The sequence below is a fragment of the Streptacidiphilus sp. MAP5-3 genome, assembly GCF_041262505.1.
In the GTDB taxonomy this organism is placed as follows: domain Bacteria; phylum Actinomycetota; class Actinomycetes; order Streptomycetales; family Streptomycetaceae; genus Streptacidiphilus.
Genome location: NZ_JBGCCL010000040.1, coordinates 1 through 48,491, shown reverse-complemented (window position 1 = coordinate 48,491; position 48,491 = coordinate 1). Strand labels below are relative to the sequence as shown.

The 48,491-nt window shown below is 71.6% G+C and carries 36 protein-coding genes and 1 pseudogene; 27 read left to right on the top strand and 10 right to left on the bottom strand.

Annotated features, from left to right (window positions below; all coding sequences use genetic code 11):
• The 3 genes and pseudogenes from ABH928_RS33945 to ABH928_RS33935 form a co-directional block, all read left to right on the top strand.
• Nucleotides 1–126, top strand: a pseudogene (locus ABH928_RS33945) (4-hydroxy-3-methylbut-2-en-1-yl diphosphate synthase); the annotation flags it as partial.
• Nucleotides 127–362: 236 nt separating this feature from the next.
• Complete coding sequence (locus ABH928_RS33940) at nucleotides 363–1,211, top strand: GNAT family N-acetyltransferase (protein ID WP_370072565.1); 849 nt, start codon at nucleotides 363–365, stop codon at nucleotides 1,209–1,211.
• A 118-nt stretch (nucleotides 1,212–1,329) separates the two neighbouring features.
• Complete coding sequence (locus tag ABH928_RS33935) at nucleotides 1,330–1,899, top strand: GNAT family N-acetyltransferase (protein ID WP_370072563.1); 570 nt, start codon at nucleotides 1,330–1,332, stop codon at nucleotides 1,897–1,899.
• On the opposite strand, the gene ABH928_RS33930 is transcribed toward ABH928_RS33935, so the two are convergent.
• The 3 genes from ABH928_RS33930 to ABH928_RS33920 form a co-directional block, all read right to left on the bottom strand.
• Nucleotides 1,859–2,425: a hypothetical protein gene (locus ABH928_RS33930; protein ID WP_370072562.1), complete on the bottom strand. Its 567-nt coding sequence runs from the start codon at nucleotides 2,423–2,425 to the stop codon at nucleotides 1,859–1,861. The two genes, ABH928_RS33935 and ABH928_RS33930, sit on opposite strands and share 41 nt — an antisense overlap.
• A 110-nt stretch (nucleotides 2,426–2,535) precedes the next feature.
• Nucleotides 2,536–3,462, bottom strand: coding sequence for an aminoglycoside phosphotransferase family protein (locus tag ABH928_RS33925; RefSeq protein WP_370072561.1), 927 nt, complete (start codon nucleotides 3,460–3,462; stop codon nucleotides 2,536–2,538).
• Nucleotides 3,463–3,654: 192 nt separating this feature from the next.
• Nucleotides 3,655–4,704, bottom strand: coding sequence for a ferritin-like domain-containing protein (locus tag ABH928_RS33920; protein ID WP_370072560.1), 1,050 nt, complete (start codon nucleotides 4,702–4,704; stop codon nucleotides 3,655–3,657).
• 144 nt (nucleotides 4,705–4,848) lie between these two features.
• On the opposite strand from ABH928_RS33920, the gene rimP reads away from it, so the two are divergent.
• From rimP to ABH928_RS33870, 10 genes are all read left to right on the top strand, one after another.
• The gene (rimP, locus tag ABH928_RS33915) at nucleotides 4,849–5,439 is read left to right on the top strand and encodes a ribosome maturation factor RimP (protein WP_370072559.1); all 591 of its coding nucleotides are present in this window, start codon (nucleotides 4,849–4,851) and stop codon (nucleotides 5,437–5,439) included.
• Nucleotides 5,440–5,475: 36 nt separating this feature from the next.
• Nucleotides 5,476–6,471, top strand: coding sequence for a transcription termination factor NusA (gene nusA / locus ABH928_RS33910; protein WP_370072558.1), 996 nt, complete (start codon nucleotides 5,476–5,478; stop codon nucleotides 6,469–6,471).
• Nucleotides 6,472–6,669: 198 nt separating this feature from the next.
• Nucleotides 6,670–6,969 carry a YlxR family protein gene (locus ABH928_RS33905; protein ID WP_370072557.1) on the top strand — a complete coding sequence of 100 codons (300 nt, stop codon included), beginning with the start codon at nucleotides 6,670–6,672 and terminating at the stop codon, nucleotides 6,967–6,969.
• A 139-nt stretch (nucleotides 6,970–7,108) separates the two neighbouring features.
• A complete protein-coding gene (infB, locus tag ABH928_RS33900) occupies nucleotides 7,109–10,192 on the top strand; it encodes a translation initiation factor IF-2 (protein ID WP_370072556.1) in 3,084 nt (1,027 codons plus the stop codon).
• Between the two features lie 143 nt (nucleotides 10,193–10,335).
• Entirely contained in the window at nucleotides 10,336–10,632 is a 297-nt protein-coding gene (locus tag ABH928_RS33895; protein WP_370072555.1) for a DUF503 domain-containing protein, read from the top strand.
• 75 nt (nucleotides 10,633–10,707) lie between these two features.
• On the top strand, nucleotides 10,708–11,223 hold the full coding sequence (rbfA, locus tag ABH928_RS33890) for a 30S ribosome-binding factor RbfA (protein WP_370072554.1): 516 nt from the start codon (nucleotides 10,708–10,710) through the stop codon (nucleotides 11,221–11,223).
• Nucleotides 11,224–11,225: 2 nt separating this feature from the next.
• A complete protein-coding gene (locus ABH928_RS33885; protein WP_370072553.1) occupies nucleotides 11,226–12,416 on the top strand; it encodes a bifunctional oligoribonuclease/PAP phosphatase NrnA in 1,191 nt (396 codons plus the stop codon).
• A gap of 7 nt (nucleotides 12,417–12,423) precedes the next feature.
• On the top strand, nucleotides 12,424–13,338 hold the full coding sequence (gene truB / locus ABH928_RS33880; protein WP_370072552.1) for a tRNA pseudouridine(55) synthase TruB: 915 nt from the start codon (nucleotides 12,424–12,426) through the stop codon (nucleotides 13,336–13,338).
• A 219-nt stretch (nucleotides 13,339–13,557) separates the two neighbouring features.
• Nucleotides 13,558–16,968 carry a serine protease gene (locus ABH928_RS33875; RefSeq protein WP_370072551.1) on the top strand — a complete coding sequence of 1,137 codons (3,411 nt, stop codon included), beginning with the start codon at nucleotides 13,558–13,560 and terminating at the stop codon, nucleotides 16,966–16,968.
• Nucleotides 16,969–17,036: 68 nt separating this feature from the next.
• Entirely contained in the window at nucleotides 17,037–17,981 is a 945-nt protein-coding gene (locus ABH928_RS33870) for a bifunctional riboflavin kinase/FAD synthetase (RefSeq protein WP_370072549.1), read from the top strand.
• A gap of 104 nt (nucleotides 17,982–18,085) precedes the next feature.
• Here the strand turns inward: ABH928_RS33870 and ABH928_RS33865 are convergent, their stop codons facing one another.
• The 3 genes from ABH928_RS33865 to eccE form a co-directional block, all read right to left on the bottom strand.
• On the bottom strand, nucleotides 18,086–20,584 hold the full coding sequence (locus tag ABH928_RS33865; RefSeq protein ID WP_370072548.1) for an AAA family ATPase: 2,499 nt from the start codon (nucleotides 20,582–20,584) through the stop codon (nucleotides 18,086–18,088).
• A 491-nt stretch (nucleotides 20,585–21,075) separates the two neighbouring features.
• Nucleotides 21,076–21,855 carry a hypothetical protein gene (locus tag ABH928_RS33860; RefSeq protein WP_370072547.1) on the bottom strand — a complete coding sequence of 260 codons (780 nt, stop codon included), beginning with the start codon at nucleotides 21,853–21,855 and terminating at the stop codon, nucleotides 21,076–21,078.
• Nucleotides 21,855–23,204 carry a type VII secretion protein EccE gene (eccE, locus tag ABH928_RS33855; protein ID WP_370072546.1) on the bottom strand — a complete coding sequence of 450 codons (1,350 nt, stop codon included), beginning with the start codon at nucleotides 23,202–23,204 and terminating at the stop codon, nucleotides 21,855–21,857. The genes ABH928_RS33860 and eccE overlap by 1 nt, the downstream gene beginning before the upstream one ends.
• Nucleotides 23,205–23,422: 218 nt before the next feature.
• Here eccE and eccB point away from each other — a divergent pair, with 218 nt between their 5' ends.
• From eccB to mycP, 4 genes are all read left to right on the top strand, one after another.
• Nucleotides 23,423–25,012, top strand: a complete 1,590-nt coding sequence (gene eccB / locus ABH928_RS33850) for a type VII secretion protein EccB (RefSeq protein ID WP_370072545.1) — start codon at nucleotides 23,423–23,425, stop codon at nucleotides 25,010–25,012.
• Nucleotides 25,013–25,210: 198 nt separating this feature from the next.
• Nucleotides 25,211–25,522 (top strand): WXG100 family type VII secretion target, encoded by a 312-nt coding sequence (locus ABH928_RS33845; protein ID WP_370072544.1) that lies wholly within the window; start codon nucleotides 25,211–25,213, stop codon nucleotides 25,520–25,522.
• 115 nt (nucleotides 25,523–25,637) lie between these two features.
• On the top strand, nucleotides 25,638–25,937 hold the full coding sequence (locus ABH928_RS33840; RefSeq protein WP_196198695.1) for a WXG100 family type VII secretion target: 300 nt from the start codon (nucleotides 25,638–25,640) through the stop codon (nucleotides 25,935–25,937).
• Between the two features lie 151 nt (nucleotides 25,938–26,088).
• Complete coding sequence (gene mycP, locus ABH928_RS33835) at nucleotides 26,089–27,339, top strand: type VII secretion-associated serine protease mycosin (protein WP_370072543.1); 1,251 nt, start codon at nucleotides 26,089–26,091, stop codon at nucleotides 27,337–27,339.
• Between the two features lie 94 nt (nucleotides 27,340–27,433).
• Here the strand turns inward: mycP and ABH928_RS33830 are convergent, their stop codons facing one another.
• The 3 genes from ABH928_RS33830 to ABH928_RS33820 all read right to left on the bottom strand — a co-directional run bounded on the left by ABH928_RS33830 (nucleotide 27,434) and on the right by ABH928_RS33820 (nucleotide 35,340).
• Nucleotides 27,434–28,867 (bottom strand): APC family permease, encoded by a 1,434-nt coding sequence (locus tag ABH928_RS33830; RefSeq protein ID WP_370072542.1) that lies wholly within the window; start codon nucleotides 28,865–28,867, stop codon nucleotides 27,434–27,436.
• A 483-nt stretch (nucleotides 28,868–29,350) separates the two neighbouring features.
• Nucleotides 29,351–33,301: a type VII secretion protein EccCa gene (gene eccCa / locus ABH928_RS33825; protein ID WP_370072541.1), complete on the bottom strand. Its 3,951-nt coding sequence runs from the start codon at nucleotides 33,299–33,301 to the stop codon at nucleotides 29,351–29,353.
• A gap of 113 nt (nucleotides 33,302–33,414) precedes the next feature.
• Entirely contained in the window at nucleotides 33,415–35,340 is a 1,926-nt protein-coding gene (locus ABH928_RS33820; protein WP_370072540.1) for an alkyl/aryl-sulfatase, read from the bottom strand.
• A 121-nt stretch (nucleotides 35,341–35,461) separates the two neighbouring features.
• Here ABH928_RS33820 and ABH928_RS33815 point away from each other — a divergent pair, with 121 nt between their 5' ends.
• The 7 genes from ABH928_RS33815 (at nucleotide 35,462) to ABH928_RS33785 (ending at nucleotide 43,785) form a co-directional block, all read left to right on the top strand.
• Nucleotides 35,462–36,325 carry a LysR substrate-binding domain-containing protein gene (locus tag ABH928_RS33815; protein WP_370072539.1) on the top strand — a complete coding sequence of 288 codons (864 nt, stop codon included), beginning with the start codon at nucleotides 35,462–35,464 and terminating at the stop codon, nucleotides 36,323–36,325.
• Nucleotides 36,326–36,601: 276 nt separating this feature from the next.
• Nucleotides 36,602–38,044 (top strand): type VII secretion integral membrane protein EccD, encoded by a 1,443-nt coding sequence (eccD, locus tag ABH928_RS33810; RefSeq protein ID WP_370072538.1) that lies wholly within the window; start codon nucleotides 36,602–36,604, stop codon nucleotides 38,042–38,044.
• A 112-nt stretch (nucleotides 38,045–38,156) separates the two neighbouring features.
• On the top strand, nucleotides 38,157–38,447 hold the full coding sequence (gene rpsO / locus ABH928_RS33805; protein ID WP_370072537.1) for a 30S ribosomal protein S15: 291 nt from the start codon (nucleotides 38,157–38,159) through the stop codon (nucleotides 38,445–38,447).
• A 367-nt stretch (nucleotides 38,448–38,814) separates the two neighbouring features.
• A complete protein-coding gene (locus ABH928_RS33800) occupies nucleotides 38,815–41,016 on the top strand; it encodes a polyribonucleotide nucleotidyltransferase (protein ID WP_370072564.1) in 2,202 nt (733 codons plus the stop codon).
• 138 nt (nucleotides 41,017–41,154) lie between these two features.
• A complete protein-coding gene (locus ABH928_RS33795) occupies nucleotides 41,155–42,513 on the top strand; it encodes a M16 family metallopeptidase (RefSeq protein WP_370072536.1) in 1,359 nt (452 codons plus the stop codon).
• Between the two features lie 56 nt (nucleotides 42,514–42,569).
• A complete protein-coding gene (gene dapB, locus ABH928_RS33790; RefSeq protein ID WP_370072535.1) occupies nucleotides 42,570–43,328 on the top strand; it encodes a 4-hydroxy-tetrahydrodipicolinate reductase in 759 nt (252 codons plus the stop codon).
• Nucleotides 43,329–43,335: 7 nt separating this feature from the next.
• Entirely contained in the window at nucleotides 43,336–43,785 is a 450-nt protein-coding gene (locus tag ABH928_RS33785; RefSeq protein ID WP_370072534.1) for a hypothetical protein, read from the top strand.
• Here the strand turns inward: ABH928_RS33785 and ABH928_RS33780 are convergent.
• The gene (locus tag ABH928_RS33780; RefSeq protein ID WP_370072533.1) at nucleotides 43,754–44,329 is read right to left on the bottom strand and encodes an N-acetyltransferase family protein; all 576 of its coding nucleotides are present in this window, start codon (nucleotides 44,327–44,329) and stop codon (nucleotides 43,754–43,756) included. The two genes, ABH928_RS33785 and ABH928_RS33780, sit on opposite strands and share 32 nt — an antisense overlap.
• Nucleotides 44,330–44,576: 247 nt before the next feature.
• Here ABH928_RS33780 and thyX point away from each other — a divergent pair, with 247 nt between their 5' ends.
• From thyX to ABH928_RS33765, 3 genes are all read left to right on the top strand, one after another.
• Nucleotides 44,577–45,347, top strand: a complete 771-nt coding sequence (thyX, locus tag ABH928_RS33775) for an FAD-dependent thymidylate synthase (RefSeq protein ID WP_370072532.1) — start codon at nucleotides 44,577–44,579, stop codon at nucleotides 45,345–45,347.
• 215 nt (nucleotides 45,348–45,562) lie between these two features.
• The gene (dapA, locus tag ABH928_RS33770; protein ID WP_370072531.1) at nucleotides 45,563–46,462 is read left to right on the top strand and encodes a 4-hydroxy-tetrahydrodipicolinate synthase; all 900 of its coding nucleotides are present in this window, start codon (nucleotides 45,563–45,565) and stop codon (nucleotides 46,460–46,462) included.
• Between the two features lie 117 nt (nucleotides 46,463–46,579).
• Nucleotides 46,580–48,265 (top strand): ribonuclease J, encoded by a 1,686-nt coding sequence (locus ABH928_RS33765; protein ID WP_370072530.1) that lies wholly within the window; start codon nucleotides 46,580–46,582, stop codon nucleotides 48,263–48,265.
• Nucleotides 48,266–48,491: the final 226 nt, after the last annotated feature.

Sequence of the window (48,491 nt, the reverse complement as noted above, 5' to 3'; positions counted from 1 at the left end):
GTCATCAAGACCGTGCCGGAGTCGAAGATCGTGGAGACCCTGATCGAGGAGGCCATGAAGCTGGCCGAGCAGATGCAGGACGCCGGCGCCCCGTCGGGCGCCCCGTCCGTCGCCGTCAGCGAGTGATCAGTCAGCGAGCGACCAGTCAGTGACTGATCGATCGATCGTGATCGTGCCGGACGAGCCGGCTGGTCCGAACTGATCCGGCCGTTCCGGTCGATCGATCACCAATGTCGTCACCCTGGGGTTGACGTGGGCCTGTGGTACAGGCCAACGTCAATCCCGGTTTGCTGTTCGGAAGAGCGCTCGTTCTGGCACAGGGGGTCGCCGGGACGAGATGAAGGGATAGGGTGCCCCCCGTGTTGAGCAGTTCGGTGGCCACGACGCGCGTGCTGACCCCCGCAGACCTTCCCGCTGCCCTCGAGGTGCTGGAGCGCGACCCGATCGAGAACGCCTTCGTCGCCGCGCGCGTCAACATCGCCGGGCTCGACCCGTGGCGGCTCGGCGGCGAGATGTGGGGCTGGTTCGAGAACGGCAGGCTGGACGCGCTCTGCTACGCGGGCGCCAACCTGGTGCCGCTCAGCGCCTCGCCCGCCGCGGTGAAGGCCTTCGCCGAGCGGGCCCGCCGTCAGGGCCGGCGCTGCTCCTCCATCGTCGGCACCGCCGAGACCACCGCCGAGCTCTGGTCGCTGCTCGAACCGCACTGGGGCTCCGCCCGAGAGGTCCGGCCCCGCCAGCCGCTGATGGCCACCCGGGCGCCGTCCCAGGAGATCGCCGCCGACCCGCACGTCCGGCGGGTGCGCCGGGACGAGATGGACAAGCTGCTGCCCGCCTGCGTCGCGATGTTCACCGAGGAGGTCGGCGTCTCCCCGCTGGCCGGTGACGGCGGCCTGCTCTACCGCGCCCGGGTCGCCGAACTCGTCACCAACGGACGGGCGTTCGCGCGTTTCGAGGGCGACCGGGTGGTCTTCAAGGCGGAGATCGGCGCGGCCACCGACCGCGCCTGCCAGATCCAGGGGGTCTGGGTGGCACCGGAGTTCCGCGGGCGCGGGCACTCCGAGAGCGGCATGGCCACCGTGGTCGAGTACGCGCTGCGCGAGGTCGCACCGGTCGTCAGCCTCTACGTGAACGACTTCAACGTCGTCGCGCGGGCCGCCTACCGCCGGGTGGGCTTCACCGAGATCGGCGCCTTCATGAGCGTGCTGTTCTGATCCCCGCTCCCTGAACCCGCTCGCCGATCCCGCTCGCTGATCCTCGCGCTGACCCCGCCGGGACGTCCGATCCGGACACCGATGGCTGATCGTCGGTCCGAGGCGATAGCGTCCGCGTATGGACGATGTCACGATCGAACCGATCGATCTCGCCGCCCGGGCGTCTGCGGCGCTCGATGTCCAGGCCGCCGCCTTCGGGCTGACTCCCGAAGAGCTGGCGGTGCGGCTGCAGATCGTCCTGCGCCACGCACAGGTGCCCGGTGTGCGCGCCTTCGGGGCGCTGCACGGGGACGAGCTGGTCGGCTTCGGCTACGGCATGCCCAACGACCGTGAGCACTGGTGGAGTTCGGTCATCGAGCCGTACCTCGCCGCCAATGGCAGGGACGGCTGGCTCGACGACGCCTTCTCGGTCACCGAGTTGCACGTCCATCCGCGCCACCAGGGCCGGGGGCTGGGACGTGCCTTGATCACCACGCTCTGCGGGGCGAGTCCGCTGCCGCGCACGATCCTCTCCGCCGTCGACCGGGAGACGCCGGCGCGCGGGCTCTACCGCTCGCTCGGCTACCAGGACCTGGCCCGGCGGGTGATGTTCCCCAACACGCCGCTGCCGTACGCGGTGATGGGCGCGCCGCTGCCGTTCCCGCCGGTCAGGAGCGCCCGTCGGGTTCGTCTGCCTTGGCGCGCCTAGCCTCCCTGAGCTGCTCGGTCACCACCGAGAGCCGGAACATCGCCAGCACCAGCGCGGCGGCGAGGAAACTGCCGAGCGGACCGTAGAAGATCACGTCGTACTGGCCGCGCATCCAGGCGGTCAGCGCGGCCAGGCCGGGCACGCCGAGCAGTACCAGCAGCGGCCAACGCCCAGGGACCACCAGCGCACCGGCCGCCGCCAGCAACGGGAAGAGCAGGAACCCGTGCGTCAGCGACCCCGCGAGCGCACCGGTCACCGGCACCAGCAGGGTGGCGAAGACCATCGGCAGCCGGGCGTGGTGGAGGCGCGGACGCAGCGCGGTCACCACGGTGCCGCAGTACAGGAACGCGAAGATCCCGAGACCCAGCAGCGCGAACGACGGCCTGGGGTAACCCCCGTGGAGCACGTCGGAGTAGAGCGGGACCAGCACCAGCAGCACCCAGGGCAGCAGCAGGTAGGGGCTGAAGTGCCAGGCCCGGTCGATCTCCTCGTCGGTCAGCCGTCGGCGGCGTGGCGGCACTGCCACAGGTTCATCACTCCGGACTCGGTAACGGGCGGTTGATCAGGTGGTCGTTCGATCAGGAGGTCATTCGACCATGCGGTCGTTCGACCGGAACGGATCGCAGCGGACGGGGATCAGATCATGGCAGCGAATTCCAGGTAGAGCGAGGCATGTTGGGTGTCGCCGACGTCCAGGCTCCACAGGCCCGCCTCGACGGTGCGGAAGAGGGTCCAGCCGCGGAGCCGGTCCCGGTCCACGGCGGCGTCGTCGGCCAGCCGGTGCAACCGGCGACGGGCTGCGGCCTCCGGGCCGGGGGAGCCGGCCAGGGTCTCCAGCCGGTCCTGGGCCAGCCAGGCCAGGTCGTAGGCGCGCTCACCCACCAGCGGCTTGGGATCGATGGCCAGCCAGGGGGAACGTTCGGCGGCGAGGACGTTGCCGTGGTGGTAGTCGCCGTGCAGCAGCAGCCGCTCGTCGCGGGCGGTCGCGTCGGCGAGCAGCGCGGCGGAAAGCTCCAGCGCCTCGTCCACCAGCGGACTGAGCTCCGCCGCGGCAGGCAGTTCACGACGCCGGGCCAGCGCCGCGCGCAGCCCCTGCACGTAGTCGGGGACCAGGGTGAAGTCGTGCTGCTCCGGAGGCGCGACCCAGAGCAGCCGCAGCGCTCCGAGGGCCTCCAGCATGGCCTTGCTCTCCGGCAGGGAGAGCAGCGGCACGTCGCTGTTGAGGCGCTCAAGCAGCAGGGTGCCGTCCTCCGGAGCGGACTCCAGCAGGCGGACCGCCCCGTGACCGTCCCAGTGCGCCAGCGCCGCGTGCTCCTGGGCGCCCTCGGGGTGCGGGTAGCCGATCTTCAGCGCGGCGGGCGTTCCGTCGGCGCGGCGGACCAGCAGCACCAGGCTGATCTGGCCACCGGGCTCGCACACCCGCTCCAGCACGAGGTCCCATCGTTCCAGGTTCTCGGCGGCGAGCCGCGGGAGCGCGGCCAACCACGCCTCTCCGGCGCCGTCGGTCCAGCGCCTGACGGTGTCCTGGAGCCGGGCGGGGATACGGAAGCCTGGTGCCGTCATGCTCGCCCTTCTTCGGTGATCGTGCCGATTCCCATTGTCGACCATGCCGCTCGGCTCCCGGCACCTGCCCCGTGCGGACCGCTGTGCGCTGCCACTGCCCGCTCCGGTGGCCCGGGCCAGGGCACTCTCTCGGGTGCCGGGCGTCGAGCGGGCCCCGGAAGGGCGACCGGGACCGGCCTTGGCCTCCTCGCCTCAGCTCGAGGAGGCCGGCTCCGGGAGGCCGGGAAAGGCCGTCGGGGTCCCGCCCCAGGAGAGGCCGCGCAACGCGGCGGCCCGGAGCTCGGTGGCGGCCTCGGTCCGCAGTGCGCCAGTCGCGGCCTGCACGCCGTTGGCGTAGACCGCCGCGAGGCGGGTCTCCAGCAGAGCCGCGAGACGCCGGGCGGATCCGGCGTCGGTGACGTCGAACGGCAGCACGTAGGCCGCCGCCGCGGCCTGGGGGCGTGCGCCCGCCGCGGTGATCCGGGCGGACAGGGCGTCCCGGCGGGCCCGGTGCAGGTCGAAGTCGGTCGACGCCCGGTCCCGGTCAGAGCCGCTGAGCTGCGCACCTATCACGCCGTAGCCGTAGACGGCGGCGTCCTCCGCACCGAGCGCCGCCTGGAGCGAGCTGAGCTCGGCGGCGCTGAGATGGGCGGGGGCCGAAGCCGACGTCGGCTCCGCGGTGGCGGGCGCGGGCGCGCCGAGCACCACCGCGCGCTGCGCCGCACCCGCCGACACCGACGCGAGCAGCCTGGCCAGCGCGGGTGAGACCGCGAGCAGTTCCGTGGCGCACTGCGTGGCGAGCGCCGACTCGCGCGCTCCGAGCACCGCGTTGCTGACCGGAGCGGCCGACGCCCGTGGGGACGCCGACCCGGAAGCCGATGCGGCGGCGGATGCGGATGCGGAGGTCGAGACGGATGCGACGGCCCGTGGCGACGGGCTCGCGGTGACGGTTGCCTGCGCGCTCGCCGCTGCCTTCGCGGCTCCCGCGGCGCCTGCGGCCCGCGCAGCGCCCGGATCGACCGTGGCCAGCTCTGCCGCAAGCAGCCGTCGCAGGTCAGGGGTGTCCTGACGGGAGTTGTCGTAGGCCGCCAGCAGCGCCGTCATCGCCGCCCCCACCCGACGCCGGGCCGCCGTGTCCGGGTCGACGCCGACCGACGAGGCGCCGGAGCCCGAGGCCGACTGCGCGGTCGTGCCTCCGCACGCGGTGAGAACGGTGAGCAGCCCGGCCGAGAGCAGGCTGCGGCGGCGAAGGAGAACGGCCATGAGCAGGGACGTTACCGCGTGCGTCGGACACGTGGGAGTCACGCGGTGATTTGTGCCGAATCGGCGCACGCACGGCCGACCGGATAGGCTATGGGCGCACTTAGACCTTCCGACAACAGCAGACGCGGCCGAGGAGTAACCCGGATGAGCACCACCCAGAACGATCGGCTGCACGGGCTGCTGGAGCCGCTCGCCGCCAAGGCGGGCGCCGATCTCGAGGAGGTCAGGCTCGGCAAGGTCGGCGGACGCCGCGTCCTGGAGGTCGTCGTCGACGCCGACGGCGGCGTGGACCTGGACGCCGTGGCCGAGCTCAGCCGCGTCTTCGGCGAGGCGCTGGACGCCTCCGACCTGATGGGCGACGGCGAGTACCGGCTGGAGGTCGGCTCCCCGGGTGTCGACCGTCCGCTGACCCAGCCGCGCCACTGGCGGCGCGCCACGACGCGCCTGGTCAAGGTGCAGCTCACCGCCGGTGCCGAGGTCACCGGCCGGGTGCTGGAGTCGGACGACGAGGGTGTGCTGCTGGAGATCCCGCCGGTCAAGGGCCGGGGCAAGGCCACCGAGCGGCGTCTGGCCTTCGCAGAGATCGCCAAGGCCCGGGTGCAGATCGAGTTCAACCGCAAGGACTCGGCTGCCGATGAAGACGTTGAAGATGTTGAAGGCGTTGAGGACCTCGAGGACGTCGCCGACGACGACTTCGAGGACGACGAGGACGGTCACGCCTCCGGCGAGGCGTGACCGAAGAGAACTGAAGAGAGAAGAGGAGGCGTAGCCATGGACATCGACATGAGCGCCCTGCGCGGGCTCGTCCGCGAACGTGAGATCAACTTCGATCTGCTGGTCCAGGCGATCGAGTCGGCCCTCCTCATTGCGTACCACCGCACTGAGGGTTCGCGGTCCAAGGCCCGCGTCGAGCTGAACCGTGAGAACGGGCATGTCACGGTCTGGGCCACCGAGGACCCCGACGAGGTCGAGGAGGGGTCGACCCCCCGCGAGTTCGACGACACCCCGACCGGCTTCGGCCGGATCGCGGCCAGCACCGCCAAGCAGGTGATCCTCCAGCGTCTGCGCGACGCCGAGGAGGAGGTCACCTTCGGCGAGTACGCCGGCCGTGAGGGCGACATCGTCACCGGTGTGGTCCAGCAGGGCAAGGACCCGAAGAACGTGCTGGTCGACATCGGCAAGATCGAGGCGATCCTGCCCGCCCAGGAGCAGGTCCCGAACGAGGAGTACCAGCACGGGCTGCGGCTCAAGTGCTACGTGGTCTCGGTCAAGAAGGGCGTCCGCGGCCCGTCCGTGACGCTCTCGCGGACCCACCCCAACCTGGTGAAGAAGCTCTTCGCGCTGGAGGTCCCGGAGATCGCCGACGGCAGCGTCGAGATCGCCGCGATCGCGCGCGAGGCCGGTCACCGCAGCAAGATCGCGGTCTGGACCGACAAGCCCGGCCTCAACGCCAAGGGCGCCTGTATCGGCCCGATGGGCGGTCGGGTGCGCCAGGTGATGGGCGAGCTGATGGGCGAGAAGATCGACATCGTCGACTGGTCCGAGGACCCGGCCGAGATGGTCGCCAACGCCCTGTCCCCCGCGCGGGTGACGAAGGTCGAGATCGTCGACTACGACTCCCGCTCGGCCCGGGTCACCGTGCCGGACTACCAGCTGTCGCTGGCCATCGGCAAGGAGGGCCAGAACGCCCGCCTGGCCGCCCGGCTCACCGGATGGCGTATCGACATCCGCCCGGACACCGAGGGCGAAGAGGCCGCCGGGGCCTGACCGCGTCGGTCGCCGCAGCGCCGGAGGGCAGGGCCGGAGGTCCGGGTCGCACGTGACCCGGACCCGACTCCGCCCCGACGCGGACGTGGCCCGGACGTGGCCCGGACGTGACGAAGAGGAGCCGCTCGGTGGCGCAGCGCTTGATCGCCTGCGGATAACCGAGTCGGATCGAGGACCATCAGAGGGGTAGACTTGGACGTGTCTGGCCGGACGCGCACCGCAGCATGCCCGGAACGCACCTGCGTCGGGTGTCGGAAGCGATCGGCCAAACACGACCTGCTGCGTGTCACGGCGGTGGAGGGCGCATGCGTCCCTGATCCCCGTGGCACGTTGCCCGGTCGGGGCGCGTACCTGCATCCCGAGTCGGGCTGCCTCGCGTCGGCGCTGCGCCGACGGGCGTTCCCGCGGGCGTTCCGCCTGCAGGGACCGCTCGACACCACCGCACTCGAGCGGTACGTCGAGCAGATCGCCGCCGGGGCGATCGCAGTTGTTCGGTGAAGTGAAGTTGTCAGGTAACAGGTACCTCGCGAAGTCGAAAGTAGGTCGAGATTGCGATGAGCACTCGATGAGTACGCGATGAGTACGAGCATGAAGCGATAGCGACGGTCCGGCGGAGTCCCGGACCAGAAGGAGCGAAGTGGCTAAGGTCCGGGTATACGAACTCGCCAAGGATTTGGGCGTCGAGAGCAAGGTCGTCATGGCCAAGCTCCAGGAGCTCGGTGAGTTTGTCCGTTCGGCGTCGTCGACCATCGAGGCGCCTGTTGTACGCAAGCTGGAGCTTGCGTTCGGTGGAGGCAGTGCCCCCGCCAAGTCCGCGTCGGGTTCCTCCGGGAAGCCCGCCGCGCCCAAGCCGGCCGGTGCAGGCCCGAAGCCGGGCGCCCCGCGCCCCGCCGCGCCGCGTCCGCCGGCCCCCAAGCCCGCTGCGGCTGCGCCGCGTCCGGCCGCTGCCACGGAGGCGCCCGCCGCCCCGGCCGCGCCCGCCGCGCCGCGTCCGGCGGCCGCACCGGGTCCGCGTCCGGCCGCCCCGCGCCCCGCGGCGCCGGCTGCCGAGTTCACGGCCCCCGCCGCGTCCGCGCCGGAGACCCCCTCCGCGCCCGTGCCGCCGCGTCCCTCCGGGAACGCGCCGCGTCCGGGTGCCCCGCGTCCGGCCACGCCGGGCGCCCGCCCGTCCGGTCCCCGTCCGGGCAACAACCCCTTCACGTCCAGCAACACCGGCATGGCCCGTCCCGGCGCTCCGCGTCCGGGTGGGGCTCCGGGTGGCGAGCGCGGCGAGCGCGGTGACCGTGGTGACCGCGGTCCCCGTCCGGGTGCTCCGCGTCCGGGTGGGGCTCCGGGTGGCGACCGTGGTGACCGCGGTCCCCGTCCCGGCGCTCCGCGTCCGGGTGGGGCTCCGGGTGGCGAGCGCGGCGACCGCGGTCCCCGTCCCGGTGGCGCCGGTGCTCCCGGTGGGATGCCGCGCCCGCAGGGCGCTCCGCGTCCCGGTGGGCCCAGCCCGTCCGGCATGCCGCGCCCGAACCCGGGCATGATGCCGCAGCGTCCGGCCAGCGGCCCGCGTCCGGGCCCCGGCGGTGCCGGTCGTCCGGGTGGCCCCGGCGGCGGTCGTCCCGGCGGTGCCGGTGGCGGTCGTCCCGGCTTCCAGGGTCGTCCGGCCGGTCCGGGCGCTCGTCCGGCCGGTGGCGGCGGCTTCGGCGGCCCGCGTCCCGGTGGCGGCGGCGGTGGCTTCGGCGGCGCCCGTCCGGGTGGTGGCGGCGGCTTCGGCGGTCGTCCCGGTGGTCCCGGTGCCCGTGGTGGCACGCAGGGTGCCTTCGGCCGTGGCCCCGGTGGCCGTCCGGCCCGTGGCCGCAAGTCGAAGCGTGCGAAGCGCCAGGAGTACGAGGCCATGCAGGCCCCGTCCATCGGCGGTGTGATGCTGCCGAAGGGCCACGGCGAGACCGTGCGCCTCTCGCGTGGCGCGTCGCTGACGGACTTCGCGGACAAGATCAACGCCAACCCGGCGGCCCTGGTCTCCGTGATGTTCAACCTCGGCGAGATGGTCACCGCGACCCAGTCGGTCTCCGACGAGACGCTGCAGCTGCTCGCCGGTGAGATGGGCTTCACGCTGGAGATCGTCAGCCGGGACGACGAGGACCGCGAGCTGCTCGAGTCCTTCGACATCGACTTCGGCGAGAACGAGGGCGGCGAGGACGAGCTGCGTCCGCGTCCGCCGGTCGTGACCGTCATGGGTCACGTCGACCACGGTAAGACCCGCCTGCTCGACGCCATCCGCAAGACCAACGTGGTCGCGGGCGAGGCCGGTGGCATCACCCAGCACATCGGTGCCTACCAGGTCGTCACCGAGGTCAACGGCTCCGAGCGTGCCATCACGTTCCTGGACACCCCGGGTCACGAGGCGTTCACCGCCATGCGTGCCCGTGGTGCCAAGTCCACCGACATCGCGATCCTGGTGGTCGCGGCCAACGACGGTGTCATGCCGCAGACGGTCGAGGCGCTGAACCACGCCAAGGCCGCCGGTGTGCCGATCGTGGTCGCCGTCAACAAGATCGACGTCGAGGGCGCCGACCCGACCAAGGTCCGCGGTCAGCTGACCGAGTTCGGTCTGGTGGCCGAGGAGTACGGCGGCGACACCATGTTCGTCGACATCTCCGCGCGCCAGGGCCTGAACATCGAGCAGCTGCTGGAGGCCGTGGTCCTGACCGCGGACGCCAGCCTGGACCTCCGGGCCAACCCGGAGCAGGACGCCCAGGGCATCGCGATCGAGGCCCACCTGGACAAGGGCCGCGGCGCCATGGCGACGCTGCTCATCCAGCGCGGTACCCTCCGCGTCGGTGACTCGATCGTGGTCGGCGACAGCTACGGCCGTGTCCGCGCCATGCTCGACGAGAACGGCAACAACCTGCAGGAGGCGGGTCCGTCCCGCCCGGTGCTGCTGCTCGGTCTGACCTCGGTGCCCCGCGCCGGCGACAGCTTCATCGTCGTCGACGAGGACCGCACCGCCCGCCAGATCGCCGAGAAGCGCTCGGCCCGCGACCGCAACGCGATGTTCGCGCGTCGTCCGGTCCGCGTCTCGCTCGAGGACCTGGACAAGGCCATCGCCGCCGGCGACATCCAGCAGCTCAACCTCATCATCAAGGGTGACGTCTCCGGTTCGGTGGAGGCCCTGGAGGACGCGCTGCTCAAGCTGGACGTGGGCGAGGAGGTCGAGCTCCGCATCCTGCACCGCGGTGTGGGTGCGATCACCGAGTCCGACGTCGACCTGGCCATGGGCTCCGACGCCATCATCCTGGGCTTCAACGTCCGGGCCGAGGGCCGCGCCCGTACGGCGGCGGACCGCGAGGGCGTCGACATCCGCTACTACTCGGTCATCTACCAGGCGATCGAGGAGATCGAGGCGGCGCTCAAGGGCCTGCTCAAGCCGGAGTACGAGGAGGTGCGCCTCGGCTCCGCGGAGATCCGCGAGGTCTTCCGCTCCTCCAAGTTCGGCAACATCGCCGGTGTCCTGGTCCGCGAGGGCCTCATCCGGCGCAACGCCAAGGCCCGCCTCATCCGCGACGGCAAGGTCGTGGCGGAGAACCTCAACATCGAGGGTCTGCGTCGTTTCAAGGACGACGCGACCGAGGTCCGCGAGGGCTTCGAGGCCGGTGTCACCCTGGGGTCGTACAACGACATCAAGGTCGAGGACACCATCGAGACCTACGAGATGCGGGAGAAGCCGCGCGCGTGAGTGTCTGACGTGCGTGACTGACTGAGCAACGAGCAAGGGGGCCGAAGACGGGCTGAATTCCCGTCGACGGCCCCCTTCTCGCTCGGTACGGTGATCACATCAGCAGTCCCCGAGGCCTCACAGGTCGGCGTGACCTGTCACACATGTTCGTGGGAACTCTTACGTTCGATCTTCTGCTGGGGGATGTTCATTCCCTCAAGGAGAAACGGTCGATCGTGCGACCGATCGTGGCCGAACTGCAGCGCAAGTACAGCGTGTACGCGGCCGAGACCGGTAACCAGGAGCTGCATCGCCGGGCCGAGATCGGCCTGGCCGTAGTGTCCGGCGAATCGTCCTACGTCGTCGACATCCTGGACAGCTGCGAGCGGCTCGTCTCGGGCAGGCCCGAGGTGGAGTTGCTCGCCGCGAGGCGGAGGCTTCGCGACGACGAGGACGAGTAGGGCAATCATTCAGGGCGCCCCTAGGCGGGCGCATTTGGGTACTGTGCGTTGGTGCCCACAGCACGAGGAGGACCAGTGACCGACACCGCGAGGGCGCGCAAACTCGCAGACCGCATCCGGGTGGTCGTCGCGGAGACCCTGCAGCGGCGGATCAAGGATCCCCGCCTGGGCTTCGTCACCATCACCGACGCCCGGGTCACCGGTGACCTGCGCGAGGCCACCGTCTTCTACACCGTCCACGGCGACGAGACCGAGCGGGAGGCGTCGGCCGCCGCCCTGGAGAGCGCCAAGGGCGTCCTGCGCTCCACCGTGGGCCGGGAGACCGGGGTGCGGTTCACCCCGTCGCTCACCTTCGTCCTGGACGCGATTCCGGACACCGCCCGCCACCTGGACGACCTGCTCGTCCGCGCGCGGGCCCAGGACGCCGAGGTGCGCAGCGTCGCCGTCGGCAAGACCTTCGCCGGCGAGGCGGACCCGTACCGCAAGCCCGGCGAGGACGACGAGGACCTCGACGCCGAAGATCTTGACGCCGGTGACCGTGATCACGCCGACCTCGCCGACCACGACGGCGACGAGGCAGAGGACGCGTAGCCGTGCTCGGCCGGCAGGAGGACGCGTCGGAGGCGCCCACCACGCAGGTGGGCGCCTCCGCGCTGCCCGCGCACGCCCTCCCGGCGCCGCGCGCCGAGCTGCGCCGACCGGACGATCAGGACTGGCGGGCGGTGGTCGATGCGATCGCCGAGGCCCGATCGATCGATCTCGTCGCTCATGTGCTCCCCGACGGGGACGCGTTGGGCTCGGCCCTGGCGTTGGGCCTCGCCCTGCGGCAGCGCGGGGTCAGCGCGCGGGTCTCCTTCGGTGACGACCCGCAGGTGGTGCCCGCGTCGCTCGGATTCCTGCCCGGCCAGGAGCTGATAGTCCCGGTCTCCGAGGTGCCGGACCGGCCCGACCTGATGATCACCTTCGACGTCGCCGACCCGCGACGCCTCGGCCTGCTCCAAGGCAAGGCGGAGGCCGCCCGGATGCTGGTGGTGATCGATCACCACGCGTCCAACGGCGGTTTCGGGCGGCGTCGGCTGATCGACCCGCTCGCGCCGGCCACCGCGGTCCTGGTTGACGAGCTCCTGCGCCGGCTCGGCGTTCCGCTCGACCGGTCGATCGCCACCTGCCTCTACGCCGGGGTCGCCAGCGACACCGGCTCCTTCCGCTACTCCGCGACCACCCCGGCCACCCACGAGTTCGCCGCCCGGCTGCTGGCCACCGGCGTGCGCCACGACGTGATCTCGCGTCGGCTCTGGGACACCCAGTCGTTCGGCTACCTCAAGGTGCTCGCCGCCGCCCTCGACCGGGCCCGGCTCGAACCCGAGGCGGCGGGCGGCCTGGGCCTCGTCTGGACCTGGGTCCCCTGGGCCGACCTGGTCGCCCACGGCGTGCCGCCGGAGGAGATCGAGGGCCTGATCGACGTGGTCCGCAAGGCCGCCGAGGCAGAGGTCACCCTGGTCCTCAAGGAGGACCCGGACGGCAGCCTGCGCGGCTCGACCCGTGCCAACGGCGCCGTCGACGTCGCTGCGGCCTGCGCCGCGCTGGGCGGTGGCGGCCACTCCTACGCGGCCGGTTTCGGCTCCCGCCAGGGCGTGCCGGCGACGGTCGCGGCCTTCCGCGAGGCGCTCGCCGCGCTCGCCGCGACCGCGATCGCGACCGCGAGCAGGAACGCGAACGCTTCCGTGACCGCTTCTTCGAACTCTGCGAACCCCGCGAACCCGTTGACCGAACCGAAAGATTGATCACCTCTTGAAGCGCAAGGGCACTGGCCCCGACGGTCTGATCATCGTCGACAAGCCCGCCGGGATCACCTCCCACACCGTCGTCGCCCGCGTCCGGCGGATGGCCGGCACCCGCAAGGTCGGCCATGCCGGCACGCTCGACCCGATGGCCACCGGCGTCCTGGTCGTCGGCAGCGAGCGGGCGACCCGCCTGCTCGGCCACCTGGCCCTGACGTCCAAGACCTACGAGGCCACCATCCGCCTCGGCCAGGCGACGGTCACCGACGACGCCGAGGGAGAGGTCACCTCCTCCGTCCCAGCGGACCCGGAGAAGGTCACCGACGCGGCGATCGCGGCGGGTGTCGCGGAGCTGACCGGCGAGATCCAGCAGGTGCCGTCGAAGGTCAGCGCGATCAAGATCGACGGCAAGCGGTCGTACTCGCGGGTCCGGGACGGCGAGGACGTCGAACTGGCCGCGCGCGCGGTCACGGTGTCGCGTTTCGAGGTCCACGCGCGCCGGGACGTCGTCGCGGAGGACGGCACGCCGGTGGTCGACCTGGACGTCACGGTCGACTGCTCGTCCGGCACCTACATCCGGGCCCTCGCCCGCGATCTGGGCTCCGGACTGGGCGTCGGCGGCCATCTGACCGCGCTGCGGCGGACCCGGGTGGGCGCGTACGGGATCGACGACGCCTACACGCTGGAGCAGCTGGAGGAGTCCTTCGCCGACCGCGTCCTCCCCATCGCGGACGCCGCGGCAGCAGCGTTCCGCCGCTGGGACGTGGACGCGGAGCAGGCGCGGCTGCTGACCCACGGCGTCCGCATCGACGCGCCGGGGTTGGGGGGCGACGACCCGATCGCCGTCTTCGACCCGGAGGGCCGGTTCCTGGCACTGATCGAGGAACGGGGCGGGAAGGCGATCTCGCTCGCCGTTTTCGTCTGATCCCCATCTGCAGTTGGGATGTTGCAGCCCCCTCAGGGGCGCGGGGCTCCGCTGCCCCGCGCCCCTGAGTGCTGCAACCGGCCCTTGCGCCCAAATCTCGTTCTTCGTTTCCCCTAAACCTGCTTCCCTCCCACGAGCGAGCGCGCGGCGCGCGGTGGGGGCGGACGGGTGGGTGACGCGCAGGCTGCGTCCCGTCGTGGGCAGCCTCCGGATGACGTGGTGGGCGACATCCGGGGAGGCGCGGTGGGGCCGGGGCTGGTGCAGGTGGGGGATCTGCGGGGGGGTCCGCGAGGACTCGCGTTCGCCGCGGACCGGGACGGGACGCTGCTCACGGCGCACGAGGTGGTCGACGGGCTGACCGGCGTCACCCTCGTCTACCCGGGCGGGACCACGGTTCGGGTCCGCGCGGAGCGGATCGTGCCGCTGCCGGCGTACGGGCTCGCGTTGATCCGGGCGGACCGGTCGCCGCCGGGCGGGCCGTGGCCGCTCGCGGACGGGCAGGGGACGCGTCTGGTCACCCTGCCCGGGATCGCGCCCGCACTGTCCGGTGGGATCTCCGGGCTGGTGACCGCCCGCTACGAGTCGTCCGAACGGATCTGGCTGGTCCCCGACGTCTGGCTGCTCAGCGTCGAGCAGGCTCCCTACGGACTGCCGGTGCAGGCCGCAGGCGCGCCCGTCGTCGACGCGGAGACGGGCGCGGCGGTGGGCGTCGCGACCCCCGCGCTGCGCACGCGACGTCGTGGTGCGGTGCTCGCTGTGCCGCTCGGGACGGTCGCGCACGAGCCGGTCGTGGCGGACCTGCTGGCGCGGAACGCGGAGAGCGTCCCCGGGCACGGGCGGGCGCTCAACCTGGCCGGGGTGCTGGAGCTGGCGGCCGCGACGCTCGGGGCGGCGGTGGTCGAGGCAGGGGTCGGGCGTCTGCCGCGTCCCGTCGGGCTGCCGGAGTCGGCGGAGGGGTGGGACCCGGTCCGGCCGGTGCTCGCGCTGGTCGGGGAGACGGGCAGCGGGCGGACCACGGAGTTGGCCGCGCTCGCCCTGCGTCGGACCCGGGCGGCGTACCGGCTGCCGACGGTGTGGTTGCGCGGCGCGGATCTGGCCGCCGGGGACGCCAACGTGATCGATGCGATCGATCGATCGTTGCGCCGTGCTCATTCGATCCTCGGCTGTCCTGCCGCCGCGCCGCTCGGAGGTCAGGTGGCGCGGATCGCAGCAGGTGCCCGGCGACCGCTGCTGGTGGTGCTGGACGGCCCCGAGGAGGCTCCGCCGGAGCTGTTGGCCCGGTGGCGCGCCTGGTGCGGCGAGTCGGTGCGTCGGCTGCGGCGGGTCGACGGCCGCTTGGCGCTCGGCTGCCTGCCGGAGTTCTGGGAGCGGATGGGACCGGCGTTCGGGCCGGACGACGTCCACGGCTGCTGGTCGCTCGGTCCGTTGGACGCCGCCGCGGCGGCCGTGCTGGCGGACCGGCACGGCCTCGGCGGTCTTTTCCCGGCCGTGCCGACGGATCCGCTGCGACTCCGTCTGCTGGGCGAACTACGCATCGCCTGCCCGGAGTTGGCGCTGGCGGAGGATGGCGTGCCGCCCACGCGGGCGGAGCTGCTGGCGGCACGTCTCGACCTCGCCTGCCTACGGGTCGCCGAGGTCCTGGACGCCGGTCGAACCACGGGCAGGCGCAGGCGACTTGCAGCGGTGCGCCGCGTCGCCGCGACGGTCGCCGGACGCTGTCACGAGGCGGCCCGGCTGATGCTCTCCGCCCCCGACGGCGCGCTGACGGCCGCCGATTTCGACGCGCTCTTCCGCTGGGAGGGCGGCTGGGCTCAGGCGGTGCTGGACGAGGGTCTCCTGGTGCCCGCCGGGACGGGCTACCGATTCGCCCTCGGTGCGATGGCGGAGTGGTTGCAGAGCGCTCATCTGGACCTCTCCTCGGCCCTGGGGCTGGTCCTGGCCGACCCTGGACCCTCCCTCGTCGAGCGGTCCGGTCCTCCGGACCAGCCGTGGGCACGGCCCGGGCAGCCGGTGGAGTCGGCGCAGCGGGTACAGCCTGTCCGGCCCGTTCCGCCGGAGGCGGCCGGGCCCGCCGAGCGGGAGGCGTTCGCGGGACGGCGGGTGGGCGCCCACCGACGCGGTGGTCCGCGCGGCTGGGCTCCACCGGTACCCCGGCCGGGACCGCCGGGGCCGCCTCGAAAGCCCGGCGTCGGCGCCTCCGCCCCTGCCTCCGCCCCTGCCCGCGCCGCTGCCTCCACCCCTGGCCCCGACCCGAGGGCGGCCGACGTCACCGCCGCCCCCGGCAGCACTGGCGGCGCCGTGCGCGGTGGCGCGGTCGCGCGCTGGCGGATCGGCGTGCTGCGGGAGGCGCTGCTGGGCATGGCCGCGGGTGTGGACCCGAGCGCCGTCGAAGTGGCGCTGGCGCGGCTGGTCCGGCGGCTGGACGGCCCGGATGCCGCGGCGACGGGCTCCGAGCCCCGCTGGTGGGCCGAACGGCTGCTGACCGGGACCCTGGAGCGGTTGCCGGACGCCGGGCCGCACAGGGCGCTGCTGCGGTCTCTGGCGGAGCGCCTCGCCGTCCGGACGGAGGCCGGGCCGTTCGTGCCGTGGGAGTTCTGGGAGCGCGTCCCGCTGTCGGTCGAGGACCGGATGGACGTGCTGCGCCTGCTGGCGCGCGGCCCGGCACCCGAACCTCGGGCGCTGGTCGGGCGGCTGCTGGCGGCGCTGCCCGCGATCGCCTTCCCGGCGCTCTGCCGCTGGCTGGAGGACGACCGGGTCGCCGCCACCGCCGCCGGGCTCCTGCTCGACCATCGCGGGTCGGGCCTCGACGACCTCGCCGAGGCGCTGGTCGAAGCGGCACAGCCACGTGCGGACGCGCTGCTCCGGGAGCTGGCCGAGCGGGAACCTTCCGCACTCTGCCGAGCGATCGATCGTTGGGCGCACGATCCGCGACCGGAACGACAGGTCGCGGCGGCATTCGTGCTTGGATCCGCTCATCCGAAGGCGGAAGCCGATCGATCGCTCGTCCGTTTCGCCGCCGAGGCGCTGCTCGCCCGTCCCGAAGCGGAAGCCCTGCACGGGGCGGCACTGACCGCGCTGGTACGGGATCCGCTCTCCCGGCCGCGCCATCTGCGGGCGGCGCTGGCCCGCTATGTCGCCGCCGATCCACTGCTGTACGCGGACGCGCTCGCGCCCGCGCTGGAGAGCGACCCGGTGCACGTCCTGCCCGGGTACGCGGCACGGCTGCGGGAGCCGGGCGAGGAGGCGGCAGCGGTGCTCAGGGCACTCGCGGCGACCCCGGCAGCGCAGGCCCGGGTGGCCGCCGCACGGCTGGTCCACGAGCATCTGCTGCGGCGACCGGAGAGCGCGCTCCAGGTGGCGGGCTGGCTGCGGGCCCGCCTGGCGCACGGTCCCGGCGAGCGCGAGACGCTGCGGGCCTTCGTCTGCGACCTCGTCGCCGAGCAGCCGGAGCATGTCCGCCGGGTTTTCGCCGGGGCACTGCGTGACGCGGAGGGGCCGTTGGCGGTCGAACTGCGCGGGCTGCTGGAGACCTCGTGGGAGACACCCCCGGGCACATCCCCGGAGGCATCCCCGGAGGCCGGTGTGACGAGTCCGATGAGATCTCAGCACCGCGCGCATGGCAAGGTATAGGGGGTTGGAACCACTTGGGCCTGCGCCCCGCGCAGGTCGGGACGCAGGACGGACGAGGAGCGGTCAGAGTGCAGCGCTGGCGTGGCCTGACGGAAGTGCCGGAGGACTGGGGACGCAGCGTCGTCACCATCGGGTCCTTCGACGGGGTGCACCGGGCCCACCAACGGATCATCGGCCACGCCGTCGACCGTGCCCGCGAGCTGGGCGCGCGGTGCGTCGTGGTCACCTTCGACCCGCACCCGAGCGAGGTCGTCCGTCCCGGCAGCCACCCGGCACTGCTGGCCCCGCACCACCGGCGTGCCGAGCTGATGGGTGAGCTGGGCGTGGACGCGGTCCTGGTACTGCCCTTCACCGCGGCCTTCTCCCAGGTCTCGGCCGAGGACTTCGTACGGCAGGTGCTGGTCGACGGCCTGCACGCGGTCAAGATGGTCGAGGGCCCCAACTTCCGCTTCGGGCACCGGGCTATGGGCAACGTCGAGCTCCTCGCCGAACTGGGCGAGCGGTTCGGCTTCACCGTCGACGTGCTCGACCTGCAGATCAGCGGCCAGGCCGGTGGCGGCGCGCCGTTCTCCTCGACGCTGGCCCGACGCCTGGTCGCCGAGGGCGACATGACGGGCGCGGCCGAGGTGCTGGGCCGCCCGCACCGGGTTGAGGGCACTGTCGTCCGCGGCGCGCAGCGGGGACGCGAACTCGGCTACCCGACCGCCAACGTGTCCGCCCTCCCGCACACCGCCGTGCCCGCGGACGGCGTCTACGCGGGCTGGTTGACGGTGGATCAGGAGTGGATGCCCGCAGCGATCTCGGTGGGCACCAACCCGACCTTCGACGGGACCGAGCGCACCGTGGAGGCCTACGCCATCGACCGCGTCGGCCTGGACCTGTACGGGCTGCACGTCGCCGTCGACTTCCTCGCCTACCTGCGCGGCATGGAGAAGTTCGACTCGATCGAGGCGCTGCTCGACCGGATGGCCGACGACGTCAAGCGCGCCCGGGAGCTGACCGACGGCGCCTGAGCGATCGTCACGAGTCCACGAGGTCACGACGTCACGACGGAGGGCCCGCACCGATGACCGGTGCGGGCCCTCCGTCATGACGCTGCGGCGTCCTGGCCTTGTGCCTACTGTTGCGGCGGGTAGCCGTAGCCCCACTGCTGCCGGGGGTCGTGCTGCGGCGGCTGGCCGGGCGCCTGACCCTGCTGCTGCGGCGTCGGCTGTTGCTGCTGGCGCGGGTCGTACCCCTGCTGCTGGCCGGGGTACTGGTAGGGCTGGCGCGGGTCGTACCCCTGCTGCGGCGCACCCTGCGCGGGCTGGCCCGGGTACGCCTGCTCACCGGGACCGCCGGGGCCGGGAGCCTGGCCCGGCTGCTGGCCCCAGCCGAGCGGCTGCGGCTGGATCCGGGCGAAGTCCGAAGCGACCATTGCGGCGAGGTGGAAGTACGCCTCGCGGGTCTTGGGCCGCATCCGGTTCAGGTCCACCTCGGCGCCGGCCGCCAGGTGCTCGTCGAACGGCACCACCACGACACCGCGGCAGCGGGTCTGGAAGTGCGCCACGATGTCGTCGATCTTGATCATCTTCGACGTCTCGCGTACCCCGGAGACCACGGTGATGCTGCGCTGGACCAGGTCCGCGTAGCCGTGGGCGGTCAGCCAGTCCAGCGTCGTGCTGGCACTGCTGGCGCCGTCGACGCTGGGCGTGGAGACGACGATCAGCTGGTCGGCGAGGTCGAGCACGCCGCGCATGGCGCTGTAGAGCAGGCCGGTGCCGGAGTCGGTCAGGATGATCGGGTACTGCTCGCCCAGGAAGTTGATGACGCGGCGGTAGTCCTCGTCGTTGAAGGTCGTCGAGACGGCCGGGTCGACGTCGTTGGCCAGGATCTCCAGACCGCTGGTCGCCTGCGAGGTGTACCGGCGCACGTCCATGTAGCTGCGCAGGTGGGGGATCGCGGTGACCAGGTCGCGGATGGTCGCGCCGGTCTCGCGGCGGACCCGGCGGCCCAGCGTTCCCGCGTCCGGGTTCGCGTCGACGGCGATGACCTTGTCCTGCCGCTCGCTGGCCAGCGTCGAGCCCAGCGCGGTGGTCGTGGTCGTCTTGCCGACACCGCCCTTGAGGCTGATGACCGCGATCTTGTAGCTGGTCATCACGGGCGTGCGGATCACGGCGAGCTTCTGCTGCCGGTCCGCCTCGGCGGCCTTGCCGCCCAGACGGAACCGACCGCCGACGTTCTGGCGGCGCTCCGGTGCCTGGTTGCGGATCAGACGGTCGGAGGAGAGCTCCACGGCGGCGGTGTAGCCGAGCGGCGCACCCTGCGCGACGGGCTGGGCCTGCGGCGCACCCCACGGCGAGTTCGGCGCCTGCGGCTGCGCGGCTTGGGGCGGTCCCCACGGGTTCTCGCTCTGGGGCGGCACGCCCTGCGGGTACTGCGGCGGAACCGGCGGTTCACCCGCAGGGGTGGCCGGTCGGTACGGCTGCTGCTCGACGCCGTACGGCGTCGCGGGCGGCATCGGCGGCTGAGCCACCGGCTGCCCCGGCTGTCCCTGCTGCGGCGACATCGGGTAGCCCTGGGCGGCGGGCGGGGCCGACGGAGTCTCAGCCGACGGCGGCCCGAAGGCACCCGGCTGGGGCGGAGTCTCGGGGGCGGCCGCAGGCGGGAACCCGGGCCCGGCCGACGGCATGCCCGGCGGGGGGCCGAAGGGCGGAGGGCCGAACGGCGGCTGGCCCGGAACCGCCGCGTCGACGGCCGGAGCAGCGGGCGGAGCGGGCGGACCTGACGGGATACCAGGAGCCGACGGCATACCAGGGTTGGCGGGGCCGACGGTGTTCTGCGGCTGGGCGGGCGCCGGCTGGGCCGGGACGCCGGGCATGGCGGAGCCCTCGGCCGAGGGCGCGTCGGGCGCGTTCTCCGGGCCGGGAGCCGACGGAGCCGGGGGAGCCGCGGGGCCGGGCGTCGGTCCGAAGGCCGCGAGCGCCGGGTCGGCGGCGGGCTGGTCGGGGCCCGGTGCCGGTGCGAAGGCTGCGAGAGCCGGGTCGGCGGCGGGCTGGTCGGGGCCCGGTGCCGGTGCGAAGGCTGCGAGAGCCGGGTCGCCGCCCGACGGCTGAGCCCCCTGGGGGGCCTGGGCTGCCGACGGCGCCGGGGGAGCTGCGGGGCCGGGCGTGGGACCGAAGGCCGCGAGCGCCGGGTCGGCGCCTGGCGCACCCGGCGCCTGAGCCTGAACCGGACCCGGGGCCGGTGCGGGCGAAGCGGTCGCAGGCGGGCCGAACGGAGTGCCGCTCACCTGGGGCGGCAGCGAGGAGCCGTCCGTCGGTGCGGGCGCCCCTGGAACCGGTGCAGGCGCGGGCGCACCCGGCGTGGACGCCGCGGGCCGGCCGCCCTGCGGGCCGTAGGCCGCGGGGGCAGGGGGCGCGAAGGACTGCTGTTGTGCGCCCGGTTCACCCGAGGGTGCCGGTGCCGTCCCCGGGTATCCGCCCTGCTGGGGGACGGGGGCGGGAGCCTGGCTCCCCACCTGTGGGGCATTTTGCATGTACCAGGCGGGAGGGGTGTAGTCAGGCGCGTCCGACCACTCCTCGTCCTCGTCGGGCGTCTGGTCGCCGACATAGACGCCGTCGCGATCGCTGGTCACTGTGCTCGCCCTCTCGTTTGCCTCGCAGAACCACCAGAGTAATCGGCTGAGCCGACGGCTCGGCAGCCCCTCCGTCGCAGCAAGCTCCGGGCACCGTTCGCCACTCCACCGACGGTGTCCCGAAGTCGTTCAACACGTCAAGCTCTGTCCACGCCCGGTCACGGCCGGGAGACCGGTGCGGACCTGCCGGGATCCGACGCGGACTCACCAGCGGGCGGAAGGGGCCCCGTCCGGAGTCGGCCCGACGTTCGGCCGAGCCCCGATCACTCCCCGACGGACCGTCGAAACTCCGTCGAAAATTCACCCGACGCGCACCGGATCCCCATGGGACGACTCGCTCCGGGCCGGGAACCGCCCCGGCCCGGCGGCGGACCGCCGCCGTCCGCTCGGTCCGTTCAGACCCGGACGGTGTGCCCGTCTCAGCCGGCGCAGCTCAGTTCATGCGTGAGTTCATGCGTCAGTTCACGCGCCGTTTCAGTCCGTGCGCCGTGTCAGTCCATGCGTCGTGCCTGGCCCAGCACCTGGGCCTCGGACGGGGTCGGGCCGCCCTGGACGAAGCTCCGGGTGCGGCGGTTGGTCCACAATGTCACGCCGTCGCCGAGGTTGGGCAGCGCCGCCGCCTCCGCGGCCGGCAGCTGCAGCACCCGGGCGATCAACTCGGCTTCCTGCGGGGCCACTCGCTGCACGCCGACCAGGTCGGCGGCGCCGAGCAGACGGTCCGCGCCCTCCGCGAGGTAGGGCATCAGCGTCAGCATCGCCTGCCACGGTGCGGCGGAGAGGCGGCTGCGTCCGGGACGCGGGCCTGCGTCGCGCACGACCAGGACCGGACCGGCGACCGTGGCGCCCTGGGGACCGAGCCGCCCGATCGGGTGCACGGTCATGCACGGCTGGCCGCCGCCCGCAGCCTGGGCCACCGGGCCCCAGGCCTGGCCACGGCCGGTCTCCACGGCGACGCGCGCGCCGGTCGCGGCGGCACGCAGCGCGATCAGTTGGGCCGTCCAGATGCCGCCGACCAGCACCACGTCGTACGGGCGCGGACGAAAGAGGCTCAGGACGGCCGGGCCGCCGCTGCCGTCCTGGCCGATCACGACGCCGTCGTCGCCGATCGGCAGGCGGATCGAGGACAACTGGTCGAGGGTCAGCACGTGCTGTTCCCGGTGCGGGCCGGGCAGGCCGAAGCCGGCGACGGCGCGCCGGGCGGTGCCCCCGATGCGGGCGGACGTGTCGGCGACCGGGCCCGGCGAGCTCCGGCGGTGCGTGGAAGTGGCCATCAGCGCGTCCCCCCAAGCGGCAGGGTCGCCAGAAGACCTGGGACCTGCTCCAGTTCCAGTCGTACCAGTCCGGCGCCCGCGCTTCGCGCCCGGGTTTCCAACTGCCGTGCTGCTGCGGTGAGTTCGCTCTCGCCACGGGCGATGACGCGGATGTGGCCGCTCAGGGCGACCGCCCCGGTGCCGGCCTGGCGCAGGGTGAGCGCGAAGCTGCTGCCCAGCACCGGGGTGCCGGTGAGCAGGTTGACCAGCGCGGGCGTGGTCTGCGGGCCGAGGTGCGGCCACTGGCCGACCCAGTAGGTCCGGTGCCAGCGGTCGTCGCAGCGCCAGGCCTTGGCGGTCTCGGAGGTCCGGCGCGTGACCGTTCCCGCCGTGGCCGCCTGGCCCGGGTTCGCGCCGCGGCCCTGGGTGGTGGTGACCGGGTTGGGGCAGGTGGCGGTCGCGATCGCCGAGGTGACCTGGGCGGCGTCGAGCACCGTGGCGCGCAGGCCGGTCGCCGACAGTCGGCTGGCGAGCTGGTCAACGGCGCGCTGGAGCGCCTTGCGGGCGCCGAGTTCGCCGCCGCCGCGGGCGGCCACGGCGGTGCGGCACAGCTCCGGGTCGAGGCGGACGGAGACCCAGGTCAGCCGCAGGCCGGGGGTGGTGGCGCCGTGCGGCAGCTCGCGGTAGGCGCGGGAGGCCAGCGCCTGCTCGGGCAGGTGCGGTGCGGGCGCGGGCTGGGCGTACTGGACCAGTTGGACCGAGTCGACCACCACGTCGTCGGCCCGCAGGCCCTCCGCCAGGAGGTCGAGCGGCAGGCCCACGGCGCCCGGCAGCGGGCGCAGCGGCCGGTCCGGAGCCTCGACCTGGATCACGGCGCTCAGGAACGTGCCGTCGCCGACCATGCCGATCTCGCGGCGGTCGCGACGCACCGTGCCGACGCCGTCGGCCTCGATGGCGTGCTGCACGACCCGCAGCGCGGGCTCGCACTCCAGCACCGGGGCCAACGCCGGGTCGACGTCCGGTCCCTGAGGGGCCGCCGCGGCGCGGCTGGCGCGCTTCTTCAGCGCGGCCCGGGCGCGCATCGAGTCGGTGAGCGGGAGGCCGCCGAAGCGCAGCAGCGCCGCGATCAGCAGCAGGACCCCGATCGTGCCGCCGACGATCAGTGCGATCCGGCCGTGCACCCAGCCGATCAGTACGGCCGCGGCGACGGCCTCGACCACGATCAGTTGGGACAGCCGCACCGGACCGAGCAAGCCCGGTCGCGGTCGGATCCGGACGGTGACGTCGCCCGGTGCGTTCTGGGCCGGCGGCGCGGCCTGCGCCCGGGCGGGCGCCGACGGCGCGCGGCGCGAAGCGGTCTGGCTGGGCATCCCCCGTGGCACCCCTTCAGGTCGTCTGCTCCACACCGTCTCTGGCGAGTTCGGTGCGGTGTGCTGGTGGTGCGGTTCCGAGGAACCCGCGAGTGAAGCTTTCCGGAAAACCGCCCGGGAGCAAAACCCCGGCCCGGTTGGCTGATCGCAACACCGTACCCGTACCGTACGTACGGCATGCGCGAGGGGAAGCTCGAAGGAACGGGGAGAGCAACGGGATGGCATCACGCCGCAATGAGCTCAGCGCCTACACGTTCGCACGACGGCGCACTGTCGCGGCGTTCCTGCAGCCTTCGGGCGGCGGGAACGTCGACGACGCGCCCAAGGCGTTGCGTGCGGTGGTGCCGAGCCTGGTCCTCGGTGCGGTCGCGATAGCGGCCTTCGGCGCGTACGGGATGTTGAAGCCGTCCGCGCCCAAGGGGTGGCAGAGCGCCAACGACGTCATCGTCGACAAGGAGACGACCACCCGCTACGTCATGCTGGGTGGGCAGTTGCACCCGGTGCTCAACATCGCCTCGGCCCGGCTGCTGCTGAGCGGCAACTCCGGGGTCGAGTACATCGAGGACTCGGCGCTGAACGCCCCCGGCGTCTCCCACGGCGTCACGGTGGGCATCCCGTACGCGCCCGACAGCCTGCCGTCGGCGACGGACGCCGCGACGCCCAAGACCTGGGCGGCGTGCGAGCGTTCGGACGCGACGAGCGGCGACCCGATCGCACAGAAGCTGTTCGTGCTGGGGGGCTCCGAGGCCGGAACGGTGGGCGGCCAGGGGCGGTTGAACCCGCACCAGGCGTTGTACGTGCAGACGCCGGAGAACTCCTATCTGGTCGACTCCTCAGGCGTGGCGCACCAGTTGGTGGCCAACGGCGCCGGCTCCGAGCAGACGTTGGCCGACGCGGCCTTCGGCCTCAGCTACGGCAAGCCGCAGCAGGTCACCGACACGTGGCTGCAGACGCTGCAGCTGGGGGACTCGATCTCGTTGCCGAGCGGGGACATCCCGGGCTACGGCTCGCCGTACACCGGTGCGAGTATCGGCGACCAAGGCGCGAAGATCGGCGACCTGCTCCAGGCGAAGGACCCGAGCGGCAACGTCATGAACTACGTGCTGCTGCAGGACGGGCCGCACCGGATCTCCGACTTCGCCCGGGGTCTGGTCGCGGCGCTGCACAACAGCACCCAGGAGCAGTCCGTCGGCCAGTTCGACATGGCCGGCGCCAACCAGGCCGCGCCGTTCGAGAGCACCAAGAACTGGCCGCAGGACAGCGTCACCCAGGTCAACAACGGCGGCGAGTCCAGCAGCGCGATGGCCGCCTGCGCGGTGTACGGCGGCAGCATGGGCCAGTCCGGCGCGCAGCTGGGCGTCTGGGTCGGCCAGAACTTCCCGGTGAACAAGAACTCGGGCAGCGCGGGCGTCTACGTGACGCCGGGCACCGGCATGCTGCTGCAGTCCGTCAGCGGTCAGGGCGGCAGCGGCCAGGTGTACCTGCTGACCGACACCGGACTGCGCTACCCGGTGCAGATGAACTCGGACGGCACCAGCGGCAGCACCTCGAGCAGCACCTCGGGCAGCACGTCCGGCGGTCAGTCCGGCTCCAACGGCGGTGCGAGCGGCGGTAGTTCGGGCAGTTCGGGTGGTGCGGCAGGCGGCGCGGCGGGTGCCGGAGCCGACCCGAGTCAGAGCGACACGGCGGCGGCCCGGCTCGGCTACGGGCAGGTCCAGCCGCTCCCGGTCCCGGGCTCGTTCGCGGGCATGGTGCCCTCGGGGCCGGCGCTGTCGAAGGATGCCGCCCAGACACCGCAAGGGTCCTGACGTTCGGTCAGGTGGTACCGGACGGTGACCGCTTCCGTACGGTAACGGGACGAACTCCGGCCACACCTGGTGTTGGGGCTGTCGTACAGGACGGCTAGAGTGCTACAGGACATCACCTCTCGGTGACGTCGGCCGGGGGCGGTACATGCCGGACTCCCGGTTTTTCTCACAGGTCTGTCTCATGGGGGACGGTGCTACATGGCGGGTCAGTTCAGGACTACTGCCGACGAGATGCGGGCTTTCTCTTCCCGCATCTCCGAGGTCAACTCCCAGATCCAGCAGGAGCTCAGCCGGCTGAACAACGTGGTCAGCTCGATCACGGGTGGCTGGCAGGGTGAGGCTGCGTCCGCGTACTCGGCGCTTCAGCAGAAGTGGAACGAGGACGCGACCAAGCTCAACCGCGTGCTGAGCGAGATCAAGGACGCGATCGACAACACCTCGAAGCAGTACACCGCGACGGAGCAGGATCAGCACTCGGGTCTGAACAAGATCACCTCGGCCCTCGGCTGACGCCGAGCCGTACGGCTTGTTCCCGGCCCGCCCACGGCGGGCCGCCCGACCGCAGCGGACGACGCGTGTCGCGTGAGTCCGCGATCACCTGTTCAGAACCGATGAGGGAGACACCATGGCCAACTCCGGCCACATTCTTGTCAACTTCGGGACCGTGTCCCAGGCGTCGTCCGACGTGCGCCAGACCGCCCAGCGTGTCCAGCAGCAGCTCGACGACCTGAAGGCGGGCGTGCAGCGCATCGCCGCGAGCTGGGAGGGTAAGGCGCAGGAGGGCTACCAGGCCCGCCAGCGCGAGTGGGACACCTCCGCCGCCGACCTGCACTCCGTGCTGGAGCAGATCGCCGGTGCGCTCGACAGCGCGGCGCAGAACTACCAGGCGACCGAGAACCGCAACGCCTCGATCTGGGGCGCCTGACGCCCTGGGCGTGCTCGTAGAGCGCGCCCGTCCGTGCGTCACCGCGCACGAGATCGCGTCGACGCGCGCCGCGCGCCGGTCTCCCGCCCACGCGGGGCCGGCGCGGCGGCGCGTGCGGCGTCTTTCCTGATCATCCTGGGGGACCGGATTCGTGAACAGGCACCACCGCAGGGCTCTGGCCGTCGCCGCATGCGCCCTCGCATGCACCGCCGTGCCCGCCCTGCCCTTCGGACAACCCCTGCGCTCCTCCGGTCCCGCGCAGGCGACGCTGGCTTCCGACGGTCAGTGCACGTTCCCCGCGCAGGCGATCCCGGGTGACCCGTGGGCGCTTCAGCGCGTGCTGCTGTCCCAACTGGGCGACTACAAGGGCCAGAACATCACCGTCGCCGTGATCGACTCCGGCGTCGACGATACCAACCCGCAGCTGACTGGCGCGGTCGTGGCCGGACAGAACTTCCTCACGGGCAGCAACGACCCCGGCACCTCGACCACCGACCCGATCGGCCACGGCACCATGGTGGCCGGCATCATCGCCGCCCGCCCCGCCACGGGCACCGGCTTCCAGGGCCTGGCGCCCAAGGCGACGATCCTGTCGATCCGCCAGAACGACGGCCAGCCCGGTACCGCCACCGAGCAGACGCTGAGCCAGGCGATCGACTACGCGGCATCGCACGGCGCGCAGGTCATCAACATCTCGCAGGACCTGACCGACTCCAACGGTCAGCCCTACCAGGGCATCACCGCGAGCAGCCAGCTGGCGCAGTCGGTCCAGAACGCGATCGCCAAGGGGATCGTGGTCGTCGCTGCGGCGGGCAACGAGAACCAGAGCCTGCCCACGTATCCGGCCGCGCTGCCGGGCGTCCTCGGCGTCGGCGCCTCCGACCGCAACAACGAACGTGCCGACGGTTTCTCGGAGATGGGCAAGTCGGTGAGCGTCGCCGCGCCCGGCGTGGACATCGTCTCGACGGTGCCGAAGGGCGGCCAGTGTGTCGACAACGGCACCAGCTTCGCCGCGCCGTACGCGGCGGCGGTGGCCGCGCTGCTGCGGGAGAAGTACCCGCACTGGACCCCGGCGCAGATCATCGCCCGGATCGAGCAGACCGCGCAGCGGACGGACGCCGGCTGGAACAAGGAGATCGGCTGGGGTGTGGTGGACCCGGTCGCGGCCGTCACCGACAACTCCCCGCCGGAGGACCAGGCCGTCGCTACAGCGGCGGGCACGACCGGCGCGTCGCCGGTCCAGGCCCGCCCCTTCGCCCTCGGGGAGACCCAGCAGCAGAAGGACCAGCGCACGGCGCTGTTCGCGCTGACGCTCGGGGGCATCGGCCTCGTCGCCATCGCCGGCACGGCGACGGTCCTCCGCGACAACAAGAAGCGCGGCGCGCGCCCGGCAGTTCGCTGAGGTTTCGCTCCCGCGCCCCCAGGTGGTGCGACCAAAGCTTGAGAGCCCGTCTCCGCAGTGCGCGGGGACGGGCTCTCGGCGTGTGCGTCGGACGTCAGCCCGCCAGCTCCGCGGTTTCCTTCTCGTCCTCGGGGACGGTGATGATCCAGCGGGTATCCGGGCGGGGGCGGAGGTAGAAGACCCAGTAGAGGGCCGCCGCTGCGGTGATCCCCCCGGTCCACAGGAGGGCGGAGACCGGCTGCTGGGTGACCACGTAGACCAGGACCGCGATCAGGATGACCGGGACCACCGGCCACAGCGGCATCCGGTACGCCTTGGCGTCCTTGTGCGGGCCGCGGCGAGCGCCCAGCGCGGCGACGGCGACGCACAGGTACAGCAGGGCGACGGAGACGCCGGTGACCGCGCTCAGGGTGTTCAGGTTGACGAAGCAGAGGATCGCTCCGGGGACGCCGACGGCGAGTGTGGAGATCCACGGCGCCCCGTAGCGCTTGCTCAGGCTGGTGAACGCGCGGTTGACCGGCTCCGGCCAGGCCTTGTCGCGGGCCGAGGAGTACAGCACGCGGGAGTTCTGGATGACCATGACGATCGCCGCGTTGATGATCGCCATGGCGATCGCCAGGCTGACGAAGGTGCCGACGGCGGAGTTGCTCCACTGGGTGACCATCGAGGAGATGTCGCCACCCGCCAGGACGTCGAGGCTGGGGGCGCCCAGGGTGATCGCGACGACCGGGATCAGGATGACCGCGGAGCCGATGCCCAGCGTCCACAGGACGGTGCGCGGGACGGTGCGGTGCGGGCGCTCCATCTCCTCGGCCAGGTAGACCGCGGTGGAGAAGCCCTGGGTGATGAAGAGCGCGCCGGCCAGGCCCGCGATGATCGTGCCCATGGTGACCAGGCTGATACCGCCGTGCGCGCCGGGCAGTTCGGGGTGGATCAGCACCGATGCCGAGCGGTTGCTGTGGCTGAAGCCGAGGATGGCGACCAGGCTGGCCGCGATGACCTCCAGCACCAGGAAGATGCCGGTGATCCACGCGTTGGCGCGCAGGTCGAGCAGGCCCATCACGGTGGCGGCGAGCATGACGATCGCGCCCATGATCTTGGGATCGATGTGGACGATCGGGGACAGGTACTGGGCCGTGCCCAGCGCGATCACCGGCGGGACGATCAGGACGACCAGCAGCGCCTGGATGAAGGCCACCCAGCCGGTGAACCGGCCGACGGTGTGTCCGGCCATGGCGTACTCGCCGCCGGCGCTGGGGACCAGCGTGCCGAGCTCGGAGTAACACCAGGCCACGCCGATACAGAGCACGATCGCGATGAGCAGCGCGAGCGCGGTGCCCGTGCCCATCAGCGCCAGCGAGGTCGGCACGATCACAAAGAGCGAGGAGGCCGGCGTCAGACAGGACAGGGTCAGCAGGGTGCCGCCGACCACGCCGATGGAACGCTTGAGCTTCTGCGGTTCGGCCGCCTCTATGTGCGGCGCGGACTCCACTGTGCCGTCACTTGGGCGGCGCAGGATGTCGGTCATGGGCGTTCCGTTCGGCTCGTGCACCAAGGCGTGCAACGGTCGGGTCGGGGGGAGCGCTATCGCCTCCTGGCGCTGTCGCTGGTACTGCTGTGAGTCGCTCCCGGTCCAGTCATGGAACCCTGCCGTTAACGGGGCGTCAAGGTCGGTTTTGCTTCGGATTCCGTTGCCGGACTCCGCTAGCACAACTGATCTGATGTCCACTCAGTGGAATGTCTGAAATGACGCATACCTTCCATGGCCTTCCGATCGAATGTATATCCATGTAACGGCCTTTTCATCAATGATCACATGGGTTAATGATCATGTGATCGAGATTCGCTCATCGCCCGACGACAAAAGGGCCGCTGAGTGACGAATCACTCAGCGGCCCTTTCGGCTGCTACGGATCGAGCGGTCCGGGAGGGAAACCGTCCGGATAACGATCGTGTTATCCGCCCAGGTCGCCGCTCTGCTGCCCGGTCGCCTGCCCGGCTTTCCGTCCGGTCAGCTCGGCTGCGACCATCCCGTCTGGACGGTGAACGAGCCGCGGCGACGCGTGACCAGCACACCTCGGCCCGGCGGCAGGATCTGCGGCCGGACGTTGCCCAGCAGCACGCCCTCGTCGCGGTCGCCGGACAGCACGATGCCCTGCGCGCCCAGCTCCTTGAGCCGCTGCATCATCGGCTCGAACAGGGCGCGTCCGGCACCGCCGGAGCGGCGGGCGATGATGATGTGCAGACCGACGTCCTTGGCGAACGGCAGCACCTCCAGCAGCTGCTGGAGCGGGTTGCCGGTGGAGGTGGCGACCAGGTCGTAGTCGTCGACGACCAGGAACAGCTCCGGCCCGCTCCACCAGCTGCGGTCGCGCAGCTGCTCCTGGGTGACGTCCTTGCCCGGGATGCGGCGCTCCATCGAGCCCCGCACGTCGCCGAGGAAGGCCTGCAGCGCGGGCTGCGCGGCGGCGTACTCCAGCAGGTGCGGCGTGTTGACCACACCCAGCAGCGAGCGGCGGTAGTCGCCGACCACGATCAGCGCCTGCTCGGGGGTGTACCGCTCGGTGATGCCCTTGAGCAGCAGGCGCAGCAGCGCCGTCTTACCGGTCTCGCCGTCACCGAAGATGATGAAGTGCGGGTCGGTGTCGAAGTTGAGGTACACCGGCGCCAGCGCGTTCTCGTCGACACCGATGGCGATGCCGAGCTCCGGCGTCTCGTAGGCCTTCGGCAGCTGCTCGGCGGGCAGCAGGTCGGGCAGCATCCGGACCTGCGGAGCGCGCGGCCCCTGCCAGTTGTCCGAGATCGCGCGGACCGACGCGGCCACACCGTCGGACAGGTCCTCGATGCCGCTGGAGCCGTCCAGTCGCGGCAGACCGGACAGGAAGTGCAGCTTGTCCGAGGTGAGACCGCGGCCGGGCGAACCGGCGGGCACGTTCTGCGCGACCTTGCGGTCGATCTCGGACTCCATCGGGTCACCGAGCTTGAGCTCGATACGCGTCTGCAGCAGGTCCTTGAGCGCCGGCCGGACCTCGCCGTAGCGGTTGGCCGTGATCAGCACGTGGATGCCGTAGGCCAGACCGCGCTGGACGATGTCCGCGACGAGCGGCTCCAGCGCCTCGAACTCCTGGCGGAAGCTGAGCCAGCCGTCGATGATCAGGAAGACGTCGCCGTACGGCTCGTCCGGCAGCATCCCCTGCTTGCGGCGGGAGCGGAAGGTCGCGACGGAGTCGATCTGCTGGGCGCGGAACAGCTCCTCGCGCCGGTTCAGCACCCCGGAGACCTCGGAGATCATGCGGCGTACCTTGTCGGCGTCCAGACGCCCGGCGACGCCGCCGACGTGCGGCATGCCCTGCATGCTGATCATGCCGCCACCACCGAAGTCGAGGCAGTAGAACTGCACCTCGGCGGCCGTGTGGCTGATCGCGAACGAGGTCATCATCGTGCGCATGATCGTCGACTTGCCCGACAGCGGACCACCGACGACCAGACCGTGACCGGCCGCGCCGGAGAAGTCCACGTACATCAGGTCGCGGCGCTGCTCGAACGGCTTGTCCACCAGGCCGACCGGGACCACCAGGCGGCCCTGCGCGGTGTACTCGGGCGCGGTCAGGCCGCGGTCCGCGGTGACGGCCAGCTGGCCGAAGAGCTGGTCGGCCGAGGGCGCCTCGTTGAGCGGCGGCAGCCACACCTGGTGGGCGGGCGGACCCTGGCCCTCCAGGCGGTCCACGATCACGTCGAGGACCGTGTCCACCAGTGCGTCGTCCTGCTTCGCCACGGGAGCGACAATCGGCTCCTCGTCCATCGGCTGCAGCGGCACCGCCACCGGCGACCCGGTGAACAGCACCGGCAGCGCCCGGCGCACCCGGCCGGAGGACGTCTGCGCGCCGCTCGCCCGGTAGGGGCCGGAGACGTAGGCGGCCTTGAACTGCGCCATCACGTCGGTGCCGAACTTGAGGTAGCCGACACCGGGGACCGGCGGCAGGTGGTACGCGTCCGGCACGCCAAGCGCGGCGCGCGACTCGGCGGCCGAGAAGGTACGCAGACCGATGCGGTAGGACAGGTAGGTGTCCAGACCGCGCAGCTTGCCCTCCTCCAGACGCTGCGAGGCCAGCAGCAGGTGCACACCCAGCGATCGACCGATACGGCCGATCTGGATGAACATCTCGATGAAGTCCGGCTTGGCCGTGAGCAGCTCGCTGAACTCGTCGATGATCAGCAGCAGCGAGGGCAGCGGCTCCAGCGGGGCGCCGGCGGCGCGGGCCCGCTCGTAGTCGTGGATGTTGGCGAAGTTGCCCGCCGCGCGCAGCAGTTCCTGACGGCGGTTCAGCTCACCGGTGATCGAGTCGCGCATGCGGTCGACCAGGGTGAGTTCCTCGGCCAGGTTGGTGATGATCGCGGAGGTGTGCGGCATGTCCGCCATGCCGGCGAAGGTCGCACCACCCTTGAAGTCGGCGAGGACGAAGTTCAGCGTCTCCGACGAGTGCGTCAGCGCGAGACCGAGCACCAGGGTGCGCAGCAGCTCCGACTTGCCCGAACCGGTGGCGCCGACGCAGAGGCCGTGCGGGCCCATGCCCTCGAGCGCGGCCTCCTTGAGGTCCAGGACCACGGGCTCGCCGCCCGCACCCAGACCGATCGGGACGCGCAGCCGCTCGCCCACCGGGCGCGGGCGCCAGGTGCGGTCGGTGTCGACCGAGGCGGCGTCGCCGACGCCCATCAGGTCGGTGAAGTCCAGGTTGGCCAGCAGCGGCTCGTCGTCGCCGCCCGCCGAGAGGCGCAGCGGGGCGAGCTGGCGGGCCAGCGCCTCCGCCTGCCAGGCCGACAGCACGTCCGGCGCGCCGGTGTAGACCGCGCCGGAGGCGGAGCGGAGCTGCATCTGGTCGGAGGTGACCGTGATGGACAGCGCACCGCGCGGCTCGTCCAGGTCGCCGGGGACCACCTCGATCACGGTGACGCCCTGGAGGCCGTCGCCGCCCGCCAGCACCGAGTCGGCGCCGACGGACGCGCCGTCCAGGACCACCACGATGTGCTTCTGGTCCGGGACCGGCGCCGCGTCGCGGTGGAACCGGGCACGGCCGGAGAGCTCGTCGCCGAGCAGCTCCTCCAGCTCGTCCAGCGAGGTGCAGAGCATCCGCAGCGAGCCCGCACCGTCGGTCTCCCGAGGGTGCTGGGAGTGCGGCAGCCACTTGGCCCACTCCCAGTCGGGCAGCGCACCGGGCGCGGCGGCGACGCCGACGACCAGGTCGTCGGGGGAGTGCAGCGTGGTCAGCTGCGCCAGTATCGACCGCAGCGTCCCGTAGACACCGTCCGGGTCACCGGAGACGCTCAGGTGGTAGAAGGCACGCAGCGAGACCGCCAGCGGCAGGTCGGGCAGCGTGCTGTGCGACGACAGGAACGTCTTCATCGCCTCGGCGGTGAGCGGCTCCAGCTCGTCGACGGGCGCGGTCTGCGGTGGCACCAGCCGGGTCTGCAACTGCTGCGGCCCCCGGCCGACGCGCACCTGCGCGAAGTCGGCGTCGCTGGGACGGCGCTCCCAGAGCCGTCGGCCGTCGGCGACGACCGACCAGAGCTGGTCCGGCTGCGGGTGCAGGAAGAGCTGCGAGTCACGCTGCAGCGTCGCCGTACGGCGGACCTGCTTGCGCACCTGCGACAGGTACTTGAGGTAGTCGCTGCGCTCGTCGTCGATACTGCCGCCGCCACCGCGCCGCTGCTGGTTCAGCTGCGCGATCGCCATGGCCACCGTGGAGGCGACCATCAGACCGCCCATGACCTTCATCATGGTCTGGGCGCCGGGCATGAAGAAGAAGGCCGCTGAACCGGCCGTCGCCAGCATCGGCAGCAACGACTGCCACCAGGCCTGACCGTCGTCGCGAGGGAGCTCCGGAGGAGACTCCAACCTCACGTCCTCGGTCGGAACCGCCGGGGGGTAAGCCCTTGGCGGTCGCTTGACGGTCACCACACTCAACTCGGCACCAGCCTTGTCCCTCGGGCCGATCGGCCCCTAGTCCCCCGGTGACCGGCAGGCGCTTGCGCCCCCTGGCACCGCTGTCCGCAGGCGGCGATCCTATCGGTCCACGCTCACCGCTCGATCACGGGGAAGAACAGATCGAACGTCACGAGCAGTTCCAGCAGCTCCGAAAGGACATCCGATCGCCCGTCGATCACCTCGATCGTTCGATCACTCAACAGTTCCGGAAGCGTGGCGGCGTCGTCCGCGAGCCCGGCGAGCGCGGCCCGGGTGAGGGACACGACGGCCTCCGGTTCCGTCACCGTGCCCGGCGCGCAGACCCGGTGGTGCAGCGTGCCGTGGGAGAGCTCGACCAGGTGCGCGGTCCCCGCGTCGGCGAAGCGCAGCTCCAGCCGGAGCTCCCGTCCGGCCGCACGCGGGCCGTCCAGTCGGACAGCCAGGTAGTCCAGCAGCATCGAACCCGGCATCCCGCGCAGCACGTCCGGCTGCACCGGGCTGCGCAGACCCGGCAACTCCGGTGTGCCCTGCCGGAGTTCGAGCGCACCGGTCAGATAGAAGTCGCGCCACGGCCCCGACTCGGCCTGGTAGCCCAGCTGTTCCAGGGTGTCGGCCTGCAGCAGCCGCGCCTCCTGGTTCTCCGGGTCGGCGAAGACCACGTGGTTGACCGCCTCGGCGACCCACCGGTACTCGCCCTTCGCGAAGTCCTCCCGCGCCCGGGCCAGGACCGCGTCCGCGCCGCCCATGTACGCCACGTACTTCCGCGCTGCCGCCACGGGCGGAAGCGGGTGCAGGTGCGCCGGGTTGGCGTCGAACCAGCCCAGGTACTTCTGGTAGACGGCCTTGGCGTTGTGGTTGACGGTGCCGTAGTAGTCCCGCAGGAAGAACTCGTCAGCGAGCCCCGGCGGCAGCTGCAACTGCTCGGCGATCTCGGTCGCGACCAGGCCCTGGTTGGCCAGTCGCATGCTCTGGTCGTGCAGGTAGCGGTACGCGTCGCGCTGCTTGGTCAGGTAGGCGGTGACGTCCGCGGTGCCCCAGCGCGGCCAGTGATGCGAGGCGAAGACGACGTCGGCGGCGGGCGCGTAGTCGCGCAGCGCGTCGTCGATGTACCCGGACCAGGCGAGCGCGTCCCGCACTTCCGCGCCGCGCGGTGTGTAGAGGTTGTGCAGCACCGCCGAGCAGTTCTCGGCGAGGCAGAGCGCGCGGTGGTCGGGGAAGAGGAAGTTCATCTCGGCCGGCGCCTCCGTGCCCGGCGTCACCTGGAAGACCATCCGGACGCCGTCGACCACCAGCTCAGTGCCGGTCTCGGACACCGTCTCGGTCGGCGGCACCAGCCCCCAGGTTCCGCCCGCGACGGCCCGGCCGAGACCGGTGTCGACGTGCCCGTGCGCGCCCTTGGGCAGCAGCATCCCGTACATGTACAGCGCGCGGCGGCTCATCGCGGTCCCCGCGATCACGTTCTCGCTGACGGCGTGCTGCAGGAAGCCCTCCGGCCCGATGACGCGGACCCTGCCGGACACCACGTCCTCGTCGGTCACCACGCCGCGGATACCGGCGAAGTGGTCGACATGGCAGTGCGTGTAGACGACGGCGGTGACCGGCCGCTCGCCGAAGTGCGCGGTCACCGCGGCCAGTGCGGCGGCGGAGGTCTCGGCGGCGGTCAGCGGGTCGATCACGATCCAGCCGGCCTCGCCGCGCACGAAGGTGATGTTCGCCAGGTCGTAGCCGCGCACCTGGTAGATGCCCTCGGTCACCTCGTAGAGCCCGTGCGCCGCGTTGAGCCGGGCCTGCCGCCACAGCGAGGGGTTGACCGTGTCCGGCGCCGCAGGCGTCGCGGCGAGCGCGCGGTTGGCGGCGAAGTCCCAGCTCGGGTGCCCGAAGGCGTTCAGTATCGCGTCGTCCTCGGTCCGTGCCAGCAGGCCGCGTTCGGCGCGGTCGAAGTCGGCGCGGTCGTCGAGCGGCAGTCGCGCGGCGAGGGCGGAATGCGCCGCGCGGGTGGCCTCGGAGGCGCCCTTCGGGGCGCGCGGGTCGGTCGTCATCGCACCAGTAACACCGGGAGGACACCAAGGCGTCCAATACGCGTTGCGCACCGGACCCATAGGACAGTCCTATGGGTCGTGCCTGCGGGGCGCGGCAGGGTCTGCCTGACAGGGTGGGGGCATGGACGCACGGCAACTCGACTACTTCCTCGCGGTCGTCGAACACGGCGGCTTCACCCGCGCGGCTGACGCACTGCACCTGGCGCAGCCGTCCCTCTCCCAGGCGATTCGCGCGCTGGAACGCGAGCTGGGCGCGAAGCTGTTCCAGCGCGCGGGGCGCGGCGTGGTGCTCACCTCGGCGGGCGAGGCGCTGGTCGCGCCCGCTCGGAGGGTGGCCCTGGACCTCGTCGCGGCGCGGGAGGCGGTCGCCTCGGTGGTGGGCCTGGTCGCTGGCCGGGTCGACCTAGTCGTCCAGCCCGCGGCGGTCGACGCGGCGGGCGAGCTCACGGCACGCTTCCGCAGACGCCATCCGGCGGTCACGGTCCGCCTCGTCGAACCGCGCCGCCCGCCGTTCCTCGCCCGCGACCTGCGCGAGGGCGACGCGCAGTTGGGCCTGTCGTACGTGCCGGTGGCGGAGAGCCAGGGGCTCGTCGTCGAGCCGCTCCGGGAGGTCGAGATGACCGCGATCCTCCCGCCGGGAACGGCGTGCGCCTCCGGCGAGGGTCCGCTGACCCTGGCCGAACTCGCGGGCCTCCCACTGGCGGTGGGCGCGCCGGGCACGGCTTGGCGGGAGATGACCGACGGGCTCTTCGCGGAGGCGGGCGTCACGCCCACCATCGCGGTGGAGTCCGCGTACCGCGAGGCCGTCGGCCCGCTGATCGCCTCCGGCGGCCTCGCCGTGATCGCCCCTCCCGGGCTCGCGCCGGACGGCGCGGTCGTCCGCGCGCTCACCCCACCGGTCCGCAGGACGCTGGCGCTCCTCCGCCGCCCCGGCGCGCTCCCGCCTGCGGCGGAGGCGTTCCTGCAGGCGGCGAAGGGAGATTGAACAGCAGGCTTGGGCGATGCGGGAGTTGCAACTCCCCAAGGGGTGCGGGGAACTGCGCGAGAAGCCACAGATGAGCGGATGGCCCTGCGCGTTCGGTGCTCCACCTGCGTGGGTGGCTTCTCGCGCAGTTCCGCGCGCCCCCTGGATTGGGCAACTTGCGATCTGTACAAAAGGTTCACATCTGAGTACCGCTTCCCGGGAACCCTCGGGCGTACGTCATGTCCGTGTCCGTATAAGGTGAACCGCTGTCAGCCACGGTTAGGGGGAGGCCACCACGTGAGCACCAGCGCCACGACCGGATTCTGCAGGGTCACTGTCGTCGCACCGGACAGCCGCATCGATGTCGCGCTGCCAGAGGACGTTCCGCTCGCAGACATCTACCCGGAGGTGCTCCGGCTCTCCGGACAGACCCAGGCGGACGGTGCGCCCACCGGGTTCCACCTGGTACGGCGGGACGGGAGCGTCCTCGACAGCAGCCTGCCGCTACAAGCCCAGCAGGTGCGCGACGGAGAGCTGTTGAGCCTCCGCCCGTTCGCGGAGTCGCTCGCCCCCGCCGTCTACGACGACGTCGCCGACGCCATCGCGTCCAGCGTCGCGGAGGACCGCAGCCAGTGGGGTCCCAACCTCATGCGCATGGCGGGCCTGATCGGTGGCGTGATCGTGCTCGCGCTGCTCGGCTTCGCGCTCTGGTTCTCGGACCTGACGCACGACATGCACAGCCTGCCCGGCCTGATCGCCGGCGTCAGCGCCATCGTCCTGGTCGCGCTCTCCGGCGTGCGGGCGCGCGTCTACGACGACCGCGGCTCCGCGCTCGCGCTCGGCCTGGCCTCGCTGCCGCTGGCGCTGCTCGCCGGTACGGGCATCGTCTCGCCCGGTCAGCTCCAGGGGCCCGGGCGGATCCAGTTCCTGGTCGGCTGCATCGTGGTGCTGCTCGCCTCGGTGCTGCTGGCCGCACTGATGCCGGCCGGTGACGCGGTCTTCGTCGCCGCCGCGCTGGTCTCCGCCGTCGGCACGCTGTCGACCTTCGCGGGTGTGCTCACCAACGCCTCGGCGACCGAGGTCGCGGCCGGGTCCGCGGTCGTCGCCGTCGGGCTGATGGGCTTCCTGCCGTCGCTCTCCTCGCGCTTCGCCCGGCTGCCCGTCGGCTTCCACGCGCCGACCCAGAGCGGTTCCAGCGCGCGCAACAACGAGGAGCCCGAGCCGGTCGACCTCAAGCGGATCGCCATGCAGGCGCGCCGTGGTCACGAGCTGCTGGTCGGCATGGTCGGCGGCTGCGCCGCCGTCGTGCTCGGCAGCTGCGTCGTGCTGGCCTTCACCGACAGCACCTGGCCGGAGCTGCTGGCGCTCGCCCTCGGCGTCTCGACGATGATGCGCGCCCGGCTCTTCCGCCACACCTCGCAGGTGATGTGCCTGCTCGCGTCCGGTCTCGGCAGCCTCGCGCTGCTGGTCGTGGGCATCGCGCTGCACATGCCGCTGTTCCTCTACATGAACATGCGCAACTCGTCGGCGATAGACATCCGTACCCTGATCATGGCCGCGGGCATCGGCGCCGGCGCCGCGATCCTGGTCGCGATCGCGCTGGTCGTCCCGGAGAAGGGCGTCTCGCCGTTCTGGGGTCGACTGCTCGACGTGATCGACGGCCTGACGCTGGCCGCGCTGATCCCGCTGGCGCTGGCCGTCCTGGACATCTACTCGACGGTCAGGGGCCTCACCGGCTGACTGGTAGGCTGGTCCGCCGGGACTCCTCTGTGGACCGTCCCACCCGCCGAGTACATCAGAACCTGTGAAGCAGACCAGGGACGCTCGGCAACCGAACACCTAAGGAGTGGGCGTGGCCCTCGACCAGAACGTCAAGAAGCAGATCATCGCCGAGTACGGCGCCAAGGAGGGCGACACCGGCTCCCCCGAGGTGCAGATCGCGCTGCTCTCCCGCCGCATCTCGGACCTGACCGAGCACCTCAAGTTCCACAAGCACGACCACCACTCGCGTCGTGGTCTGCTGCTGCTGGTCGGTCAGCGCCGTCGCCTGCTGCAGTACCTGGCCAAGACCGACATCGAGCGCTTCCGTACCCTGGTGGACCGCCTCGGCATCCGCCGCGGTGCCGCGGGCGCCGCTCGCTAGTCACCTCGCTCTGGGGCGGCTCCCACTGGGAGCCGCCCTTCGGCACATGTGGGGCCACGCCACACCGCGTGGTTGGGCCTTACGCACGCGTGGGAAAGAGTCCGTGCGTAAGGTGTGAAGGGAAGGGTGTCCGTCCGCACACGGCGGCCGGGCACGGACGCGGAGCGTCCACACGCAATCCGAGCCAGCGCCCGCCGGGCGCCGGTCCTCGGTAGTGGCCGCCGGACGAGCAGACGCACGATGCGTGTTCCGCCCGGCAGCTTCGATCGAAGACCGGCCAGGTCCAGGCTGCGAGACTCAGGACAAGCGCGGGGGCGCTCCACCTAGAGGACCAAAGAAGGAGATCTTCCGGGTGGAAGACAACACCATGCACGAGGCCGTTGCCGTTATCGACAACGGCAGCTTCGGCACCCGCACCATCCGCTTCGAGACCGGCCGCCTTGCCAAGCAGGCCGCCGGCTCTGCGGTCGCCTATCTCGACGACGACACCATGGTCCTCTCCGCGACCAGTGCGTCGAAGCAGCCGAAGGAGCACTTCGACTTCTTCCCGCTGACGGTCGACGTCGAGGAGCGGATGTACGCCGCCGGGCGCATCCCCGGCAGCTTCTTCCGTCGCGAGGGCCGTCCCTCCGAGGACGCCATCCTCACCTGCCGTCTGATCGACCGCCCGCTGCGCCCGTCCTTCGTCAAGGGCCTGCGCAACGAGATCCAGGTCGTCGTCACGGTCATGGCGCTCAACCCCGACCACCTCTACGACGTGGTCGCCATCAACGCCGCCTCCGCCTCCACGCAGCTGGCGGGCCTGCCCTTCTCCGGCCCGATCGGCGGCGTCCGCGTCGCGCTGATCCGCGGCCAGTGGGTCGCCTTCCCGACGCACTCGGAGCTCGAGGAGGCCGTCTTCGACATGGTCGTGGCCGGCCGCGCGCTGCCGGACGGCGACGTCGCGATCATGATGGTCGAGGCCGAGGCCACCGCCAAGACCATCGAGCTGGTCAAGGGCGGCGCCACCGCGCCGACCGAGGACGTCGTGGCCGCCGGCCTCGAGGCGTCCAAGCCGTTCATCAAGGAGCTGTGCCGGGCGCAGGCCGAGCTGGCCGCGCACTCGGCCAAGCCGACCGCCGAGTTCCCGGTCTTCCTCGACTACCAGGACGACGTCCTGGCGGCGCTGACCGCCGCGGTCAAGGACGAGCTGGCCCAGGCCCTGACCATCCCCGGCAAGCAGGCCCGCGAGGCCGAGCTGGACCGCGTCAAGGACCTGGCCGCCGAGAAGCTGCTGCCGGAGTTCGAGGGCCGCGAGAAGGAGATCTCCGCCGCGTACCGCGCGCTGACGAAGAAGCTGGTCCGCCAGCGCATCGTCAAGGAGAAGGTCCGCATCGACGGCCGTGGCATCACGGACATCCGCACCCTGGCCGCCGAGGTCGAGGTCGTCCCGCGCGTCCACGGCTCGGCGCTGTTCGAGCGCGGCGAGACCCAGATCCTGGGTGTCACCACGCTGAACATGCTCCGCATGGAGCAGCAGCTCGACACGCTGGCGCCGGAGACGCGCAAGCGCTACATGCACAACTACAACTTCCCGCCGTACTCCGTCGGTGAGACGGGCCGCGTGGGCTCGCCGAAGCGCCGCGAGATCGGCCACGGCGCGCTGGCCGAGCGTGCGCTGCTCCCCGTCCTGCCGACGCGCGAGGAGTTCCCCTACGCGATCCGCCAGGTCTCCGAGGCGCTGGGCTCCAACGGCTCGACCTCGATGGGCTCGGTCTGCGCCTCGACCATGTCGCTGCTGAACGCCGGTGTGCCGCTGAAGGCCGCCGTCGCCGGTGTCGCCATGGGTCTGATCTCCCAGGAGATCGACGGCGAGACGCACTACGTCGCGCTGACCGACATCCTCGGCGCCGAGGACGCGTTCGGCGACATGGACTTCAAGGTCGCCGGTACGAAGAACTTCGTCACCGCGCTCCAGCTCGACACCAAGCTCGACGGCATCCCCGCCTCGGTCCTGGCCGCCGCGCTGAAGCAGGCCCACGACGCGCGTCTGCACATCCTCGACGTGATGAACGAGGCGATCGACGTTCCGGACGAGATGTCCCCGAACGCGCCGCGCATCATCACGATCAAGATCCCGGTGGACAAGATCGGTGAGGTCATCGGCCCCAAGGGCAAGATGATCAACCAGATCCAGGAGGACACCGGCGCCGAGATCACCATCGAGGACGACGGCACCATCTACATCGGTGCGTCCGACGGCCCGGCGGCCGAGGCGGCGCGGACCACGATCAACCAGATCGCCAACCCGACCATGCCGGAGGTCGGCGAGCGCTACCTGGGCACCGTGGTGAAGACCACGACCTTTGGTGCGTTCGTCTCCCTGATGCCCGGCAAGGACGGCCTGCTGCACATCTCGCAGATCCGCAAGCTTGCCGGCGGCAAGCGCGTGGAGAACGTCGAGGACGTGCTGCCGGTCGGCACCAAGGTCCAGGTCGAGATCGCGGAGATCGACCCGCGTGGCAAGCTCTCGCTGATCCCGGTCGTCGAGGGCGAGGAGGCGGCTGACGCCGCCACCGACGCCGAGTAGTAAGCAGTAGCTTGCACTTTGCGGCCCGGCTCCACCGTCACGGTGGGGTCGGGCCGCAACCATGCACTTACCCCAGGGGCGCGAGGCTCTGTTCGACCCGCGCCCCTGCGGTAGTTGCAACATCCCGAAGGAAGTTCAGTGCCGCAGACCACCGCTCAGGACCAGCGTCCCGGGACGACCAAGACCCTGCTCAAGGGCATCGACGGTGCTGGAACCGTGCGACGAACGGTCCTGCCCGGCGGGCTGCGGGTGGTCACCGAGACGCTGCCGACCGTGCGCTCGGCCGCCTTCGGCATCTGGGTCGGCGTCGGCTCCCGCGACGAGACCCCCGTGCTCAACGGCGCGACGCACTACCTGGAGCACCTGCTCTTCAAGGGCACCAAGACCCGCTCCGCGCTGGACATCTCCTCCGCGCTGGACGCGGTCGGCGGTGAGATGAACGCGTTCACCGCCAAGGAGTACACCTGCTACTACGCGCGGGTGCTCGACCGCGACCTGCCGTTGGCCGTCGACGTCGTCAGCGACATGCTGACCTCCTCGCTCGTGCGGCAGGAGGACATCGACACCGAGCGCGACGTCGTGCTCGAAGAGATCGCGATGACTGAGGACGACCCGGGCGACGTGGTCCACGACCTGTTCGCCAGGGTGGTGTACGGCGAGTCCCCGCTCGGGCGGCCCGTCCTCGGCACCGTCGACACGATCAACGCGCTGACCCGCGACCAGGTCTACGGCTTCTACCGCCGCCGCTACAAGCCCGAGAACCTCGTCGTCGCCGCGGCCGGGAACGTCGACCACGCCAAGGTGGTCCGCCAGGTCCGCCGCGCGTTCGAGAGCGCGGACGCGCTGGGCCGGGAGGAGACCGCACCGGCCGCGCCGCGCGGCGGGACGCGTGCGCTCCGGACCGCGGGCAAGGTCGAGATCCTCGACCGTCCGACCGAGCAGGCGCACCTGGTGCTGGGCATGCCCGCGCTCGCCCGTACCGACGACCGGCGCTGGGCACTGGGCGTGCTCAACGCGGCCCTCGGCGGCGGGATGAGCTCGCGGCTCTTCCAGGAGGTCCGGGAGAAGCGCGGGCTGGCCTACTCGGTCTACTCCTACACCTCCGCGTACGCCGACTCCGGCCTCTTCGGCATCTACGCCGGCTGCCAGCCCAAGCGCGTCGAGGAGGTCCTGGGGATCTGCCGCGACGAGCTGGAGAAGGTCGCCGAGCACGGCATCACCGAGGACGAGCTCAAGCGCGCCGTCGGCCAGATGTCCGGCTCGACGGTGCTGGGGATGGAGGACACCGGCTCGCTGATGTCACGCGTCGGCAAGGCGGAGCTCTGCTACGGCAGCCACCTCTCCGTCGACGAACTGCTCGGCAAGGTCGCCGCGGTGACGCTCGACGACGTCCGGGCCGTGGCCACCGAGGTGCTCGGTGGATTCCGGCCCTCGTTGGCTGTGATAGGACCGGTGGCGGGGAAGCGCGCCGCGCGCCTCGCCGAGGCCATGCAGTGACCGGTGTGAACAGCGTGACCGGCCTGAACCGAACAGCTAGCTAGGAGCCACTGCACATGAGCACGCCGCTGCGGGTCGCCGTCATCGGTGCCAAGGGCCGGATCGGCTCGGAGGCCGTCCGCGCCGTCGAGGCCGCCGAGGACCTGGAGCTGGTCGCCGCGCTGGGTCGCGGGGACAAGCTGGAGACGCTGGTCGAGACGGGCGCCCAGGTCGTCGTCGAGCTCACCCACCCCGACGCGGTGATGCGCAACCTGGAGTACTGCACCGCCCAGGGCATCCACGCCGTGGTCGGCACCACCGGCTGGACCGAGGAGAGGCTCGCCCAGCTGGAGACCTGGCTGGCCGCGTCGCCCGGCACCGGTGTGCTGATCGCGCCGAACTTCTCCATCGGCGCGATCCTGACCATGCGCTTCGCGCAGCAGGCCGCCAAGTTCTTCGAGTCGGTCGAGGTCATCGAGCTCCACCACACCAACAAGGCCGACGCGCCGAGTGGCACCGCCACGCGTACCGCGCAGCTGATCGCCGCGGCGCGTGCCGAGGCCGGGATGCCGCTCCAGGACGACCCGACCACGCACGGCCTGCCGGGCGCGCGCGGCGCGGACGTGGACGGCGTGCCGGTGCACGCGGTCCGGCTGCGCGGTCTGCTGGCGCACCAGGAGGTGCTCTTCGGCGGCGTGGGGGAGACCCTGACGATCCGTCATGACTCGCTGCACCACAGCTCGTTCATGCCGGGCATCCTGGCCGGTGTGCGCCGGGTGGTGGATGTGCCCGGACTCACCTTCGGGTTGGAAAAGTTCCTGTTCGAAGGGGAGTGACGGACTCATGGTCGCTCGGGTGATGTACTTCGTGGTCACGCTGGCGCTGCTGGGGGGCCTGGCCGTGGTCGCGGTGACCGGCGGGCAGCTGATGGCGAGCGGTCGGGCCGCCGGCATCGGCATGGGCATCTCGGCCGAGGTGCTGGTCGGTCTGGCGCTCTGGTTCGTCTGGAAGACCTTCCGTTTCGGCCGGGACAGCCAGCGGCTCTCCCGGCTCCTGGAGTCGGAGGGCGGACTGCCGGTCGACGAGCTCAAGCACACCCCGGGCGGCGGCATCGACCGCGCCTCGGCCGATGCGGTCTTCGCCCGGCGCAAGGCCGAGACAGAGGCCGCGCCGGAGGACTGGCGCAGCTGGTTCCGGCTGGCCGTGGCCTACGCGGACGCGCGGGACACGCCGCGCGCCCGCAAGGCGATGGAGCGCGCCATCAAGCTCCAGCACGAGGCTGCGGCACGCTGACCCCGGCGGGCGGGGTGACCCCGACGGGCACGCTGACTCCCATGGGCACCGCCGGGGCGGCTGGTCCTGCGACGGTCCGGGAGTAGCGCAGCTCCTGCAGCAGCGCCCCGGCCAGCTGCAGGTCGGTGCGGCCTCCGTCCGGCTGCCAGCCCTGCCGCTCGTAGAAGCGGCGGGCCTGGTGGTTCTCCTCAAGTACCCACAGCGTCAGTTCGGCATGGCCGTCCGTCGCGAGTGCCTCGGTCGCGGCGGTCAGCAGCCGTGCGCCCGCGCCGGTGAACCAGGCGTCGGGGTGCACGTAGAGGGCGTGGACCTCACCCAAGCCCTCCCGTACGCCGCTTGCGACCGCGACGGACGGCCGCTCCGGGCCCGCCAGCACGAAGCCGACGACTTGTGCCGGGTGCTCGGCCTCCACGACCAGGAAGTGGTCACGGTCGGGGATCGTGGCCAGGTACTCCTTCATGCGGGGGAGCGCCGCCTCGGGGTCCAGGCCGTCGAGGTAGGCGGGCGGCACCAGGCCCGCATAGGCCGCGCGCCATGAATCCACGCGTACCCGAACCACCTGTGCCAGATCGTCCTCAACGGCCTTACGGACCGTCAATGTCCTCATGGTTTCTTCCCGTTCACCTATGTGAGGCGGGCGAGTGTAACCGAGGAGTGGCATGTCCCGGGCATGCGAATGCCCCGTTCGGCGGCGTGACGGATACCCTGTTCGGCGGGTTCGCCTGTTAGTGCCGGTACCAGCATCGGCAGGCTCTCGTCATTCGACCGGAAGTGCCGCGAGGGTTGGACCCATGATCGAAAGGAAACCCCCGTTGACCGACCAGACCGACGCGAGCCCGGACGCACCCGAGCCCCGCTTCCGTGACGACGTCACCGTCGAGCTGGTGCGCAGCAGCGCCGAGGACGCCGACGTGCTCTTCGCCGCCCGGGTCTCCACGGCGGGTGAGCAGTCGCTGGAGGAACTGCAGAAGGACCCGGAGCGCTCCCGTGGGCTGATCAACTTCCTGATGCGGGACCGGCACGGCACGCCGTTCGAGCACAACTCGATGACCTTCTTCATCAGTGCGCCGATCTTCGTCTTCCGCGAGTTCCACCGGCACCGGGCGGGCTGGTCCTACAACGAGGAGAGCGGTCGCTACCGCGAGCTGCAGCCGGTCTTCTACATCCCTTCGGCCGAACGGAAGCTGGTGCAGCGCGGCCGCCCGGGGAAGTACGAGTTCTTCGAGGGCACGCCGGAGCAGCAGAAGGCCGTGACCGAGGCGATGGAGGACTCCTACCGTCAGTCCTACGCCCGTTACCAGGAGATGCTCGAGGCGGGCGTCGCCCGTGAGGTGGCCCGTGCGGTGCTGCCGGTCGGTCTCTTCTCCTCGATGTACGCGACCTGCAACGCACGCTCGTTGATGCACTTCCTGTCGCTGCGCACCAAGGACGAGCGGGCCAAGGTCCCGAGCTTCCCGCAGCGGGAGATCGAGATGGTCGCGGAGAAGATGGAGCAGCTCTGGGCAGGGCTGATGCCGCTGACCCACGAGGCCTTCAACACCCATGGCCGAGTCGCGCCGTAGCGATCGCCGCCCCTGACCAGCCCGTCCGCTCGTTCGGTGAGTTTTCCCGTATGTCCCATTTGCGGGATATCGCACTGTTCCCTAATCTCAAAGCACGAGCCCCGGTGCCGCTTGAACCCCCGAGCAGGCGGCGCCGGGCTCCTCGCATGTCCCTGCATGTCCTTCAGCTGGACCGACTGTGCCTGCCCCGTTCACTAACGAGTAGCGTTGGACACATGGCTCCGACCTCCACCCCCGAGACCCCCTTCGGCCGGGCGCTGACTGCGATGGTGACCCCGTTCACCGCCGACGGCTCCCTCGACCTCGACGGCGCCCAGCGGCTGGCCGTCCATCTGGTCGACGCCGGGAACGACGGCCTCGTCATCAACGGCACCACCGGCGAGTCGCCGACCACCACCGACGCGGAGAAGGCCGCGCTGGTGCAGGCAGTCGTGGAGGCCGTGGGCGACCGCGCCCACGTGATCGCGGGCGTCGGGACCAACGACACCCACCACTCGCTGGAGCTGGCCCGACAGGCCGAGCGCGTCGGCGCCCACGGCCTGCTCGTGGTGACCCCGTACTACAACAAGCCCCCGCAGGAGGGGCTCTACCGGCACTTCACCGCCGTCGCGGACGCGACCGGCCTGCCGGTCATGCTCTACGACATCCCCGGCCGCTCCGGCGTGCCGATCGCCACCGAGACCATCGTCCGGTTGGCCGAACACCCGCGGATCGTCGCCAACAAGGACGCCAAGGGCGACCTCGGCGCCGCGAGCTGGGGCATCTCCCGCAGCGGCCTGGCCTGGTACTCCGGCGACGACATGCTCAACCTGCCGCTGCTCTCCATCGGCGCGGCCGGCTTCGTCAGCGTCGTCGCCCACGTGGTCACACCCGAGCTGCGCGCCATGGTCGACGCCTTCGTCGCGGGCGACGCGGCCAAGGCCACGGAGATACACCAGCGCCTGCTCCCCGTGTTCACCGGTATGTTCCGTACGCAGGGTGTGATCACCACCAAGGCCGCCCTCAACCTCCAGGGCCTCCCGGCCGGGCCGCTGCGCCTGCCGTTGGTCGAGGCCACGGAGGCGGAGATCGAACAACTGAGGGAGGATCTCGCCGCAGGCGGGGTACACCTCTGACAACAGACGTCCACGTCCCGACTTCTGGAGACGTGATGCAGTACCTGTACGGCAGTAACGATGCCGCGCACGCCAGAGCCAGGAAGCTCCCACCGGTGTGCGCGGAAAGGAGAACAATTGAGTCATCCGCACCCTGATCTGGGCGCTCCGCCGCCACTGGCGCCGAACGCCCTGCGGATCACCCCGCTCGGCGGCCTCGGTGAGATCGGCCGCAACATGACCGTCTTCGAGTACGGCGGGCGCCTGCTCATCGTCGACTGCGGTGTGCTCTTCCCCGAGGAGGAGCAGCCCGGCGTCGACCTGATCCTGCCGGACTTCACGTCCATCCGGGACCGCCTCGACAAGATCGACGGCATCGTCCTGACCCACGGTCACGAGGACCACATCGGCGCGGTGCCCTACCTGCTCCGTGAGAAGCCGGACCTCCCGCTGATCGGTTCCAAGCTGACGCTGGCGCTGATCGAGGCCAAACTGGCCGAGCACCGGATCCGGCCGTACACGCTGGAGGTCAAGGAGGGGCAGCGCGAGCGCATCGGCTCCTTCGACTGTGAGTTCATCGCGGTCAACCACTCCATCCCGGACGCGCTCGCGGTCGCCATCCGCACGCCGGCCGGTCTTGTGGTCGCCACCGGCGACTTCAAGATGGACCAGGTCCCGCTGGACCGCCGCCTCACCGACCTGCCGACCTTCGCCCGCCTGGGCGAGGAGGGCATCGACCTGCTGCTGGTCGACTCGACCAACGCCGAGGTCCCGGGCTTCATCGCGCCGGAGCGCGAGATCGGCCCGGTGCTCCAGCAGGTCTTCGACCGCGCCGACAAGCGCATCATCGTCGCCAGCTTCGCCTCGCACGTGCACCGCATCCAGCAGGTCCTGGACACGGCGCACGAGTTCGGGCGCAAGGTCGCGTTCGTGGGTCGCTCGATGGTGCGCAACATGGGCATCGCCCGCGACCTCGGCTACCTCAAGGTGCCCGGCGGTCTCGTCGTCGACGTGAAGACGCTGGACGACCTGCCCGACGAGGACGTGGTGCTGATCTGCACCGGTTCGCAGGGCGAGCCCATGGCGGCACTGTCCCGCATGGCCAACCGCGATCACCAGATCCGCATCGTCGAGGGCGACACCGTCGTCCTCGCGTCCTCGCTGATTCCGGGTAACGAGAACGCGGTCTACCGCGTGATCAACGGATTGACCCGCTGGGGCGCGAACGTCGTCCACAAGGGCAACGCGAAGGTGCACGTCTCCGGGCACGCGTCCGCGGGCGAGCTGCTGTACTTCTTCAACATCTGCAAGCCGCGCAACCTGATGCCGGTCCACGGCGAGTGGCGCCACCTGCGCGCGGTCTCCGAGCTGGCCCAGAAGACGGGCATGCGCAAGGACCGCGTCGTCATCGCCGAGGACGGCGTGGCCGTCGACCTCGTCAACGGCGTCGCCCGGATCGTGGGCAAGGTGCAGGCCGGTTACGTCTACGTGGACGGCCTTTCGGTCGGCGAGATCGGCGAGGGTTCGCTCAAGGACCGTCGCATTCTCGGCGACGAGGGCATCATTTCGGCGTTCCTGGTCGTGGACTCCGCCACGGGCAAGGTGCTCAGCGGCCCGAACATCCAGGCGCGCGGCTCCGGCATCGAGGACGAGGCGTTCGCCCCGGCGATCGTGAAGATCCAGGAGGCCCTGTCGCGCTCCGCGCAGGACGGCGTCCTGGAGCCCCGCCAGATCCAGCAGCTGGTGCGGCGCACGCTCGGCAAGTGGGTGGCGGACACGTACCGGCGCCGGCCGATGATCCTGCCGATGGTCGTCGAGGTCTGAGCCATCGCGGTCTGAGCCGTCGAGGTTCGGGGCGCTCTTGACAGGGCCGGGGACGCAGGTTTGCTTCTGCGTCCCCGGCCGTGTAATGTTCTCCGAGTTGCCTCTCTCGCTGCGCGTGTCGCGCGGGACTCGGAGGCAGCCAACCCCCTGAAGCCGATGATCGTACGAATTCATTTTCGTGCTGCCATTTTTCAGGACCGGCTGGTGGATTTGGTTAACGCCGGAG

What these genes read in the sequence shown, in the direction of transcription:
- ABH928_RS33935 (WP_370072563.1), top strand. Translation starts at nt 1,330, where the DNA reads ATGGACGATGTCACGATCGAACCGATCGATCTCGCCGCCCGGGCGTCT.
- ABH928_RS33925 (WP_370072561.1), bottom strand. Translation starts at nt 3,462, where the DNA reads ATGACGGCACCAGGCTTCCGTATCCCCGCCCGGCTCCAGGACACCGTC.
- ABH928_RS33920 (WP_370072560.1), bottom strand. Translation starts at nt 4,704, where the DNA reads ATGGCCGTTCTCCTTCGCCGCCGCAGCCTGCTCTCGGCCGGGCTGCTC.
- rimP (WP_370072559.1), top strand. Translation starts at nt 4,849, where the DNA reads ATGAGCACCACCCAGAACGATCGGCTGCACGGGCTGCTGGAGCCGCTC.
- nusA (WP_370072558.1), top strand. Translation starts at nt 5,476, where the DNA reads ATGGACATCGACATGAGCGCCCTGCGCGGGCTCGTCCGCGAACGTGAG.
- ABH928_RS33895 (WP_370072555.1), top strand. Translation starts at nt 10,336, where the DNA reads ATGTTCGTGGGAACTCTTACGTTCGATCTTCTGCTGGGGGATGTTCAT.
- ABH928_RS33860 (WP_370072547.1), bottom strand. Translation starts at nt 21,855, where the DNA reads ATGGCCACTTCCACGCACCGCCGGAGCTCGCCGGGCCCGGTCGCCGAC.
- eccE (WP_370072546.1), bottom strand. Translation starts at nt 23,204, where the DNA reads ATGCCCAGCCAGACCGCTTCGCGCCGCGCGCCGTCGGCGCCCGCCCGG.
- eccB (WP_370072545.1), top strand. Translation starts at nt 23,423, where the DNA reads ATGGCATCACGCCGCAATGAGCTCAGCGCCTACACGTTCGCACGACGG.
- ABH928_RS33845 (WP_370072544.1), top strand. Translation starts at nt 25,211, where the DNA reads ATGGCGGGTCAGTTCAGGACTACTGCCGACGAGATGCGGGCTTTCTCT.
- ABH928_RS33840 (WP_196198695.1), top strand. Translation starts at nt 25,638, where the DNA reads ATGGCCAACTCCGGCCACATTCTTGTCAACTTCGGGACCGTGTCCCAG.
- ABH928_RS33830 (WP_370072542.1), bottom strand. Translation starts at nt 28,867, where the DNA reads ATGACCGACATCCTGCGCCGCCCAAGTGACGGCACAGTGGAGTCCGCG.
- ABH928_RS33820 (WP_370072540.1), bottom strand. Translation starts at nt 35,340, where the DNA reads ATGACGACCGACCCGCGCGCCCCGAAGGGCGCCTCCGAGGCCACCCGC.
- ABH928_RS33815 (WP_370072539.1), top strand. Translation starts at nt 35,462, where the DNA reads ATGGACGCACGGCAACTCGACTACTTCCTCGCGGTCGTCGAACACGGC.
- ABH928_RS33800 (WP_370072564.1), top strand. Translation starts at nt 38,815, where the DNA reads ATGCACGAGGCCGTTGCCGTTATCGACAACGGCAGCTTCGGCACCCGC.
- dapB (WP_370072535.1), top strand. Translation starts at nt 42,570, where the DNA reads ATGAGCACGCCGCTGCGGGTCGCCGTCATCGGTGCCAAGGGCCGGATC.
- ABH928_RS33785 (WP_370072534.1), top strand. Translation starts at nt 43,336, where the DNA reads ATGGTCGCTCGGGTGATGTACTTCGTGGTCACGCTGGCGCTGCTGGGG.
- thyX (WP_370072532.1), top strand. Translation starts at nt 44,577, where the DNA reads ATGATCGAAAGGAAACCCCCGTTGACCGACCAGACCGACGCGAGCCCG.
- dapA (WP_370072531.1), top strand. Translation starts at nt 45,563, where the DNA reads ATGGCTCCGACCTCCACCCCCGAGACCCCCTTCGGCCGGGCGCTGACT.